We start from the raw sequence: 56590 nt of genomic DNA on the forward strand, positions 1-56590 counted from the left end.
TGGGGCGCGAAGGACGCGGACTCTGCGGTTCCGGCCGGGGGGCGGGTCTTTCGGCCGGCTTCTCGCCGGGCCTGCGGGCCGGGTCCTGGGGCGGGTCCTCCGCGACCGCACGGCCGCCCGGAAGCGCCGTGAGACGGGCGCGGGAGGCGGGGATCGTGGCCGTGCGGGGGGTGAGACGGGCACGGGCACCGTGTTCGGCGAGGGCGCGGCAGCGGTCGAGGAGGGCGGCGGCAGTGGGGGCGCCACGCAGGGCGCCCAGGGCGGCGAGGTCGTCCGGGACAGGGCGGTAGCCAACGCCCAGAGCCTCCTCCAGGAGGGCGCAGTAGCCGGCTGCGGCGCCCGGGAGCGTGGCGCGGTAGCGGGCGAGGTCGGCCAGCAGGAAGGCCCTGAGGCGGGCGCCCTCGCGTACCGCCTCGTCGACGGACTCGGCGAGGCGTAGACACTCCTGGACGTCCTCGGCGGAGGCGGTACGGGGCTGGAGGGCGAGGGCGAGGGCGCGGCGGAGCACACGCAGCTCCTCCGCGCCGAACGCCAGGCCGCCGCGGGATCCGTGTGGCGTGGGCATGCGGGGACGCTACCGCTAATCGGACAAAACCGGCCTCGTTGGGATGTCGTGTCGCCGGGGGTTCCCTCAGGTGGGGGCGATGTACACCTGTTCGAGGTTGTGGCGGGGATCAACGACGCGTGCGGGCATGGCGCGGGGCCTCGCGGCCACCCGCCAGAACCGCACCGGGCGGCAGCCCCGCACCCCGTCGGGGCTGCCCCCTCACATGCGTGACACGTTGCGTTCGTACACCAGGCGCAGGCCGATCAAGGTCAGCCACGGCTCGTGCTCGTCGATCAGCGAGGACTCACCGAGGACCATCGGGGCCAGGCCGCCCGTCGCGATGACCGTGACGTCGTCCGGGTCGTCCGCCAGCTCGCGGGTCATGCGGCTGACCACGCCGTCGACCTGGCCCGCGAAGCCGTACACGATGCCCGCCTGCATCGCCTCGACGGTGTTCTTGCCGATCACCGCCCGCGGACGGGCCAGCTCGATCTTGCGGAGCTGAGCGCCGCGGACGCCGAGGGCGTCGACGGAGATCTCGATACCGGGGGCGATGACGCCGCCCGTGTACTCGCCGCGCGCCGAGATCGCGTCGAACGTCGTCGCCGTGCCGAAGTCCACGACGATCGCCGGGCCGCCGTAGAGCTCGACCGCCGCCACCGCGTTGATGATGCGGTCGGCGCCGACCTCCTTCGGGTTGTCCATCAGGATCGGGACACCGGTCTTGATGCCGGGTTCGACCAGGACCGCGGGGACGTCGCCGTAGTAGCGGCGGGTAACCTCGCGCAGCTCGTGCAGGACGGAGGGGACCGTAGAGCAGACCGCGATGCCGTCGATGCCGTCGCCCAGCTCCTCCCCGAGGAGCGGGTGCATGCCCATCAGGCCCTGAAGGAGCACCGCCAGTTCGTCAGCCGTACGGCGCGCGTCCGTGGAGATGCGCCAGTGCTCGACGATGTCCTCGCCGTCGAACAGGCCGAGGACGGTGTGCGTGTTGCCTACGTCGATGGTCAGCAGCATGGGACCCGCCTACTCCGCCGCTCGCAGGTCCAGGCCGATGTCCAGGATCGGGGAGGAGTGCGTCAGCGCTCCGACCGCCAGGAAGTCGACGCCCGTGTCCGCGTACGCCTTGGCGTTCTCCAGGGTCAGCCGGCCCGACGCCTCCAGCTGGGCGCGGCCGGCGACGAGGGCAACCGCCTCCTCGCACTCGCCCGGCGTGAAGTTGTCCAGGAGGATCAGGTCGGCGCCCGCGTCCACGGCCTCGCGCAACTGGTGGAGGGTGTCGACCTCGACCTCGACCGGCAGGCCCGGGAACATCGTGCGGACCGCCTCGAAGGCCTCCGCCACGCCGCCCGCCGCCACGACGTGGTTGTCCTTCACCAGCGCCGCGTCCGACAGGGACATGCGGTGGTTGACGCCCCCGCCGCAGCGGACCGCGAACTTCTCCAGGGAGCGCAGGCCCGGCGTCGTCTTGCGGGTGTCCCGTACGCGTGCGTTGGTGCCCTGCAGGGAGTCCGCCCACGCGCGCGTGGCCGTCGCGATGCCCGACAGGCGGCACAGCAGGTTCAGCGCGCTGCGCTCGGCGGTGAGCAGGTCGCGGGTGCGGGTGGTCACGGTCAGGAGCTTCTGTCCGGCCTCGACTCGGTCGCCGTCGTCCACATGGCGCTCGACCTCGAACTCGTCCGTGCAGACCACCGAGATGACCGCCTCGGCGACCCTGAGGCCCGCCACCACGCCCGCCTCGCGCGCGGTGAAGTCGGCCGTCGCGACGGCGTCCTCGGGGATCGTCGCGACCGTCGTCACGTCCACGCCGTGGTCCAGGTCCTCCTCGATGGCCACGTTGGCGATGTCCTCGACCTCCACAGGGTCGAGTCCGGCGTCCGCCAGCAGCTGGGCGAGGGCGGGGTCGAGCCCGCACTCCATGTACGCGTCCTGGTCGCCGTCGGCACCGCAGGCGCAGCCGTCGCCGCAGCCGCCGCTCGGGACGAGGGGAAGGTCGGGGGTGCTCACTTCTGTCACTGCTCCTGGGGACGCGGGCTGGGAGTACCCCCTGCTCGGGCGGAGCCCGGAGCGTGGGGCACGGTCGGGGGGAAGTCTGCGGTGTCGGTGGTGCGCACGGCCAGCGATCGGTCCGGATTCAGCCGTACGACGATGTGGCGGCGCCAGGTGGTGTCGTCGCGCCGGGGGTGGTCCTCGCGCCAGTGGCAGCCGCGGGTCTCCTCGCGCAGCAGGGCTGCGGCGACCAGGACCCGGGCCATGCAGAGGAGGTTGGTGGTCTCCCAGGTGTCGACGCCGGGCTCGGACGTCTTGCCGTTCCTGTCGAGGCAGTCCCGCGCATCGGCGTGCAGCCACTGAAGGCGGTCCGCGGCCTTCTGCAACGACTCAGCGGACCTGAGCACGCCGGCACCGTCCGTCATGATCCGCTGGATGGTGAACCGGTCCTCGGGGGCGAGCAGCGGGTGCGCGGGCTCCTCGGAGGACGCAACGGTTTCGGGCACGCGCGCGGGGAAGCCGTGTTCCGTGCGGCCCGCCGCGATGTCGGTGGCGATGCGCTCGGCGTAGACCAGGCCCTCCAGGAGGGAGTTGGAGGCGAGCCGGTTGGCGCCGTGGACACCGGTGCAGGCGACCTCCCCGCACGCGTACAGGCCGCGCACGGTCGTCCGGCCGTGGGAGTCGGTGCGGACGCCGCCGGAGGCGTAGTGGGCGGCCGGGGCGACCGGGATGGGCTCGGTGACCGGGTCGATGCCGTGGGCGCGGCAGGCGGCGAGGATCGTCGGGAAGCGGTGCTCCCACATCTCGGCGCCGAAGTGGCGGGCGTCGAGGTACATGTGCTCGGCGTCCTGCTCCTGCATGCGGCGCATGATGCCCTTGGCGACGATGTCCCGGGGCGCCAGTTCGGCCAGCTCGTGCTGCCCGACCATGAAGCGCACCCCGTCCGCGTCCACCAGGTGGGCGCCCTCGCCGCGCACCGCCTCGGAGACCAGCGGCTGCTGGCCCTCCGCGTCCGGGCCGAGGAACAGCACGGTCGGGTGGAACTGCACGAACTCGAGATCGCTGACCTCCGCGCCGGCGCGCAGGGCGAGCGCCACGCCGTCACCCGTGGACACCGACGGGTTGGTCGTCGCCGAGAAGACCTGGCCCATGCCGCCGGTCGCGAGGACCACGGCGGGCGCGTGCACGGCGCCCACACCGTCGTGCTGGCCCTCGCCCATGACGTGCAGGGTCACGCCCGCGGCGCGACCGTCGGCGTCGTTGAGCAGATCCAGGACCAGCGCGTTCTCGATCGTCCGCAGCCCACGCGCGCGGACCGCCTCGACGAGCGCGCGGGAGATCTCCGCGCCGGTCGCGTCGCCGCCGGCGTGCGCGATACGGCGGCGGTGGTGGCCGCCCTCGCGGGTGAGCTGGATGCCGCCCTCGTCGTCGGTGTCGAACTGCGCGCCGGTCGAGATGAGCCGGCGTACGGCGTCCGGGCCCTCGGTGACCAGGATGCGTACGGCCTCCTCGTCGCACAGGCCCGCGCCCGCCACCAGCGTGTCGTCCAGGTGCTGCTCGGGGGTGTCGCCCTCGCCCAGGGCCGCCGCGATGCCGCCCTGCGCCCAGCGGGTGGAGCCCTCGTCGAGGCGGGCCTTGGTGACGACGACCGTCTTCAGGCCGGCCGCCTCGCAGCGCAGGGCCACGGTGAGGCCGGCGACGCCGGAGCCGACGACCACGACGTCCGCGGAGATGGACCACCCCGGGGCGGGCGCGTGCAGTCGTATGCCTGTGTGCCTGCGCTGGATCACGTCGCGGCTCCGTCCGGGTCGACGGGTTCGGGAGCTCCGAAGGAGAGCGGGATGTTGTCGATGAGCCGGGTCGTTCCGACCCGGGCGGCGACGGCGAGGACCGCCTCGCCGGTGAAGTCGTCGGGGACGTCGGTGAAGTCCGACGGGTCGACCAGGGTCAGGTAGTCGAGGACCAGGGGCGGATCCTGGCGGACGGCCTCGTCGATGACGAGCCGGGCAGCGGCGCGGACGGCGTTGGGACCGCCGGGGGCGGCCTTCGCCACCGCGTGCGCGTCGGCGGCGGCGCGCGACTCGCCTATCGCGCTGAGGGCCTCGGCACGCGCGCGCGTGGCGGGTATCTCGCGGGCCCGCGCGCGCAGGGCCTCCTGGGCCGCGTGCCGGTCACGGCCCGCGAACAGGGCACGGGACAGGGCGAGTGCGGTGCGCCGTTCATCGGGCGAGAGGTAGCGGTTGCGGCTGGAGAGGGCCAGGCCGTCGCCCTCGCGCACGGTGGGCACGCCGATGATCTCCACGCCGAAGTTCAGGTCGCGCACCATCCGGCGGATCAGGGCGAGCTGCTGGGCGTCCTTCTGCCCGAACAGGGCCGCATCGGGGCGGGTGAGGTGCAGCAGCTTGGCGACGACGGTGAGCACGCCGTCGAAGTGGCCGGGGCGGAAGGCTCCTTCGAAGCGCTCACCCATGGGCCCCGCGGTGATCCGTACCTGGGGCTCGCCGCCGGGGTAGACCTCGTCCACGGCGGGAGCGAACACGGCGTCCGCACCTGCCTGCTCGGCGACCTTCAGGTCGGCGTCCAGGGTGCGCGGATAGCGGTCGAGATCCTCGCCCTCGCCGAACTGGAGGGGGTTCACGAAGACGGTGACGACGACCTCGCCATCGGCCCCGGCGATCCGGCGGGCGGCGCGGATCAGGGTGGCGTGGCCCTCGTGCAGGGCTCCCATGGTCATCACGACGGCACGGCGGCCGTGCTGCACGCGCGCGTGCAGCTCGTCGGCGGTGCGCAGCAGGACGGTGGTCATCGGGGCTCCCCTTCGGTCCCGTTGGCGAGTACCCCGAGCAGGTCTTCGGCCAGCTCCGGCTTGAGTAGTCCGTGGGCCAAAGCCCGGTCGGCGGTCGCGCGGGCCATCGCCAGGTATCCGGCGAGGGTCTGCGGGGCGTGCCTGCGCAGCTCGGTCACGTGCGCGGCGACCGTGCCCGCGTCTCCGCGCGCGACGGGACCGGTGAGGGCCGCGTCACCGGAGCGCAGGGCGTTGTCCAGGGCGGCGCCGAGCAGCGGGCCGAGCATGCGGTCGGGGGCCTCGACGCCCGCCGCGCGCAGCAGCTCCATGGACTGGGCGACCAGGGTGACCAGGTGATTGGCTCCGAGGGCGAGCGCCGCGTGGTAGAGCGGGCGCATCTCCTCGGCGATCCACTCGGGCTCGCCCCCCATCTCGATCACGAGGGCCTCGGCGGCCAGCCGCAGCTCCTCGGGCGCCGTGACCCCGAAGGAGCATCCGGCCAGGCGCTGGACGTCCACAGGGGTACCGGTGAAGGTCATCGCGGGGTGCAGGGCGAGCGGCAGGGCTCCCGCGCGCAGGGCGGGGTCGAGCACTTTCGCGCCGTACCGCCCGGAGGTATGCACGAGTAGCTGTCCCGGCCGCACGGCACCGGTCTCGGCGAGGCCCTCCACGAGGCTCGGCAGCGTGTCGTCCGGAACGGTCAGGAGGACCAGGTCCGCCCGTTCCAGCACCTCGGCGGGCGGGACGAGGGGAACGTCCGGGAGCATCAGCTCCGCCCGCCGTCTGGATGCGTCGGAGACCCCGGAGGCGGCGACCGGGCGGTGCCCGGCGAGTTGCAGGGATGCGGCGAGCGCCGGGCCGACCCGGCCTGCTCCGACCACCCCCACGCTGAGCCGCGCTGGGCGGTCTTTGGGGTCGGGTTGCTGGAATGTACTCACTCGACGGTGGCCTTCCCGTTCCAGTCCGCTCTGGGTACCGGACGATTTCTCGTCATGTTAACGCGATCCAGTCACGCGCCGGTCGGCCGTCCACAGCCTGTGGGCTTCCGCAGGTTGCGGGTAGGGAGAGTGAGGGTGCCCGAGGCGAGGGCCGCACGGCATGATCCGGGCATGGACACGAGGGCGGAGGGGGACATGGCACAGACGACTGGGCGGGACGAGGAACGCTCGGCACGGAAGCCCGGCGGACCGGACGCGGAGCAGCCGGTGTCGGCCACCGAGGGGCTGTTGCGTCTGCGGCGAGAACACCGGATCGCCGCCTACCGGCGCGCGGAGCGCGTCCTGGCGCGCCCGGGCTTCCTGGGGACGCTCCGGGAGCGGCTGGCGCTGCTCGAGGACGCGCAGGACGTGTACGACCTGGACGAGACCGGGGACGTCTACGGGAACGGGGTCGTGGAGGCCCTGGAGGAGAAGGTCGCCGGACTGCTCGGCAAGGAGGCCGCCGCCTTCTTCCCGACGGGCACCATGGCCCAGCAGGTGGCACTGCGCTGCTGGGCCGGCCGCACCGGGAACACCACGGTGGCCCTGCATGCGCTCGCCCACCCCGAAGTCCATGAACGCAAGGCGTTCAGCCAGGTCAGCGGATTGCGGCCGGTGCGCGTGACGAGCGAGCCGCGGTTGCCGACCGCCGACGAGGTGCGCGGATTCGAGGAGCCCTTCGGGGCGCTGATGCTCGAGTTGCCCCTCAGGGACGCCGGTTTCGTGCTGCCCTCCTTCGAGGAACTGACCGAGATCGTCCAGGCCGCGCGCGAGCGCGACGCGGTGGTGCACTTCGACGGCGCGCGCCTGTGGGAGACCACCGTCCACTTCGGCCGCCCCCTGGACGAGATCGCGGACCTCGCGGACAGCGTCTACGTGTCGTTCTACAAGTCCCTCGACGGGTACGGCGGCGCCGCGCTCGCGGGTCCCGCCACGCTCGTCCAGGAGGCGAAGGCCTGGCGGCACCGCTACGGCGGTCTGGCCTTCCAGCAGTTCCCGACCGCGCTGTCGGCCCTCGCCGGCCTGGAGCGGGAGCTGCCCCGGCTGCCGGAGTACGTACGCCACGCGCGCGTGGTCGCCGCCGCGCTGCGCGAGGGGTTCGCGGCGGCCGGGGTGCCGTGGGCGCATGTGCACCCCGAAGAGCCGCACACGCACGAGTTCCGGGTCTGGCTGCCGTACGACGCCGATGTCCTCGGGCAGGCCGCGGTCCAGCAGGCCGAGGAGACCGGAACCCTGCTGTTCGCCAACCCCTGGGACGTCGGTGGTCCCGGCCTGGCCTTCACGGAGATCTCCGTGAAGGCCCATGGGCTGGCATGGACTGCGGACGATGTGAAGGTGGCCGTGACGGAGTTCGTGGGGCGGCTTCCGGGGGCCTAGTAGTGCCCCAACAGGCAACGTTCGCCCCGTCGCGCCGCCCGGCACGCACTCTCGCCGCACCGACCGAAAACCCAAGTACATCCAGTACGAGGGCTTCCGGCCGGCACGCCGAGAGCACGCTCCCCCACTCTCGGCTTCGCTCGAGCGGGAGGTGCCCCCACGACGCCGCTCCTTGACGGGCAAACGTTGCCTGCCGGGGCACTAGCTGGTGCCGGGGCCCCAGCCAGGACCTGTTCCCTCAGCAGGTGGGGTGCGGGCGGCGGCCGGGCAGCAGGCGGGACAGTGCCGCGCGCAGCCGTCCGCGCGCCGGACGGCCCGCCAGGACGGCGCGAAACCGCCGGTAGTCGCGCAGTTCGCGGACGAGCTGCCAGTCATGGGTGCCGGGCGCGGGCGGGGCGGGTTCACCGAGCCGCCGGGCACGGTAGGTGTCGAGGAGGTACTGCTCGGTGACGGTCATGACGGATCGCCTCTTCAGGAACGGGAACGGGATCCGGAAGGCTCCGCGGCTGCCCCGGTGGTGCACCAGCCTGCACCCGCCCCGGCCGTGCGTCGCCCCGATTGACGGCCGTCGTCAATCGTCGGCGGCGTTGTCGGTGTCCGGGTGCACCATGTGGTGATGAGCGTGGACATCGACATCACCGGGCTGCGACGGGAGAGGATCACCGTCGTGCCCTCCCCGCTGGCCGAACTCGGGATGGCCCTGCACGCGCTGGCCGAGCCCGGCCACCATCCCGGGCTGCAGGGCTGGGCGACCACCGTGATCGCGGGCCTCGACTCACACCTTGCCGACCGGATGTGCGAGGCCGACTTCCTGTGGCGTACGACGTTCTCGGACCTCTTCCTGCCGTGCGCGGGCATACCGGGCCGGGACGCCCTTCCCGGTGCCACGCTCGGCGAGGAACTGGACCTGCAGGACAAGCTCAGCGACGAGCAGTTCGTGGACGCGGCACTGGAGTTCACGTGCGCGCCGCCGTACAGCGCACCCGGCCCCGCCGCGCTCACCGACGCCGGCACCCGCCGGCGCGCCCTGGAGCTGGCCGCGGCGCGCGGCCCGCAGCAATTGCGTTTCACCGAGCGGCTGCTGGCCGACCCGCCGCGCATCCGGGCCTGGCTGCGACAGTTCCTCCAGGACTGCGACGAGGCATTCTTCGCCGACACCTGGTCCCGGGTGCGCCACCAACTCGCGGCGGACGCCCGGCACAAGACAGACCTGCTGCGGCGCAGGGGTCTCGCCGAGGCGCTGGCGTCGGTGTCGTCCGCGGTGATGGTCGACGAGGCCGCGGGCCGGATCACCGTCGACAAGCTCGACAAGAACCACACCGCCACGATCGACGGCGGCCTGCTGCTCGTGCCCACGAGCCTGGGGTGGCCGCACCTGATGGTGCTCCACCGCTACGGCTGGCAGCCGGTACTGCACTACCCGGTCAGCTCCCCGGAGCTGGCCGCCCCGCCGTCGGTGGAGCAGCTGACCCTGCGGATGACCGCCCTGTCCCACCCGGTGCGGATGCGTATGTGCCGCAGCCTCGCCCGCAGCGCGTTCACCACAGGCGAGCTGGCCCAGGTGCACGGCATGACGGCGCCGGAGATATCCCGCCACCTGAGCGCCCTGAAGAAGGCGGGCCTGCTCACCACCCGCCGCCGCGGCCGGTATGTGCTGCACCAGCTGGACGTGACCGTGGTCGCCCGGCTGGGGAGCGACTTCCTGGAGGGGATCCTCAGATAGCCGCCGGCCGGGGATGTGCCGCAGGGGCATCCATGCCTCAGCCGGTCCCGCCCACCCGCACCAGACCGGTCTCGTAGGCGAGGACGACCACCTGCACCCTGTCCCTGAGCCCCAGCTTGGTGAGGATGCGGCCCACGTGCGTCTTGACGGTCGCCTCGGACAGCACCAGCCGCGCCGCGATCTCCCCGTTGGACAGGCCCTGGGCGACCAGGATCATGACCTCGCGCTCACGGTCGGTGAGCCGTTCCAGCTCCTTGTGCCGGGGCCCCGAGGTGCCGCTCGGGAGCATCGGCGCGAAGCGGTCGAGGAGGCGGCGGGTGGTGGAGGGCGCGACCACGGCGTCACCGCTGTGGACGGAGCGGATGGCGGTGAGCAGCTCGCCGGGCGGCACGTCCTTGAGCATGAAGCCGGAGGCGCCCGCCTTCAGCCCGGAGAAGGCGTACTCGTCGAGGTCGAAGGTGGTCAGGATCAGCACCTTCGGCGGGTTGGGCTCCACACAGATGCGGCGGGTGGTCTCCACGCCGTCGAGCTTCGGCATACGGACGTCCATGAGGACCACGTCGACCTGGGTGGAGCGCAGCGTCTGAAGGGCCTCGACGCCGTCGCCCGCCTCTGCGACGACCTCCATGTCCGGCTGGGCGGCCAGCACCATCCGGAACCCGGTGCGCAGCAGCACCTGGTCGTCGACGAGCATCACGCGGATCGGCATGGCGGGGGTCCTCCGGTCAGTCGGACTTCGGTCGGGTGGCTGGGTCGTGTCACGGGCAGCGGGATGTGTCAGGGGGTCGGTTTCAGCGGCAGCAGGGCGCTGATACGGAAGCCCCCGCCGGGGCGGGGGCCCGCGTCCAGGGTGCCTCCTACCATGCCGATGCGCTCGCGCATACCGATCAGGCCGTGGCCCTGGCCGTCGGCGCCGCCCTCCTCGTACAGCTCGTGCGGGGCGCCCTTGCCGTCGTCCTCGACGAGCAGTCCGAGGCCGTCGTCGAAGTACACCAGCCGTACGCTCGCGCCCGTGTTGGGACCCCCGTGCTTCCGGGTGTTGGTGAGCGCCTCCTGGACGATGCGGTACGCCGTCAGCTCGACGCCACTGGGCAGCGGGCGCGGGGTGCCCTCCACCTTGAAGTCGACGGGCAGGCCCGCGTTGCGGCACTGCTGGACGAGGTCGTCGATCTGCTCGACGTCGGGCTGCGGGACGTATTCGCCGGCCTCCTTGTGCTCGCCGGTGCGCAGCACGCCGAGCAGGCGGCGCATCTCGGCAAGGGCCTGACGGCCGGTCCCCGAGATCGTCTCCAGGGCTTTCTTCGCCTGGTCGGGGGCGGCGTCGAGGACGTAGGCGGCGCCGTCGGCCTGCACCACCATCACCGAGACGTTGTGCGCGACCACGTCGTGCAGCTCGCGGGCGATACGGGCGCGCTCGGCGGCGACCGCGACCTTGGACTGCGCCTCGCGCTCCTTCTCCAGGCGGGAGGCACGCTCCTCCAGCTGGGCGAGGTAGGCGCGGCGGGTGCGCAGGGAATCGCCGAGGACCCAGGCGAGGGCGAAGGGGACGGTCTGGAAGAGCGCTATCGCGGTATTTCCCAGAACACCCGCGTCCTGCGGCCAGCGCATCTGCGCGAGCGTGCCGGCGCACAGGCCGCCGACCAGGCCGACGCGGGAGGCCCAGCGGGGGCCGTCGGCGGCGACCGTATAGATGATCACCAGCATCGCGAAGTCCGCGATCATCGACTGCTCGTCCAGGACCAGCTGCGCCAGCCCCGTCGCGACGGCCACGAGGAGCATCTTCTCGGGCATACGTCTGCGCAGCGCGACGACCACGGACAGGACGGCGGAGACCGCGAGCCCCCCGCGCGGCGACCCATGATGGTCCGGCGCCCCATTGACGTTCGTCACACTTACGCAGGAAAGCCCGAACAGGATGACGGCCCAGAAGCCGTCCACCCACGTCGGGTGCCTGCGGAGGAAGTCGTAAAGGCGCTGCACGTAACCCAGGGTAGGAAGTGCTTTGTGTGCAGGGGTCAACCGGAGGGCCGATCCCGGACGGGCACGCCTACTCCGCAAGGTGGATGCTCAGTGATCCCGAAGCAAGGGGATGCTGTAAGAGGCCACGGGGTGTCGTCCGGAAGGCCACAGGGCTCGTTCGCACACAGTAGAAGCCTGGGTGCGGAGCGTGAGGGCGCTGGTTGTGCGCGCCCGGCGTGCGCGCCGGAGCGTCGACCGGTCGGCGTATACCGGCCGCAAGAGCCCGACTCGGGCCACAAGCGCCTCACGGCGCGCGTACGCCACCGCCACCGTCACCCCTCACCACCCCACCGCCCCGGTCCGCTTCCGCGCCCCTCGTAGCCTGACCCCGTGGCACACGAGGTGAACGGTGAGTGGCGCGGCTGGCGGGCGGCGGCCCAGGAGGCGCTGTACGGGGCGGGCGGGTTCTACCGGCGGCCTGAGGGGCCCGCGGGGCACTTCCGTACGTCCGTGCACGCCTCGCCGCTGTTCGCCGCCGCCGTGGCCCGGCTGCTGTGCCGGGTCGACGAGGCACTGGGACGGCCCGCCGAGCTCGCCTTCGTCGACATGGCGGCCGGCCGGGGCGAGCTGGCCGCCGGGGTCCTCGGCGCTCTGCCGCCGGACGTCGGCGCCCGCGTGCGCGTGTATGCCGTCGAGATCGCCGACCGTCCCGAAGGCCTCGATCCCCGGATCGAATGGCTCGACGCGCCGCCCGAACGGATGACCGGACTGCTGTTCGCGAACGAGTGGCTGGACAACGTGCCGGCCGAGGTCGCAGAAGCGGGCGCCGACGGCGTACCGCGTCTGGTCCTCGTACAGGAGGACGGGACCGAGCGCCTCGGCGATCCGGTCGCGGGCGCGGAGGCGGAGTGGCTGGCACGCTGGTGGCCACTGCCCGCCGAGGGGTTCCGTGCCGAGATCGGCCTGCCCAGGGACACCGCCTGGGCCGCCGCCGTCGCCACCGTCGACCGCGGGCTCGCCGTCGCCGTCGACTACGCGCACCGCGCGGATGCCCGGCCGCCCTTCGGAACGCTCACCGGATTCCGAGCGGGCCGGGAGACCGCACCCGTGCCGGACGGCTCGTGCGACATCACAGCGCACGTGGCGCTGGACGCGTGCGCCCTGCCGGGTGCGCGCCTGCTGACCCAGCGCGCCGCCCTGCGCGCCTTGGGCCTCACCGGGGCGCGCCCCCAGCTCACGCTCGCTTCCACCGACCCCGCAGCGTACGTACGCGCCCTCGCGCACGCCGGAGCCGCCGCGGAACTCATCGCGCCGGGTGGCCTCGGCGACTTCGGCTGGCTGCTCCAGCCCGTCGGGATCGCCGGCGCCTCGCTCGGGGGGCTACTTGTCGATGTCCCCGACCACGAAGAACAGTGACCCCAGGATCGCCACCATGTCCGCCACCAGCGTTCCCGGCAGCAGTTCGGTCAGGGCCTGGATGTTGTTGTACGAGGCCGAGCGCAGCTTCAGCCGGTACGGGGTCTTCTCGCCCTTGCTGACCAGGTAGTAGCCATTGATGCCGAGCGGGTTCTCGGTCCAGGCGTACGTGTGACCCTCGGGCGCCTTGAGCACCTTCGGCAGCCGCTGGTTGACCGGCCCGGGCGGCAGCTCGGCCAGCCGGTCCAGACACGCGTCGGCCAGGTCGAGCGCGTTGTGCGTCTGCTCCAGCAGGCACTCGAAGCGGGCCAGGCAGTCGCCCGCCTGCCGGGTGACGACCTTCAGCGTGTCCTGGAGTTCCCCGTACGCCAGATACGGCTCGTCCCGGCGCAGATCGAAGTCCACGCCACTCGCGCGCGCGATCGGCCCGCTCACGCCGTAGGCGTGCACGGCTTCGGGCGTGAGGACGCCCACGCCGCGCGTGCGCCCCCGGAAGATCTCGTTGCCGAGCACCAGGTCGTCGAACCGGTCCATGCGGGAGCGCACATCGGCGACGGCGGCACGCGCGCGCGTTGTCCAGCCGGCGGGCAGGTCCTCCTTGAGACCGCCGACGCGGTTGAACATGTAGTGCATACGCCCGCCCGAGATCTCCTCCATGACGTTCTGGAGTTCCTCGCGCTCCCGGAAGGCGTAGAACACCGGCGTGATGCCGCCCAGCTCCAGGGGATACGAGCCGAGGAACATCAGATGGTTCAGCACCCGGTTCAGCTCGGCGAGGAGCGTGCGCATCCACACCGCGCGCTGAGGGACCTCCATGCCGAGCATCCGCTCGACGGCGAGGACCACGCCCAGCTCGTTCGAGAAGGCGGAGAGCCAGTCGTGGCGGTTGGCGAGCATGATGATCTGGCGGTAGTCCCGCGCCTCGAAGAGTTTCTCCGCGCCGCGGTGCATATAGCCGATGACGGGCTCCGCGTGCATGATCCGTTCCCCGTCCAGCACGAGCCGCAGCCGCAGCACGCCGTGCGTGGAGGGGTGCTGGGGGCCGATGTTGAGCACCATGTCGGTGCTCTCCGCGGCACCGCCGATCCCGACCATGGTCTCCGTCTTGGGAGTCATGGCCCCAGTCTCTCGTACGTAGGCTTGCGGCATGGAAACGGGGACCGCGCCGGAGGATGAGCCCGTCTGGGCGGGGCTGCCGCCGGGGCTGCTGCGGATGCGACGGCTGTTGCTGGTGGTGTGGCTGGGATTTCTGACCCTCGCGACGGGGCTGCTCCTCGGCCTGCTCGCCGGGCCCGGCTGGGCGCTCTTCGCGCTGCTGCCGCTGACCCTGCTGCTGTGGGGCTGGGTGCTGCTGGGCCGCAACTGGCGCTCCTGGCGGTACGCCGAGCGGGCCGACGACCTGCTGATCAGCCGGGGCGTGCTGTGGCGCGAGGAGACCGTGGTCCCGTACGGCCGCATGCAGCTCGTCGAGGTCACCTCCGGTCCCGTCGAACGGCACTTCGGGCTGGCGAACGTCCAGCTGCACACCGCGGCCGCGGCGACGGACGCCACCATCCCGGGCCTCGACCCGGCCGAGGCGGAGCGGCTGCGCGACCGGCTGAGCGAACTGGGCGAGGCCCGATCGGCGGGGCTGTGAGCACGTCCGAGGGGCAGCCCGAGGTCCACAGCGGGCAAAAGGCCGGCGGGCAGGAGGTCAGGGAACGGCGTCTGCACCCCGTGACCCCGCTGCGTCGTGCCTGGGCCCCGGTCACCGTGATCGCCGGATGGGGGGTGCACGACCCCCACCAGGCCCAGGAACAGCTGACGAAGCTGACCGCGACCACACTTCTGACGGGCTTCGCGATACTCGTCCCGGCCGCCTCCCTGTACGGCTTCCTGAGCTGGTGGTTCACGCATTTCGCGGTGACCGACAGCGAACTGCGCATCCGTACGGGCCTGTTGTTCCGCCGCACCGCGCACATCCGTCTGGACCGGCTGCAGGCCGTCGATGTCACCCAGCCGCTGCTGGCCCGGGTCGCGGGCGTCGCCAAGCTGAAGCTCGACGTCATCGGCGCGGACAAGAAGGACGAACTCGCCTTCATCAGTGAGAGCGAGGCGCGGGCGCTGCGGGCCGAACTCCTCGCCCGCGCCGCCGGTTTCGCCCCGGAGACGGCCCACGAGGTCGGCGAGGCGCCCGTCCGTCGGCTGTTGCACGTGCCGCCGGGCGTACTGGCCCTCTCCTTGGTACTCACGGGCGCGACCTGGGGCTCCCTGCTCGCCGCGCTCGTCGTGCCGCCGGTGCTGTGGTTCGCCACCCACAGCCTGTGGACAGTGTTCGCGGTCGGGGTGCCACTGCTCGGCGGGGCGGCCACCAGGAGCGTGGGGCGCTTCATGGGTGCGTACGACTGGACGGTCGGCGACTCACCGGACGGGCTCCGCATCGACCATGGGCTGCTCGACCGCGCCCATGAGACCGTGCCGCCCGGGCGGGTGCAGACCGTGCACATCGTGGAGCCCCTCCTGTGGCGGCGGCTCGGCTGGGTGCACGTCGAACTGGACGTTGCGGGCTCCTCCCAGTCGGTTCTGATACCGGTTGCTCCGCGTGCGGTCGCCGAGACGGTGATCGCCCGGGTGCTGCCGGGGGTGACCGTGCCCGCGTCCCTGCCCCGGCCGCCACGCCGCGCGGGCCGGTGCGTGCCCCTCTGGTGGCGCGGCTACGGGCTCGCCGTCACCGACACGGTCCTCGCCGCCCGGCACGGCCTGCTGCGCCGCAGCCTCGCGCTCGTACCGCACGCGAAGGTCCAGAGCGTACGGCTGACACAGGGGCCGTGGAAGCGACTGATGCGGGTCGCCGACGTGCACGTGGACACCGGCGCCGACAAGACGGTGACGGCGCGCCTGCGGGACGCGGAGGAAGCGGCAGCGCTGCTGTACGCACAGGCCGACCGGTCGCGTACGGGGCGGCGGGACGCCCGGCCGGACCGGTGGATGGCGTAACGGCCCGCATGCGGCGGGGCCGAGGCCGGCCTGAACGACGTGAGGGGCGGCGGCACTCGGCGTGCCGCCGCCCCTCGCCTCCACCGGCCGGACTCAGGACGCCGCGGTACGCAGCCCCTGAACGTCGATCTGCTCCGTCTCGTCATGGGCCGTCAGGTCGATGACCTCGCCCACGGCGTGCGCCTGCGGGTCCACGGGCTGAAGGCCGGACTCGGACTCCGCCTTGTGCACGGCGAGTGCCTCCTGGCCGACGACGTCCGCAAGATCCTCGTTCTGGACGGCGCCCAGGGCCTCGCCCGACGTCCGCGTGCCGAAGAAGTCGAAGCCACCCTGAACGGCCGGGCGCCACCGCGGAACCGGCTGTACGACGGCCGCGGCGGTCGGCACGGTGAAGTGACCAGAGCCGTGGACGGGCCTGGTGACGGACTGCTGCGTCGCGGCCGGGGCGGACGCGTGCTCCCGGACGGCGACCGCCGTGTGCTTCTCCTCGCCCTCCCCCTCCTCGCCGGAACCGCTCTCCCGCACGGGCGCGGCCTGCGCCTCATGGCCGGGAGCCGTCGCCTCCGGGGAAGCGGGCGTCTCCAGCGCGTCGTCCTCCCCTGTGTCGCCGTCCTGCGCGGAAGCGTTCGCCTCCGTGGCGTCGTCCTCCGCCTGGGCACCCTGCTCTCGCACCGCGCCGGAGTCCCGCCCGGCAAGCCGTGCCAGCGCCGAGTCGGCCCGTGCGAAGAGCGAGGAGCCCTCCGCGGAGAACACCCGCGGAGCCGACGGCTCGGACCCGGCGTCCTTCTCCGGCCCGTCCGCGGCCGAGGAAGCCACGTCCCCGAGGTCCCGTACGTCCGCACCGCGAACCGGCGGCAGCGCCCTCACCGGAGCAGCCGTCTCTATCGCCAGCAGGCGGCGGCCTTCCAGGGCGCTGGCCCGCTCCGTCTCCGCCGTGGCGTACCGCCGCAGGAGCGCCGCGTGTTCATTGCGCAGTTTCGCCAGCTCCGTGCGCTTGGCCCGCAGCTTGTGCTCCAGCTTGGTGCGCAGCTCGCGCGACTCCTCCAAGTCGGACTCCAGCTCGGCGACCCGCTCTTCGTGGCGCCACTCGTCGCTCGCCCGCGCGCGCATGAGATCGGCGACGCGTTTACCCGCGGCCACGTCCCAGCGGCGCATGACGAAGGCGCCGACGGCCGTCGTCACCGCGGCGCCCGCGGCCAGCCCACGAAGCAGCAGTGGCTCCGCGAACAGCCAGGGCCCTACGGCGCAGACGATCGAGACGCCGGCGATCACCGAAGGGGGCAACATCCTGTGCAAGGGCGGGGAATGACGGTGACGTCCACGTGGCATGGCCAGAAACTTACCGCGCGTAGACGAAAGATGGTGCCCCGCCTGGTAAAAACGCGGCGATTCGCGAAGCCTTCGCACGCGCCGCCGGGCAGCGGAAACGGAACCTCCGCGTCCCGAATCCGGCGTAATTCCCTCGGACACGGATGGTTCACGGACTCCCGGGCACCACATCGGCGGCTCCGACCGGGGCCTTCCGACCGCTTACAAGATCATTTCGCGCCAGTCGGGGAACCCGGCCCGCAGCCTTGTCTCCCCTCGCCCTGAACGACTCCCGGGGACATCCGTCCAGACGAATTCGCGTCGGTCGGCGGCAGTGGCAAAGGACCGCCGGGCGACAGCGCCGAAGAGACCCCCGTCGGCACCACCGAAGGAGGTGGCTCCACCGGGGAGCCGCCTCCTTCGGATTGCGCGGAATTCCTCGCACGGCCCCGCGCATTCGTCCGCTCAGCGGTCGCTGAGCCGCCCGCTCAGCCACTGCAGCGCTCCCGGAATCTCCCGCCGCCACGTGTTGAAGTTGTGGCCGCCGCTGTCGAGGATGATCGACGAGATCCGGGTCAGTCCCTTGCTCTGCACCTGCTCTATGAATTTGAGCGTGGCCTTGTAGTTGGCCTCGCCCACCTTGCTGCTGCTGACGAGCAGTGAGGTGTCGGGCGCCGGCATGTGCGTGAGGTACCACCGCAGGTCCGCACGGTTCTGCAATGCCTTGTCCCCGTGGAAGAGGTCGCCCGTGGTCGGGTCGAGCGGCGCCTTGTAATACGGGGACAGACCCACCGCGGCGGCGTACGAGCGCGGGTGATGGATCGCCAGCTTCAGCGCGCAGTACCCGCCCGTGGAGTCGCCGATGATGCCCCAGCTGCCGGGCTTCTTGCCCACCCGGTAGTGGGCCATGACCGCATCGGGCAGGTCCTTGGCGAAGAACGTCTCGGTCTGCGGTCCGCCCGGAACGTCCACGCACTCCGTGTCGCGCGGCGGTGCCACCGTCGGCCGCAGCATCACCAGGATCATCGGCTGCATCTTCCCGGTCTTGGCCAACTCGTGCGCCGTCTGCGGATAGTGCAGCCCCTTGATGAGCGCCTGGGCCGTACCCGGGTAGCCGGTGAGGACGACGGCCGCGGGGAACGTCCGCGTGCGGTACTGAGGCTGGAAGTACTCCGGCGGCAGGTACACGAACGCGGGCGTGGCGATACGGGTCGCAGGGCCCACGATGTCGACTTTCTGGATCTGGCCCCCGATCTGCGGCCGCGCGCCACCCGTCACGCCCACCTCCTGGGTGTCTATCACCTGGAGCGGGCCCGCCCGTGACCCTGCGGCGTTGTGGTCGACCACCACGCCCTGACCGCTCTCCTGGCCGAACAGGTCCGCCCAACTGGCATAGAACCCGAACGCCTGGTTGGCGGCGAGCCCGATGGACGCGAAGATCGCCAGCTGAGTGGCGAACAGCAGACCGACGCGTCCGCTGACGGCCCGCCAGTTCCGCCGCGCGAGCCGCGGCCAATACCACACCGTGCCGGCGAAGAGCAGCACGGCGAACACGACCGCCAGTGCCAGCACCTTGTTGCTCGTGAGACCCATGAGCTCTTCCCTGCCTGCGCTTTCCGTCTGGTGGAGCCGCCTCCACGCCTTCGTGAGGACTTGCCCCGGACTTTCCTTCAGCTTTGAAACGGCTTTGTGATGGGGAGTGAACCTCTCTCCCCGAGACACCGTCCTAGAGGGCGCAATGTCGCCGGATGCCCCAATCGGCACCGGACTCAAGGTCTCTCGCAGAACTACGGAATGCGATGTCTGTCAGGATAGATGGGGAAATGTCGAGTGAGGTTCCGGAGCAGCCGCGTGTGATGCGGCGCATACTGCGCGGCCCGCGCCCGGATGCCGTCCCCGCTCTGATCGCCAGAGCGTGCATGCTCGTGGGAATCCTGGACGTCGCGGCAGGCGTGTTCCCACGCTTCCGGAACAGCCGCATGCACCGCATGGCAGAGGTCCTGCCCGGTGCGCTCGGCCCGTTCGCGGCAGCCCTGTCGCTGAGCGCCGGCATCCTGTTGCTGCTCCTCGCACACGGGCTGCGCCGACGCAAGCGCCGGGCCTGGCGCGCGGCCGTGGTGCTCCTGCCGGCGGGCGCGGTGGCGCAGTTCCTCTACCGCCACTCGGTCACCGGCGTACTCATCTCGGTCCTGCTGCTGCTGCCGCTGCTGCTCCACCGGAACGAGTTCGCCGCCTTGCCCGATCCGCGCAGCCGCTGGCGCGCACTCGCCAACTTCGTCCTCATGGGCGCCGGCTCCCTGGGCCTCGGCCTGATCATCGTCAGCGTCCACCCGCACCGCATGGTCGGCGACCCGAGCCTGTCCGACCGCATTGAGCACGTCCTGTACGGCCTCTTCGGCTTCGAAGGACCGGTCGACTACCACGGCAACACCTCCTGGACGGTCGGCTTCTCGCTGGGCGCACTCGGCCTGCTGACCGCGGTCACGACGATCTACCTCGCCTTCCGCCCCGAGCACCCTGCCGCCCGGCTCACCGAGGAGGACGAGGCCCACCTGCGCGCCCTGCTGGAGAAGCACGGCGGCCGGGACTCCCTCGGCCACTTCGCGCTCCGCCGGGACAAGGCGGTCGTCTTCTCGCCGAGCGGCAAGGCGGCGGTGACGTACCGCGTCGTGTCCGGCGTCATGCTGGCCAGCGGCGACCCGATCGGCGACGTGGAGGCCTGGCCCGGCGCCATCGAGCGCTTCATGGACGAGGCGAAGGCCCATTCCTGGACCCCCGCGGTCCTGGGCTGCTCGGAGACGGGCGGCGAGGTGTGGACCCGCGAGACCGGCCTGGACGCCCTCGAACTGGGGGACGAGGCGGTGGTGGACGTCGCGGGTTTCTCGCTCGCCGGGCGCGCAATGCGCAACGTGCGCCAGATGGTGAAGCGGATCGAGCGCGCCGGGTACGAAACCCGGGTACGGCGCATCCGTGACCTCGGCGAGGGCGAGCTGGAACGCATACGGCACGCCGCCGAGGACTGGCGCGATACGGACACCGAGCGCGGCTTCTCCATGGCGCTCGGCCGCCTCGGCGACCCGGCCGACGGTGACTGCCTGATCGCCACGGCCCACAGGGTCGACGGGCAGGGTGAGCCGGAGGCGAGCCAGTACGGCGACCTGAAAGCCGTCCTGCACTTCGTTCCGTGGGGCAAGAACGGGGCCTCCCTGGACCTGATGCGCCGCGACCGCTCGGCGGACCCCGGCATGAACGAACTGCTGATCGTGGCCGCACTCCAGGCCGCCCCGAAGTTCGGCATCGAACACATCTCGCTGAACTTCGCGAACTTCCGCTCAGCACTGGCGCGCGGCGAGAAGATCGGCGCGGGCCCGGTGCTGCGGGCGTGGCGGGGCCTGCTGCTCTTCCTCTCCCGCTGGTTCCAGATCGAGTCTCTGTACAAGTTCAACGCGAAGTTCCAGCCCCGCTGGGAGCCACGCTTCGTGGTGTACGCGTCCTCCCGCGACCTTCCGCGCATCGGGCTGGCGGCCATGCAGGCGGAGGGCTTCGTGAACCTGGCGCTGCCGCGCTTCCTTCGCCGCAGGTTCCGTTCCGCCCGGCCGTGCGCACACAGGCGGGCGGAGCGGAGAGCGGAGGCCACGAGTAGGGCCTGACGGATGCGGGGGGGGCCGTGCGAGCACGGGCTGCCCGGAGCGGGGGACTCCCCGCGAGCAGGGATTGACCCGAAGCCGAAGGGGCAGCGCCCGGCCTCAGGGGCGGCCCCCTCGGGAACGGCCCGGCGGGGTGAGGGTCCGAGGCCGCGGACCCGCCCGCGCGCCGGGTGCCCGGCCACCGGGGCCTACGCTGAACACATGAGCACGATGACCGGGCGGGACCACGTGGCAGGCCTTCCGACATGGGACCGCTGCGCGGTCATGGGGGTCGTCAACGTCACCCCCGACTCCTTCTCCGACGGCGGCCGCTGGTTCGACACCGCCGTCGCCGTCAAGCACGGCCTCGACCTGGTCGCCGAGGGCGCCGACCTCATCGACGTCGGCGGCGAGTCCACCCGCCCCGGCGCCACCCGCGTCGACGAGGCCGAGGAGCTCCGGCGTGTCATCCCCGTCGTCCGCGGTCTCGCCTCCGAGGGCGTCACGATCTCCGTCGACACCATGCGCGCCTCCGTCGCCGAACATGCCCTCGCCGCCGGCGCCGCCCTCGTCAACGACGTCAGCGGCGGCCTCGCCGACCCCGCGATGATCCCGGTCGTCGCGGCGGCCGACGCCCCGTTCGTGGTCATGCACTGGCGCGGCATCCTGCAGGGCGACGGCGTCAAGGGCGTCTACCAGGACGTCGTCACCGAAGTCGTCGACGAACTGCACGCACGCGTGGAGGCCGTCCTGGAGGGCGGCATCGCCCCCGACCGGATCATCGTCGACCCCGGCCTCGGCTTCTCCAAGGAGGCCGAGCACGACCTTGCGCTCCTCGCCCACCTCGACCGCCTGCACACCCTGGGCCACCCGCTGCTGGTCGCGGCCTCCCGCAAGCGGTTCCTGGGGCGCGTACTGGCCGGTCCTCAGGGCGCACCGCCGCCCGCGCGCGAACGCGACGCCGCCACGGCCGCCGTCTCCGCGCTCGCCGCAGACGCGGGCGCATGGGCCGTGCGCGTGCACGAGGTACGGGCGACGGCGGACGCGGTACGGGTCGCACGCGCCATCGAGGAGGCACGCTCATCGGGCCGCGCACCGGGCGCAGGCACCTCGGAAGACGCCCCGGTCACCGGCACAGGCCCCCGCACCGGCACCCCTGAAGGAGCCCGGTGAGCACCGCCCATACCGACGTCGAACAGGTCGAACAGGCCAACACCGCCTTCTACGAGGCCATGGAGCAGGGCGACTTCGAAGCGCTGTCCGCGCTCTGGCTGACGCCCTCCGACCTGGGCGTCGATGAGGAGTACCACGACCCGGCCGACGTCGGCGTGGTCTCCTGCGTCCACCCCGGCTGGCCGGTCCTGACGGGCCGCGGCGAGGTTCTCCGCTCGTATGCGCTGATCATGGCGAACACCGACTACATCCAGTTCTTCCTCACCGATGTGCATGTCTCCGTGACCGGTGACACCGCCCTGGTGACCTGCACCGAGAACATCCTCAGCGGCGGCCCGGCCCCCGACGACGGCGCCGAGCTGGGCCCGCTCGTCGGCCAGCTGGTGGTCGCCACGAACGTGTTCCGCCGCACCTCGGACGGCTGGAAGCTCTGGTCGCACCACGCCTCCCCCGTCCTCGCCGAGTCCGGCGAGGAAGAGGAGGAGGACTCCCCCTCATGAGCCGGTGTGCGGCCCCCTCCCCCGTGAACAGGCCGCGCAGAGTGGCCGGAATCACCTACCCGTGGGTAGGTGCGGCCGCCGCCCCGTGAGCCGTCGTGTTCCGCGGGAAAACGCCGGATGAACCCTCGCGACCGTCTTGTCGGCTTATGCCTCCGGGGGCTACCTCTGTCAGTGCTCACAGGTAAATTCGTTCGAGCCTGGTGTTCCGACCGCACTCGGTGAGTACCCGCCGCTACCGACGATTGCAGGAGTGATTCGCGTGGATCGTGTCGCGCTGCGCGGCCTGAAGGCCCGAGGCCACCACGGAGTGTTCCCCGAGGAACGCGAGGAGGGCCAGACTTTCGTCGTGGACCTCGTCCTGGGCCTGGACACCCGGCCGGCCGCGGCCGACGACGACCTGACGAAGACCGTGCACTACGGAATCGTGGCCGAGGAGGTCGTGGCGCTCGTCGAAGGAGAGCCCGTCGACCTCATCGAGACGCTCGCCGAGCGCATCGCCCTCTCCTGCCTTGCACACGCCCCGGTCATGGAGGTCGAGGTGTGCGTCCACAAACCGGACGCGCCGATCACGGTCCCCTTCGACGACGTGACCGTCACCATCACCCGGAGCCGAGTATGACCGCTTTCTTCCCCAAGGGTCAGAGCGACCCGACCGTACAGCCGGTGCCCGCCTCCGTGGTGGAGCGCGTCGACGCCGCCGACTCGACACTGCAGAACCCCAAGCGCGCGGTGATCTCACTGGGGTCGAACCTGGGCAACCGCCTGGAGACGCTCCAGGGCGCGATCGACGCCCTGGAGGACACCCCGGGCGTCCGCGTCAAGGCCGTCTCTCCGGTGTACGAGACGGAGCCGTGGGGCGTAGCGCCGGGCAGCCAGCCGTCGTACTTCAACGCCGTGGTCGTCGTGAAGACGACCCTGCCCCCCTCGTCGCTCCTGGAGCGGGCGCACGCCGTGGAGGAGGCCTTCCACCGGGTGCGGGACGAACGGTGGGGCGCGCGCACGCTCGACATGGATATCGTCACCTACGCGGACGTCGTCTCCGACGACCCGGTACTGACGCTTCCCCACCCGCGCGCCCACGAGCGGGCCTTCGTTCTCGCTCCGTGGTACGACCTGGCCCCGGAGGCGCAGTTCCCCGGCCGCGGCCCGGTGGCCGACCTGCTCGCCCTCGTCACCCGCAACGGCGTCACCCTCCGCGCCGACCTGGAACTCCGGCTGCCCGAGTAGTCGTTAAGGTCTACCGGGCCAGGATCCTCCCGGATCCACGACGAGTACGGCCCGCGGCCGGGCTGACGAAGGGACATCGTGAAAGAGCTGCGCATCCGGATGCTGGCAGCGGTGTTCGTGGTGGCCGGAGTGCTGTCCTGGGCGGGCGCCCGCCTGTGGAACGCGGTGGGCACACTGCCCAGGGTCCCCCTGGCCGCGCCCATCGTCCTCGCGCTGATCGCCGTGGTCCTGCTGGCCACGGCGCTCTCCCTCCGCTCCCGGCTCAAGGCCCAGCGGGAGCGCCGCGCCGACGCGAAGGGGGTCGACCCGCTGATGGCGGCCCGCGCCGTCGTCTTCGGCCAGGCCAGTGCCCTGGTCGCGGCCCTGGTCGCCGGTATGTACGGCGGCGCGGGTGTCTTCCTCCTGGAGTTCCTGGACCAGCCCGCCCGCCGCGACCAGGCCATCTACGCGGGCATCTCGGTTGTGGCAGGCATCGCGGTGATAGCGGCGGCCCTGTTCCTGGAACGAGTCTGCAAACTCCCGGAGGACGACGAACACAACGGCGGCACGGCGCCGGTGGCCTGACGGTTACCCGGAACCGCGGACGAGGAGCCGTGCCTCACCGCGATCCCCCGTGCCCGGCGCCGAACCCTCCGGCCGACGGCCGTTCCGCGCGCCACCGGCCATCAGGTCAGCGCGCCAATATCAGGCTCATCGCCTCGGCTCGGGTCGTGGCGTCCCGAAGCTGACCCCGCACAGCCGACGTCGTCGTCTTGGCGCCAGGCTTCCGGATGCCGCGCACAGACATGCACATGTGCTCCGCCTCGATGACCACGATGGCGCCGCGCGCCTCAAGAATGCGCATCAACGAGTCGGCGATCTGCGTGGTGAGTCGTTCCTGCACCTGGGGGCGACGAGCGAACACGTCGACGAGCCTCGCCAGCTTCGACAGACCGGTGATCTTCCCACTCTCGGCCGGGATGTATCCGACGTGGGCCACACCGTGGAACGGCAGGAGGTGGTGCTCACACAGACTCACGATTTCGATGTCCTTGACCAGAACCATCTCGTCGTGCCCGAGATCGAACGTCGTCGTCAGGACGTCCTCGGGCTGCTGCCTGAGCCCCGCCAGGAGTTCCTGGTACGCCCGCGCCACCCGCCCAGGTGTCTCGCGCAACCCCTCTCGGTCCGGGTCCTCCCCGACCGCGATGAGCAGTTCTCGTACGGCGTTCTCCGCGCGCTTCTCGTCGAACTCGCCGATCGTGAGCTCGCCGTCCAGTGTCACCGGGTCGGTCATCTGGTGCCTCGTTCCTGCGCCTTACGAATCACACGTCTCATGTGCGGCCCTACAGAAATGCCGCGCCCCCCAGGCTAGAACCCTGGGGGGCGCGGCAGAAATTCCGGGCCCTGTCAGGCCGTCGGGAAAGCTGTGAGTCAGCTCTCCCGGCGGTCCTCCGGAGCCGTGTCCGAGACGGGGACGGCCTCCGTCGCATTGGCAATGGCCGGGGTCGCGCCGTTCGCCCCGTTCGTCAGTGCCAGCTCCTTGGGGGACAGCACCGGCGGGCGGGTGGACGGCGTACGGCGGGAGGAGCCGGTCCAGGCGGGCCGCGGCGGGCGCTTGACGATGGGGGAGAAGATCTCGGCGATCTCCTCCTTGCCCAGCGTCTCCTTCTCCAGCAGCGCGAGCACCAGGTTGTCGAGGACGTCGCGGTTCTCGACCAGGATCTCCCAGGCCTCGTTGTGCGCGTTCTCGATGAGCTTCTTGACCTCTTCGTCGACGAGCGCGGCGACCTCTTCCGAGTAGTCGCGCTGGTGAGCCATCTCACGTCCGAGGAACGGCTCGGTGTTGTCGCCGCCGAACTTGATCGCGCCGAGGCGCTCGGTCATGCCGTACTGCGTGACCATCGCGCGGGCCGTGGTCGTGGCCTTCTCGATGTCGTTCGCAGCGCCCGTCGTCGGGTCGTGGAAGACCAGTTCCTCGGCCGCGCGGCCGCCCAGCATGTACGCCAGCTGGTCCAGCATCTCGTTGCGCGTCGTGGAGTACTTGTCCTCGTCCGGGAGCACCATCGTGTACCCGAGGGCGCGGCCGCGGGACAGGATCGTGATCTTGTGGACCGGGTCGGAGTTCGGCGAGGCCGCCGCGACCAGGGCGTGACCGCCCTCGTGGTACGCGGTGATCTTCTTCTCCTTGTCCGACATGATCCGGGTCCGCTTCTGCGGGCCCGCGACCACGCGGTCGATCGCCTCGTCCAGCATCAGATTGTCGATCAGCTTGCGGTCGCTGCGCGCGGTGAGCAGCGCCGCCTCGTTGAGGACGTTCGAGAGATCGGCACCCGTGAAGCCGGGCGTGCGGCGGGCGACCGCCGACAGGTCGACGTCCGGGGCGACCGGCTTGCCCTTCTGGTGGACCTTGAGGATCTCCAGACGGCCCTGCATGTCCGGGCGGTCGACCGCGATCTGGCGGTCGAAGCGGCCGGGACGCAGGAGGGCCGGGTCGAGGATGTCGGGGCGGTTCGTGGCGGCGATGAGGATCACGCCGCCCTTGACGTCGAAGCCGTCCATCTCGACGAGCAGCTGGTTCAGGGTCTGCTCGCGCTCGTCGTGACCACCGCCGAGGCCGGCGCCGCGGTGACGGCCGACCGCGTCGATCTCATCGACGAAGACGATCGCCGGGGCATTGGCCTTGGCCTGCTCGAACAGGTCACGGACCCGGGAGGCACCGACACCGACGAACATCTCGACGAAGTCGGAACCCGAGATCGAGTAGAAGGGGACGCCCGCCTCGCCGGCCACCGCCCGCGCGAGCAGCGTCTTACCCGTACCGGGAGGCCCGTACAGGAGAACACCCTTGGGGATCTTGGCACCGACGGCCTGGAACTTGGCCGGCTCCTGGAGGAACTCCTTGATCTCCTGGAGTTCCTCGACCGCCTCGTCCGAGCCGGCGACGTCCGAGAACGTCGTCTTCGGGGTGTCCTTGGTGATGAGCTTCGCCTTGGACTTCCCGAAGTTCATGACCCGGGAGCCGCCACCCTGCATCTGGTTCATCAGGAACAGGAAGACGACCACGATGAGGACGAAGGGCAGCAGGGAGAGCAGGATCCCGACGAAGGGGTTCTGCTTGGACGGCGAGACCGTGTAGCCCTTCGGGATCTGCTTGTGCTGGTACTTGTCCTGCAGGGTGTTGGCCAGGGTCACGCCCTGGGTGCCGATGTAGCTCGCCTGGATCTTGGAGCTACCCTCGACCTTCTGGCCGTTCTTGAGCTGGACCTTGATGATCTGCTCGTCGCCGGTGGTCAGCTTGGCCTGCTCGACCCGGTTGTCATTGATCGCCGCCACGACCTGGCCGGTGTCCACCGTCTTGTAGCCGCCGGAAGAGCCGACGACTTGCATCAACACGACCACGGCAAGGACGGCCAGCACGATCCACATGACCGGCCCACGGAAGTATCGCTTCACGTCCATCCATACGGAGCGGTGCCGCCCCGTCCCTCCTGCCATAGTGAGATTGATAAAGACAGTTCTTCTGACGGTACCCCAGGATTGTCACCCGTAGCCGCTGGGGACTGCCGGCAATACCGCCCTCGCACCCTCCAACGGCGCGAAGCCCGCTGAGGTTCCCGAACGTCTTGCGAGGGCCGGGTCTCCCGAGTTCGGCCGCCGGTCCCGGCAGCCGAACCCGGGAGGGGGTCAGCCGCCGTAGACGTGGGGCGCGAGCGTACCGACGAACGGAAGGTTGCGGTACTTCTCGGCGTAGTCGAGGCCGTAGCCCACGACGAACTCGTTCGGGATGTCGAACCCGACCCACTCGACGTCGATGGCGACCTTCGCGGCCTCGGGCTTGCGCAGCAGCGTGCACACCTTGAGGGAGGCGGGCTCGCGGGAACCGAGGTTGGAGAGCAGCCAGGACAGCGTCAGGCCGGAGTCGATGATGTCCTCGACGATGAGGACATGCTTGCCCTTGATGTCGGTGTCGAGGTCCTTGAGGATCCGTACGACACCGGAGGACTGGGTGCCCGCGCCGTAGGAGGACACGGCCATCCAGTCCATGGTGACGGGGGTGGACAGCGCCCGGGCGAGGTCGGCCATGACCATCACCGCGCCCTTGAGGACGCCGACGATCAGCAGGTCCTTGCCCGCGTACTCCGCGTCGATCTTCGCGGCCAGCTCGGCCAGCTTCGCGTCGATCTCTTCCTTGGTGATGAGTACCGACTCGAGGTCGGCACCCATGTCTTTCGCGTCCACCCGCATCACTTTCGGTCGTCCCGCACTTGTCGCTCGCTCGCCTCCGGGATACCGGTGCCGCTCGCCCGGACGTCCGCGCGGCGGCAGCCGGATGTCTGCCCCACCCCGCTCGCCGTCCCTTCGGACGGCGGGCAAGGCCCTTCGGCTTGCTGTGGCTGACCGGCCCCTCCCGGAGGGGAGAGCCGGACGCCTCCCGCGGGAGGCGTGTTCTCAACCTTGCCGAATCACCAGTCTGCCACCCCGACGCTGGGCGACGACTTTGCCCGGGAGATTGATGGCTCCCTGGCCGCGCCAGCCGGTGATCAGACGGTCGACTTCCTCGATGTGGCGCGCGAAGAGGGAGCCGGCCGGAGCGCCGGCCTCGATGGCGGCGCGGCGCAGGATCCGACGACGCACGGCGGGCGGCAGCGCGTAGAGCTTGGCGCATTCCAGGAGACCCGAGGCGTCGCGCACGGAGGGCTCGGCCTGGCCGGCCCAGACGTCGAGGGCGTCGGCGTCGTCGCGGGAGAGCTGCGCGGTACGGGCGAGGGCTTCGACGACGCCCCTGCCGAGCGCTTTCTCGAGGGCGGGCAGGCCCTCGTGACGGAGCCTGGAGCGCGTGTAGGACGGGTCGGTGTTGTGGGGGTCGTCCCAGACGGGCAGGGACTGGGCCATGCATGCCTTACGGGCGGTCTGCCGGTCGATGTGGAGGAAGGGACGGCGGTAGCGGCCGCTGGCCCCCGAGACCGCGGCCATTCCGGACAGGGAGCGGGTACCGGAGCCGCGGGCGAGGCCGAGCAGGACGGTCTCGGCCTGATCGTCGCGGGTGTGTCCGAGAAGGATCGCGGCGGCTCCGTGGCGTTCGGCGGCAGCGTCCAGGGCGGCGTAGCGCGCGGAGCGGGCGGCAGCTTCCGGGCCGCCCTCGCGCCCGACGGTCACGGCGACGGACTCGGCCGGGTCCAGGGCGAGGGAGCGAAGGCGGAGCACCACGTCTTCGGCGCGCAGGTCGGAGCCGGGCTGCAGTCTGTGGTCAACCGTGATGCCACCGGCGCGGATGCCGAGTTTGGGAGCTTCGAAGGCGAGGGCGGAGGCGAGCGCCATGGAGTCGGCGCCACCGGAGCACGCCACGAGCACGAGCGGCGCGGAGGGGGGTTCTTGGGGCGCTCGGTCGGCTGTCTGTTCGATGAGGATGTCGTGGAGGACGCGGCGGACCGCCAGGCGTATCGCCGCGACCGCAGGATGGGGACCCATGTCCGGTTCCCTTCATGAAGTTTTTCGGGGGGTGAGCCCGATACGGTCACTCAGAGTGTGTCGATGGTGACAGAAGCGGGCCGTTTCCCGAGCATTGCACGCTTATCCCTCGCTCACGGTCCCTCGGACGAGTGATTGGCGGGGCGTTCGTCTGCCGACGGCCGGATTCGTTTCACGGCGCTCACGCGGGCTCACGACTCGGCCTTGCGATGCACCCGTGCGACCCAGTCCGCCGGTTTGGCGATCTCCGCCTTGGTCGGGAGGGTGTTCGGGGAGGTCCACACGTGGTTGAAGCCGTCCATGCCGACCTCCTCGACGACCGCCCGTACGAACCGCTCGCCGTCGCGGTACTGCCTGAGCTTGGCATCCAGGCCCAGCAGTTTGCGCAGGGCGAGGTCGAGGCGGGAGGCGCCCTTGGCCCGGCGCTGCTGGAACTTCTCGCGGATCTCCGAGACGGACGGGACGACGTCCGGGCCGACACCGTCCATCACGAAATCGGCGTGCCCTTCCAGAAGGGACATCACGGCGGTCAGCCGGCCGAGGATCTCTCGCTGGGCGGGTGTCTGCACGAGTTCCACCAGGGAGTGGCCGTCGTCGCCCTCCTCGCCCTCCGGGCGGCCGCCGACGAGCGACTGCACGGCTTCCCTGATGCGCTCCAGGACGGCCATGGGGTCGACGTCGGTCTCTCCCAGGAAGGACTGGATTTCGCCCTCCAGGTGGTCGCGCAGCCAGGGCACCGCGGTGAACTGCGTGCGGTGCGTCTCCTCGTGCAGGCAGACCCAGAGGCGGAAGTCGTGGGGGTGAACGTCGAGTTCGCGCTCCACGTGCACGATGTTCGGGGCCACCAGCAGGAGGCGGCCGCCCCCGTTCGCGCCGGCCGGGAGGTCGCGGGTGGCCGGGGCGAAGGTCTCGTACTGGCCGAGGACCCGGGAGGCCAGGAACGACAGGAGCATGCCCAGTTCGACGCCGGTGACCTTGCCGCCCACGGCGCCGAGGACAGTTGCGCCGGGAGTGTTCCCGCGTCGTTGCTGCATCTTGTCGAGGAGGGGTTTGAGGATCTCCCGGAACCCTGCGACGTTCGCCCGCACCCAGCCTGGGCGGTCGACGACGAGGACCGGAGTGTCGTGGGCGCCGTGTTCGCCCATACGGGTAAAGCCCCGGACATGCTCCTGCGAGACCTTCGCGTGCCGGCGCAGCTCCGCGACGACGGACCGGGCCTCGTCGCGGCTCACCTCGGGGCCCGGCCGCAGAAGCCGGGTCGCGGTCGCCACCGCGAGTTTCCAGTCGACCATCTCGGCACCACCGATGCTCGTCATGCGTCAACGGTACGTGTTCATGCGCGGCTGCGGTGAGGGGTGCGACACCGACACCGCAGCGGGCGGCTTCCGGGTACCGGGCCCGCGGTGCCGGGGCTGTTACCGGCAGCCGCAGCGCGCCAGCGCCGCCGCCATGCCGTCCAGGGCGGCCCTGGCGGTCGGCTGGTCCATCGAGCCGTCCGTCAGGAAGGCGAAGGCCAGCAGGCGGCCCTCGGTGTCGACCACGGTCCCCGCGAGGGTGTTGACGCCCGTCAGGGAACCCGTCTTGGCCCGTACGACGCCGATGCCGGAGCGCTGCGCGGTGTCCTCATAGCGATCGCTGAGGGTGCCGGTGAAACCGGCAATCGGCAGGCCCGTCAGGACGGTGCGGAGCTCGGGGTGGGAGGGGGAGCCCGCGGTGGCGAGCAGGGCCGTCAGCAGGTCGGCCGTGAGCCTGTCGTCACGGTTCAGGCCGCTGCCGTCGTGGAACCGCGCGCCGGTGAGCGGAAGTCCGAGCTTTCGGAGCTGGGCGGCGATAGCGGCCGCTCCCCCGTCGAAGCTCGGCCGGCCGCCGGAGACGACCGCGGTCTGGCGGGCGAGGACCTCGGCCATGTCGTTGTCGCTGGTGGTAAGCATCCGTTCGACCACGGCGGACAGGGGCGGCGACTGGACGGAGGCCACGGTCTGCGCGTGGGGCGTGGCCTTTGCCGAGCCGGGGGCCGAGGTCTTGATCCCGTGGCCCTGGAGCAGGTCGGCGAACCTGCGGGCCGCGTCCGCCGCCGGGTCCGCGACGCGCCCGGCCGGACCGCTCGTGGAGTCGTCCGTGCGGCCCTCGTCGGCCATCAGCGGGGTGACCAGGGCGAGGTTGGGGTTGACCCCGATGGGGTGCAGCGCCTCGCCCGTGAACAGCGAGGTGTCGTAGGAGAGCGTCACGGAGCCCAGATGGCGCTTCTTCAGGGCCGTGGCGGTCTCGTCGGCGAGGGTGCGCAGGCTCGCCCACCCTCCCCCGGCCTTCCTGCGGGCGGTCAGGGTCGGATCGCCGCCACCGACGAGCACGAGCCTGTCGGTACCCGGCTCCAGCACCGTGCGCGTGGTGAAGCGGTGATCGGGACCGGCCGCGGAGAGCACGGCGACAGCTGTGGCGATCTTCGTGGTGGAGGCGGGGGTCAGCGCGTCGTCCGCCCCCTTGCCGTACAGACGTCTGCGGGTGGCCACGTCGACGACCACGGCGGTGTGCCGGGGGCCGAGGGAGGCGTCGCGCAGGAGCGGGTCGAGAACGCCGGCCAGGGCCCGCCCGGCCGGGGCGGACGCGGTGCCCGTATCGGCTCCGAGTGCGTCGGCCAGCACGGACGCGGCGCTCGGCGCGGGCGCGGGTGCCTCGGCCGTCGTACGGGATTCGCCTCCGTGATCTGCGCCACCCTCACGGCCCCATGCTGCGGCCCGGTCGCGCTCGGCCGTACGCTGGCCCGCGGAGTCCCAAGGACCGGCGGCGGTCGCGGCAGCGGCCGCGAGTGCCAGGCCCACGGTGGCGGCGACGGCCGTCAGCTGCGGGGTCGTGAGCCCCCTCGAACGCGGGCGCCCGGCGCGTGCGACCCGCACGACGTGCGGTTTCACCACTGCGGTGAGCCGTGCCATGCGGGGCCTCACCGCCTGCGCCGCCCGTGCCAGGCGCGGGACCACGGCCTGCCTGACGCGCGCGAGAAGCGGCCTCGCGGCCCGCCAAGCCCTCAGCTCCGGCACGACCACCAGCCCCTTTCGCACTCACACACCTGCGTGAGGGACACTTAATCACCAGAACTATGTGTTGATCATGGAGGAGCCACCGGTGGAATTCGACGTCACGATCGAGATCCCGAAGGGTTCGCGGAACAAGTACGAGGTGGACCACGAGACCGGTCGTATCCGCCTTGACCGTCGACTTTTCACCTCGACCAGCTACCCGGCCGACTACGGCTTCGTCGAGAACACCCTCGGCGAGGACGGTGACCCGCTGGACGCGCTCGTCATCCTGGAGGAGCCGACCTTCCCCGGCTGCCTCATCAAGTGCCGTGCCATCGGTATGTTCCGGATGACGGACGAGGCCGGTGGCGACGACAAGCTGCTGTGCGTGCCGGCGTCGGACCCGCGCGTGGAGCACCTGCGCGACATCCACCACGTCTCCGAGTTCGACCGCCTGGAGATCCAGCACTTCTTCGAGGTCTACAAGGACCTGGAGCCCGGCAAGTCCGTCGAGGGCGCCGACTGGGTGGGCCGCTCGGACGCGGAGGCTGAGATCGAGCGTTCGTACAAGCGTTTCGAGGAGCACGGCGGTCACTGACCCGCCCCGTCCTCCCGCGGGCCGCGTGACCTCCTCCGGGGTAACGCGGCCCGTTTTCGTACCAGTGCGCATACTGGGGCGTGCAGGAGGTGCGTACGGGAGAACATGCACAGGAGAAGCGAGGCAGAACTGGTGGCGGAGCCGGACACGGAAGACCGCAAGCCGCGGTCGGACGAGGCGAGGAGCGCGTACCCGGCCCGGGGTGAGAGCGAATCCACCACGACCTCCGAGTTCGCCATCCCCGCGGGGCTCGACGTGGCACCGGCGACGGGTGCCGAGCCCGAGACGACATCGGAGTTCGCCGTCCCCAAGGGGCTGGCCCCGCAGTCGCCCGCCGCGGAGCCGGAGGGGTCGGCGTTCAGCCTGCCGAGCACCTACAGCGCGGAGAACGCCCCGCAGGCCTTCACGCCGCCCTCCGGGTCTCCCGCGTTCCAGCTCGGCCTGGAGGCGCCCTGGCAGGACCGGATGCGCACCATGCTGCGCATGCCGGTGGCCGAGCGGCCCGCCCTGGAGCTCGCGCAGAAGACCGACGAGTCGGGTCCCGCCGTACCGCGCGTGCTCGACCTGACCCTCCGTATCGGCGAACTGCTGTTGGCGGGCGGCGAGGGTGCCGAGGACGTGGAAGCCGCGATGTTCGCGGTCTGCCGCTCCTACGGCCTCGACCGCTGCGAACCGACCGCCACCTTCACGCTGCTGTCGATCTCGTACCAGCCGTCCCTGGTCGACGACCCCGTGACGGCCTCGCGGACGGTACGCCGCCGCGGCACGGACTACACGCGCCTGTCGGCCGTGTTCCGGCTGGTCGACGACCTGAGCGACCCGGAGACCCATGTCTCCCTGGAGGAGGCCTACCGGCGGCTCGCCGCGATACGCCGAAACCGGCACCCCTACTCCGGCTGGGTCCTGACCGCGGCGAGCGGGCTGCTCGCCGGCGCGGCCTCCGTGCTCGTCGGCGGTGACGTCATCGTCTTCTTCGCCGCCGCGCTCGGCGCGATGCTCGGCGACCGGCTGGCGTGGCTGTGCGCCGGGCGCGGACTTCCGGAGTTCTACCAGTTCATGGCGGCCGCGATGCCGCCGGCCGCGATCGGCGTCGCGCTCACGGTCGCTCACGTGGACGTGAGGGCGTCCGCGGTGATCACCGGTGGGCTCTTCGCGCTGCTGCCCGGACGAGCACTGGTGGCGGGCGTGCAGGACGGGCTGACCGGCTTCTACATCACCGCGGCGGCACGCCTGCTGGAGGTCATGTACTTCTTCGTCGGCATCGTCATCGGCGTCCTGGTGGTCCTGTACTTCGGCGTGAAGCTGGGCGCCCAGCTCAACCCCGACACGGCCCTGAACCCCACCCAGCGGCCCCTCGTGCAGATCGCCGCGTCGATGCTCCTGTCAGCGACCTTCGCGGTGCTGCTCCAGCAGGAACGCTCCACCGTGCTGTGGGTGACCCTGAACGGAGGCGTCGCCTGGAGCGTGTTCGGCGCCATGCACTACCCCGGCGCCATCTCGCCGGTCGCCTCCACGGCGGTCGCGGCGGGCCTGGTGGGCCTGTTCGGGCAGCTGCTGTCGCGTTACCGCTTCGCGTCCGCGCTGCCGTACACGACGGCCGCGATCGGGCCGCTGCTGCCCGGTTCGGCGACGTACTTCGGCCTGCTGTCGATGGCGCAGAACAACATCGACAAGGGGCTGGTGTCCCTGGCCAAGGCCGCGTCGCTCGCGATGGCCATCGCGATCGGCGTGAACCTGGGCTCGGAGATCTCGCGGCTGTTCCTGAAGGTGCCGGGCGGCTCCGCCGAGGGGCGGCGGGCCGCCAAGCGGACCAGGGGGTTCTGAGCGCCTACGGGGCGCGGTAGCCCTGGTCGGAGCCGTAGGGGTACTGCGGCTGGCCGTAGCCCTGGTAGTCCTCGTCCGAGCCGTACGGCTGCTGGGACTGCTCGGGCTGGTGAGGCTGCTGGTAGCCCTGGGGGTACTGCTGGTGGCCGTAGGCCTGGTGGGGGTCGTAGGGCTGCTGCGCCTGCGGGTGGACTCCCTGGCCCTGGTCGCCGTAGGCCTGGTTCTGGTCCCCGTAGGCCTGGTTCTGGCCGCCGTACGCCTGCCCCTGGCCGCCGTACCCGTGGTTCTGCTGCGGGTGGGCCCGCCCCACCGGGCGCAGCTGGGTCGTCGCGTCGTCCATGACCTGCGGCTGCTGCCACGGGGACGGCTGCTGCCAGGCCTCCGGCGTCGGTGCGGCCACCGGGTGCTCCGCGGCCTGAGGGGGGTTCTTCTCGGCCTTCGAGCGCGCCCGCAGGAACTCGATGGCGATCGGGACCACCGAGATGAGGACGATCAGGATGAGGATCGCCTCGATGTTGTTCTTGACGAAGTCGATGTTGCCCAGCCAGGAGCCGAGCAGCGTGACTCCGGCGCCCCACAAGGTGCCGCCGACGACGTTGAAGACCAGGAACGAGCGGTACCGCATGCCGCTGACGCCCGCGATGATCGGCGTGAACGTCCGCACGACGGGAACGAAGCGGGCCAGGATCAGGGACTTGGGGCCGTACTTCTCGAAGAACTCGTGCGCCTTGGTGACGTTCTCCTGCTTGAACAGGCGGGAGTCGGGGCGGTTGAAGAGCGAGGGACCGACCTTCTTGCCGAACATGAAACCGGCCTGGTCGCCGAGGATCGCGGCGACGCAGATCAACGCGACGGCCCCCCACAGCGGGAACTTCAACTGGTTCGACGTGATCAGCAGTCCACAGGTGAACAGCAGGGAGTCGCCCGGCAGGAAGAAGCCGATGAGCAGACCGGACTCGGCGAACACGATGAGGAGCAGGCCCCAGATACCGAAGTTGTCGAGGAGATAGTTCGGATCCAGCCAGCTCGGGCCGAGGGCAAGCGTCGTCACGGTTCCGGGCTCCTGAGGGGGTATGGACGGACGGCGGCGGTTCGCCCTCCGTGGTTCTGCCGCACAAAGCTATCAACGGATGGTGTACACGCCCGGGTTCCATGGGCCCCCACGGGGTACCCCGGGGTCCTGGCTGTGTCAGTCTGTGCCCATGAGCATCGAGGAATACGGCGGCGGCCAGGGACCCCAGTCGGACGTGCTGGTCGTGACGACGAACGACATGCCCGGCTACCGCGTGGAAAAGGTCATCGGCGAGGTCTTCGGGCTGACGGTGCGCTCGCGGCACCTGGGCAGCCAGATCGGCGCGGGGCTGAAGTCGATGATCGGCGGTGAACTCAAGGGGCTCACCAAGACACTGGTGCAGACCCGCAACCAGGCCATGGAGCGGCTCATCGAGCAGGCACGCGCGCGTGGCGCCAACGCGGTGCTGGCGTTCCGCTTCGATGTCACCGAGGCGGCGGACGTGGGCACGGAGGTCTGCGCGTACGGGACGGCCGTGGTCGTCGTCCAGCAGTAGCCCGACCGGTAAGGGGCGCCGGCTCGTGACCGGCGCCCCTTACCGTCATCCCTCGTGGCGGGCGGCGTTGGTGAGGATCGCTTCCTTGAGGTGCTCGGCGAAGCCCGGCCGCAGCGCGTCGTAGTGAGCCTTGAAGCGCTCGTCCGCGACGTACATCTCCGCCATGCACCGGTGCATGGCGTACGGGCACTCGAAGAACCACTTGCCCATGTGCCGCCGGTGCTCCTCGGCCAGGTCCATGGCCAGGCCCCCGGTCGGCGACTCACCGGCGGCAACCGCTGCGGCGTAGCGGTCGTTCCAGGCGTCGGTCTCGGCCTGCATCCGCTGCCAGTCCTCCTTGGTGTAGCGGGCGGCGCGGCGCTGCGACTCGGCGTAGGCCTCCGTGCCGCCCCAACGCCGCTCGGTCTCCTCGGCGTACTTCTCGGGGTCGTCGTCCCCGAATACCTCGAACCTCTCCTCGGGCGTGAGATTGATGCCCATCCTGCGTGCCTCCATGGCCTGCTCCACGGCCGCGGCCATCTTCTGCAACTTCTCGATCCGGGCAGTCAGCAGCTCGTGCTGGCGGCGCAGGTGCGCACGGGGGTCCGTGCCCGGGTCGTCGAGCAGTGCCGCGACCTCTTCGAGCGGGAAGCCGAGCTCCCGGTAGAACAGGATCTGCTGCAGCCGGTCGAGGTCGGCGTCGTTGTAACGCCGGTGGCCCGCGTGGCTGCGCCCGCCCGGAACGAGCAGGCCGATCTCGTCGTAGTGGTGCAGCGTGCGCACGGTCACGCCGGCGAAACCGGCCACCTGGCCCACCGAGTAACTCACTTCCGCTCCCTTCCGAGTACGCACTCCAGGCTGAGGCCTCACGCCACGTGAGGTGCAAGCGGAAATCCCGTGGAACGCCAAGACCCGCTGGTACCCGCCTACACCTTCCCGGCCAACCGCCAGGATCTGTCCGTGCTGCGGATCGTGTGCCGCAACGGCTTCTCGACGGACCTCGCCGATCTGCTCGTCGAGAACCTGACCCTCCTACTGCCCGAACTGCGGCGGCAGCCGCACACGTTGACACGGGACAAGGCGGCGGCCACGAGCTTCCACCACTGACGCCACCGCGCCGTGCCGCCGGCACAGCCCCGGGGCACGGCCGCCCGAACCTCCGCTCGCACGGATGGTCAGGACCCGGCTGTCGGACAGTCCGGGTCCAGGCGGTCGGCTCCTCCGCGGACTCAGTCCGCCCGCTCCATGGCCACCAGCTCGAACGCCGTCTTCCCGTCCAGCGACTCGCGAATGATGTCGGCGTGGCCGGCGTGCCGGGCGGTCTCCCGGATCAGATGCAGACACACCCAGCGCACAGAGACGCGCTCGGCGGGCGGGAACCAGGGGTCGTTCGGCAGCGGGAAGGTGTCGTCGAGGCTCGGCACCGACCGGACGTACGCCTCCGTCTCCGCAGCGACCTTCTCCCAGTACGCCAGTTGCGAGGCGACGGACTCGTCGCCGCCGAGCTGGAAGCACTCATGCCAGTTCGACTCGTCGCGCTTGACCGCCGGCGGCTCCTGCTTCGCCCGGGCGATCCAGCCCTGCTCGGTCTCGGCAACGTGCTTGACCAGCCCACCGAGGGACAACTCGCTCGCGCTCGGGCGGGTCCGGGCCTGCTCCTCGGTCAGCCCGAGCAACGCCCTCCGGATTCCGCCGCGTTGCTCCTCCAGAAACGCCAGCAGTGCGCCACGCTCGTCGCCCTGTGTCTCGGCTCGCACGTGAGTGACCATGACCGGCCGCCTTTCGTCGGGTTCATCGGTTCTCGCACCTGACACCGACGACACTAGAGGGCATTGAGGTCAGATTCTGTCCGCAATAGCTGCCTCCTGCTCCGCGTCTACGACTGCCCGCCGAAAAGGCAGCGGCCATCCACCGCTGACCGCCTCACACAAGACGTTGCTGACCTGCGGGCGCGATAAGGGGGCGGGTCGGGCCGGCGTCTGAGCCGGCCCGACCTTCACACCTCACACCTCAGAACGGGAAGCGGCTCCGCCCGTGCTGCACCGAGATCCACTTCTGTGTGGTGAACGCCTCGGTCGTCGTCTCGCCGTTCAGGCGGCCGATGCCCGAGTGCTTCTCGCCGCCGAAGGGGACCAGCGGCTCGTCGTGGACCGTGCCGTCGTTCACGTGGAACATTCCCGTGTCGATCTGCTGGGCGAAGGCCACGCCGCGCTCGATGTCGCCGGTGTGAACGGCGCCGCTGAGACCGTACGGGGTGTCGTTGACGATCCGGACGGCCTCCTCCTCGCCGTCGAACGGGATGAGGAAGGCGACAGGGCCGAAGACCTCCTGCTGGAGCAGGGCGGAGCCGGCGGGCACGTCCGTCAGGATGGACGGGGCGACCAGGTTGTCGGTGGTGGTGCCGTGCACCAGCGCCGTCGCGCCCTCGGCGATCGCCTGCTCGACCGCGCCGGACACCGCGGTCGCCTGGGCGGAGTTGATCACCGGGCCGATGATCGTCTGCGGGTCGCGCGGGTCGCCGACCTTCAGCGACTCCACCTTGGCGACGAACTTCTCGGTGAACTCGTCGGCGATCGAACGGTCCACGAGGACACGGTTGGCGGCCATGCAGACCTGACCCTGGTGCACGTACCGGCTGAAGACGGCGGCGTCGACCGCGTAGTCGATGTCCGCGTCGTCCAGCACCACCAGCGCGCTGTTGCCGCCGAGTTCGAGGACGGACCGCTTGAAGAGCGAGGCGCAGACGGTGGCGACATGGCGGCCGACCTTGTCGGAGCCGGTGAAGGAGATGACCTTCGGAATCGGGTGCTCCAGGAACGCGTCACCGATCTCCGCTATGTCCGTGATCAGGACGTTCAGCAGGCCGCCCGGCAGCCCCGCCTCCTCGAAGATCTTCGCGACCAGGGTGCCGCCGGCGATCGGCGTGTTCTGGTGCGGCTTGAGCACCACCGCGTTGCCGAGCGCCAGCGCCGGGGCGACAGACTTGATCGACAGCAGGAAGGGGAAGTTGAACGGGCTGATCACGCCGACGACGCCGACGGGCACGCGGTAGAGACGGTTCTCCTTGCCGTCGACCGGCGACGGGAGGATCTTGCCCTCGGGGCGCAGCGCCAGCTGGATCGACTCGCGCAGGAACTCCTTGGCGAGGTGCAGCTCGAAGGCGGCCTTCAGGTGGGTGCCGCCCAGTTCGGCGATGATCACCTCGGTGATCTCGGCCTCGCGGTCCTCGACGATCCTGAGCGCCCTCTCGAACACGGCGCGACGGGTGTACGCGTTGGTGGCGGCCCACTCCTTCTGGGCGGCCGCGGCGGCCCGGTAGGCCTCGTCGACCTCGTCGACCGTGGCTGTCGTGATCGACGCCAGCTTCTCACCGTCGTACGGGTTGAAGTCGATGATGTCCCAGGAGCCTTTGCCCGTGCGCCACTCGCCGCCGATGTACTGCTGAGCAAGATCGGTGAAGTAGGACGACATGTGATCCCTCAATCCCTTGCAGCCGAAGCAGACACCCGTTCACGTACGCGTGATCACGTCGTGACCTGATCGAACGTCATCGTACTTGCGTACAAGGCGAGTTGGAGAAGGCCTCGGGCTCCTTCGCGAAGACGCCGAAGAGCCTCAGGAAAGCTGGAGCAGCCCCCGCAGCAGATCGCGGCTCTCGGCCGACCCGGGGCTGTCCTGCTGCAGCTGCTTCAGCGCCGCCTCGTACTGGCTGACGTCCTCGCGTTTGTCCAGGTAGAGCGCGCTCGTGAGCTGTTCCAGGTAGACCACGTCGGACAGGTCGGACTCGGAGAAGCTCAGGATGGTGAAGGAGCCGCTCTCGCCGGAGTGCCCGCCGAAACTGAACGGCATGATCTGAAGTCGTACGTTCGGGCGCTCCGAGACGTCGATCAGGTGCTGGAGCTGGCCGCGCATCACCGCCCGGTCGCCATAGGGGCGGCGCAGGGCGGCCTCGTCGAGGACCACATGGAACTCCGTGGCGTTCTCCGAGACCAGGCACTTCTGTCGCTCCAGCCGCAGCGCCACCCGGCGGTCGATGTCGGCGGCGGCACCCTTCATGCCCCGGGACACGACCGCGTGCGCGTAGGCCTCGGTCTGCAGCAGGCCGTGCACGAACTGGACCTCGTAGGACCGGATGAGGTGCGCCGCGCCCTCCAGGCCGACGTACGTCGGGAACCAGCTCGGCAGGACGTCCGAGTAGCTGTGCCACCACCCGGCGACGTTGGCCTCCTTCACGAGGGAGAGCAGGGAGGTGCGTTCGGCCTCGTCGGTGATTCCGTACAACGTCAGCAGGTCCTCGACATCGCGCGTCTTGAAGCTAACCCGTCCCAACTCCATGCGGCTGATCTTCGACTCCGAAGCCCGGATCGAGTAGCCGGCCGCCTCTCTGGTGATGCCACGCGTCTCCCGTAGGCGCCTGAGATGGGATCCCAGCAGAATGCGCCGCACCACCGACCCACTCGAGTCCCCAGCGCCCACTTCTGTCAGCCTCCCCAACGTCTTCGGACCCGCGCAGTCTGCCACTAAAACACTTCGAGCAGTACTCGTCCGGTTACAGATAGGAAAAGCGGCCAAGTTGAGCCAGAAGGACGGGTCGGGCAGGGCACGCAAGAGAGAAGAAAGTGACAGAAGAAACGAACAGAAAGCGGCACGGGAGGGACCAATTCCGGCGCGTGCACGTGCATCTGCCCTTGCATCTGCTTGGCGCATCCGAAACCATGGTCTTGCGCCACCGCTGCATCGCCACGACCGCGAACACCCGGGAGTGCCTCGCATGGGGACGAATGGATCGACCATGCTCGAGCCCTTACGGCAGGGACTTCCGCCGCTCGACCTCGCGACCGTGTCCAGCGCCGCCTCCTGCGCTCTACCCTCCCGCCTCGAAGCGGTGCGCGAGGCACGGCAGTTCACCCGCATGACGCTCGGTCAGTGGGATGTGGGCGACCGCAACGACGACGTCTGCCTCGTGGTCTCCGAACTCGTGACCAACGCGCTGCGCCACGCGATGCCCTGCCCCACCGCGCTCGCGGACGAGCAGGATCCGCCGGTCCGGCTGCACCTGATGCGCTGGACCGCGCGCCTGGTGTGCGCTGTGCGCGACCCCAGTCTCGAGGGCCCGGTCGCGGGCGACTCGGAGGACTTCTCGGCGGAGTCGGGGCGCGGGCTGTTTCTGGTGGACTCGTTCGCCGACAGCTGGGGCTGGCACCCACTGGCGGGCACACTGACCGGCAAGGCGGTCTGGGCGCTGTTCCAGCTGCCGTGCGCGCCGGTATACGCAGAGTGACATCCGCGGTTTTTTTCTCAGGCCGCTGTTCTCCGCATGTCACCCGATCAGGTGGTCGAACTCGCCATCCTTGATGCCCAGCAACATCGCTTCTATCTCCGCACGGGTGTAGACCAGAGCGGGTCCGTCGGGGAAGCGGGAATTGCGTACCGCCACGTCGCCCCCGGGCAGCCGGGCGAACTCCACGCACGCCCCCTGGGAGTTGCTGTGCCGGCTCTTCTGCCAGGCCACCCCGTGCAGTTCGGTCGCAGCCATGCCGTTGTACACGTCGTACACGTCGTGGTCCACAGGTCGCTCCCCCGATGGTGCAGTGGCTGGTGTGGCCATTGATGCAACGGTCAACTGCCCCGGATCATAACGTCGTTCACGTGCAGATGCGCGCGCAGATGCACGTGCACGCGGGGTGTTCCCGCGATTACAGCTTTTGCAGTCCGTTGACTACCACGGGGCAGTCGTCCGACTACGGTCCGTCACTCGACTCTGCTCCGGGGCTTGCCTCGCCTGCGACCTCCAGCCCCCGCCCGTGATCTTCCGCGCCCTCACCTGTGCCGGGCCGTCCGGGTCGAATCCTTCGTGCACCAAGAAGAGACGCGTACGGCGTCCTTCCTGTTCCACTCTCCACGCGTCGGCTCTGCGCCCGAGGTTGCCGGAGTCGGCGTCGGCCCATCTCACCCGCGGTATCCGCCGGGGCTCATCCGCGAGAACCCTCACGTCAGGCCGACCGCACGCAAAAGTCCGGACATCTGCCGCCGAGCACGCGTACGCCGGACACCGCCCGGCGTCGCACGTCCTCCTGGTAGCTTGCTGCGATCGTCCCGACGACGCCATCGGCACCCTGGGGAGACTTCAGTGACTTCGGCGACCCATGTCATGCGCCGGCAGGCTCGCATCGCGCTCGCGGTCGCGGTCGCGGGTGTTTCGACCGCGCTCCTGCTGGCCGGTTGCAGCAGCGACTCCGGGGACGGCGCGACCTCGACGCCGAGCACGTCCACGGCCACAGCCACGGCCACGGCGGACACCGGTGGCGACTCCGGCACCCCCGACGCCAAATCCGGGAAGCTGGAGGGGAGTTGGCTGGCCACGACCGGCGGCAAGGCCGTGGCACTGGTGATCACCGGCAAGCAGGCCGCGCTCTTCGCGACGGGCGGCGCGGTGTGCAGCGGGACCGCCGGCGAGGAGTCAGGCATGCAGATGATCCGCCTCAAGTGCACGGACGGCAGCAAGGACCGCGGCATCGGCATGGTCGACTCCGTGGACTCCACGAGCATGAAGGTGACGTGGGAGGGCGGCGTCGGCGCGGAGACGTACACGAAGTCCGAGGGCGGCCAACTGCCCAGCGGTCTGCCGACGGCTGGCCTCGGTTCCTGATCGCGCTCAGCGGGCCGTGGAATCCCCGGGGTTCCACGGCCCGTCGGCGTCTGCGGGTCGTACGGTGGGCGCGGACTTCCGCGTGTTCCCGCCCATGGCCTTGGGAGGTACGGCCGGGGCAAGGGCCTCGGTGAGGTCGTCCAGGGACCGCAGGATCAGTCCCGCGCCCCGGTGGACGAGCGCGTCGCAGGCATCCTCACCCCCTGCGCCCTTCTCCGCGTCCCACGCCCGAAGCACCTCCCGCACGGCGTCCCACGACGGCGGGCGGCCCTCCCGTACGGCCTTGGCGCCCTGTTCCGTCGCTGAGCACAGGGCGTCCGCGAAGCGGGCGGCGGCCGGGACAGAGGCCGCGCCGCGCTCCGGGAGGTGGGCCTCCAGCAGCATGGCGACGCGGCCCGTCTCGGCGAGTGCGTCCTCGGCCTTGTCGGCAGCGGTCCGGGACAGGCCCCGGTGGCGCACCGGCTCTCCGCGGGCCCGGTCCACGGCCGTGTGCCAGGCGGCGCGGGCGGTGCGCGAGCCGAGGAGAGCCTCGCGGACGTCGGGGGCGCTCTTGCCGACGGGTTCGGCGTAGTGGCGGATAACGGCGGCGGCGTACCGGCCCTGTGCGGTCAGCCAGTCGGCCAGGCGGCCCGGGAGCCGCGGGGTTTCCCAGGCCGGGTAGACCGCGTACGCCAGCATGGCGAGCAGGCCGCCGACCAGGGTGAGCAGGACGCGTTCGTGCACGGTCTGGGCCACCTGCTCGCCGGCCATGCCGAGCAGGAAGACGACGTACGCGGCGATACAGGCCTGGGTCGCGATCTGCCCGGTGAGCCGGACCAGGTACATCAGCGCGGCAGCGAGCACGGCGAGGGCACCCATGTGGACTGGCTCCGCGGGCCCAAGCCGGACGACGACGGTGGCGAGGACCACGCCGACGAGAGTGCCGCAGAACCGGCCCACGGCGCGGCTGTAGGTCTGGGAGAAGTCGGGGCGCATCACCATGACGGCGGTCAGCGGTGCCCAGTAGCCATGGCCGAGGGGCAGCAGGTCGCCGAGGACGTACCCCGCGGCGGCGACCGTCGAGACGCGGGCCGCGTGGCGGGCGATCGGGGAGCCTGGGTGCAGTTCCCCGCGCAGGGTGCGCAGGATGGCGGGGACCATGCGGAGGGGACCGGGGCGCACGCGGTATGGGGGCGGGGCGCCCCCGCCGACGGCCATCTCGTCCTGCCGGGTGCCCCCGGCCTGCTCCAGCACGTCCTGGAGCAGGGTCCGCAGCCGCTCCGCCGCCCGGTACACCGGACCCGTGAGGATCGCTTCCGTGTCCGGGGTCCTGAGGGCGGCCACCGCGTGCGGCGGCAGTTCGAGCGGCGTGCCGTGGCGGATGGCGTGCGCCCCGGCGTCGAGGATATCGGCGGCGGCGCCGAGCAGTTCGCGCACGCGCTCCCGCGCACGGCCCTCGTGCGGGGCGCCGACGGCCGGGTCGGCGAGCGAGGCGAGGACCGGGCGGACGCGCTCCGCGAAACCACGGGCGCCATGGAGCTGCGCGGGGCGGCGGCGGGCCTGGCGCGGGGTGACGGCGGCCGCGTCACGGGCCTCCATCAGCGGCAGCGGGTCGAAGAGCGCGACCGGGTCCTGGCGCAGCCTGCGCGCGTAGTCGGCCTCGGCGGCCAGCGCGTCGGCGAGCGCGTCGCGGTGGGCGCCCCAGCGTCGCCCCGGGAACAGCACCACCAGTGCCGCCTGCACCAGGCCGCCGACGATCATCGTCCCGGCATGCCCCGCGGCCTGCGCAACGGACGTCGGCAGGGTGACCGTCACCATCATGATCGCGACGTTCGAGGAGGCGATCAGACCTGCCGTCGGGCCCGCGGCCCAGAACAGCCCGGCCACGAAGGTCCAGACGACGAGCAGCGCCAGGAACAGCGGCAGCCGGGAGACGGTGAGGTAGCCGAGGAAGGTGGAGACGGCGAGACTCAAGCCGGAGACGAGGGCCAGTTCGGGGCGCGGGCGCCAGCTGCGCTGGAAGGTCGCGATCGCCGCCTGGAACGCGCCGAAAGCCGAGCTGGCCGCCACCGCGGGCCCGAACAGCCACAGGCTCGCCGCGATCACCAGCGCGAGCCCTGCCGCACCCCGCACCGCGACCAGCGGATCGAGTCGCTTCCGCTCGATCCTCAGCCCCGAGAGCGCGGCCTCCTTCAGCGCCGGCACCCAGCTCATTCCGTTAGCGTACGGGGATATACAGGACAAATCTCAACACTACTGGCCGACGGCGCACGCGGTACTCAGGGGGCGCGCCATGCATGGCTGTCCGCCTGCGTGATGATCCAGGAAGACAGTCACGACTCCAGAGGACCCTCATGCGTACGCTCCGTGTCCCCCTTGCCGTCACCGCCCTGGCCGCGGCCCTGACCCTGACCGCCTGCGCCGGCAAGAGCGGCGACGACGCCAAGAAGGACCCCGAATGCCCGATCGCCGTCGAGGTGGGCCCCGGCAACGCGGCCACCACCGCAGGCGACACGGGCAACATCCCGGTCACCCTCACGAACGACAACACCAAGGAGTGCACCTTCGAGGGCTTCCCCGGCATCGAGCTGAACGACGGCAAGGCCTCGTGGGCCGTCGCGGACGAGAAGGGCACGACGCCGCAGAAGGTGACGCTGCAGAAGGGCGAGACGGCGACCTTCACCATCACGTATGTCCGGGGGAAGGCCGGCGGCTCGCTCAGTGCCCCGGTGAAGACCCTGAAGATCACCGTCCCGGGCGCCGGCGACGCCCGGAGCTACCCCTGGTCGTACGGCGATGTGACGCTCAAGGACACACGCACCCCCGACGCGTCGGTGAGCCCGATCCAGGTCGCCGGCGACTGACCCGCGCGGTCAGGGGAGCCGCTGCCGTCCGGCGACCTGGGCCCGGTCGGCGGCCGCGGCCCCCTGCTCCCATCCGGCCGCGTCGCTGACCCCGCGCAGCCGGGTGGTGACCGTGGCCGGGAACAGCAGCTCCGTCCGCTCCGCGACGGCCACGTCCCGGGCCGCGAGCACCGGCAGCAGTTCCCCCTCGTTCCCGGCCGTCTGCCCCTCGGCGGCGGCCTGGAGCCGGTCCCCGATGCGATGGGCGTACGCGGCCAGGAACGACTGCCGGAAGGTCTTCGTACGTTTCCGGCCGCCCTTCCGCTGCGCCGCCTCCGCCGTCGTCATCGCGGCGGTGGCCTGCACGAGCAGCGAGGTGTAGAGCAGTTCGACGGCCTCCAGATCGGGTTCGAAGCCGACCACCGTGGAGAAGCCGAGCGCCTCGTGCCACACGGCCCGGCAGCGGTTCGCGGCCGCCACCGCGTCCAGGAGTACGGCCTTGACCGTCTCGTACGGCGGGTCGACGCCGATACGGCAGGCGCCGGGCGTGTCCTCGGCGTCCGTCCGGGCCGCGAGCAGCGCCTCGTCGATGCTGTGCCGGGCCATCAGTTCCTGCGCCTTGGCGCTGAGCGCCTCGGCCTCCTCGGGATACCCGGTCGCCTCCGCCTTGGCGAGCAGGGCACGGATGCGGGTGAGCATGCGGGACTGCGGCTGCCGGGGGGTGGCGGACCGCCCGGGCGCGTCGAGGGGTTCGAGGGCGGGAAGGCGCAGGAGCAGGCGGTACAGCTCCAGGACGGCGGTGGCGTGGGCGAAGCGGTCGCCGGCGTGCGGGGGTCCGGCGTCGAGGCCCTGGAGCTGGGCGGCCCAGCGCGGACCGGGGGACGGCCGCTGCCCCGTCTCCTGGCGGATCAGCGCCGACGCGAGGCGGACATGCAGGTCGTCCAGCTCGCGGCGCACGATGCGTACGACGTCGGCGGGCTGCCAGCCGCGCTGCCAGGCCGTGGCGACGAACTGCTCGCCACGCCGGCCGAGTTCGGCGTCGGCCGAGGGATCGGCGGCGAGCAGCGATGCGCCGGTGTCGAGGGCCGTGTCCGTGTTGTCGTAGAGGGCGGCCCGGAAGGCGCGGTCCACCGTGGTCGTCGTACTCACACGTCCGATCGTGACACGGGAACACGCATGCCCCGACTGTCAACTTTGGGTTGACGATGACGGGGTGGCAACCTACGGTTGACACATGACGGAGAAGCCGCACACCACAGTGAATCTGCGACTCGACGACCTCATCGAGGCCATCAAGAAGGTGCACACCGACGCACTCGACCAGCTCCAGGACGCGGTGCTGGCCGCGGAGCACCTCGGCGACGTGGCCGACCATCTGATCGGACACTTCGTGGACCAGGCCCGGCGCTCGGGCGCGTCCTGGACCGACATCGGCAAGAGCATGGGGGTGACCCGGCAGGCGGCCCAGAAACGCTTCGTGCCCAAGGAGTCCGCGGACCTCGATCCCAGCCAGGGGTTCAGCCGCTACACCCCTCGCGCGCGGAACGTGGTCATGGCCGCGCACAACGGCGCGATGGCCGCGGGCAACACCGAGACCCTCCCCGCACACCTCGTCCTCGGGCTGCTTGCCGAGCCGGAGGGGTTCGCGGCCAAGGCGATCACCGTGCAGGGCGTCTCGCTCGACGCCGTGCTGGAGGCGGCGTCCGCGGCGCTCCCGCCCCGCAGCGAGGACGTCCCGGAGCTCGTCCCGTACGCCCCCGCCACGAGGAAGGTCCTCGAGCTCACCTTCAGGGAGGCCCTCCGCCTGGGCCACAACTACATCGGCACCGAGCACATCCTGCTCGCGCTCCTCGAGCTGGAGAACGGCGAGGGCCTGCTGACTGACCTCGGTATCGCCAAGACGACGACCGAGGAGTACGTCACGAAGATGCTGGCCCAGTTCCTCGAGGCCCGCGAACAGGAGGGCTGAGCCGGGTCGGGCAGCACGTCCCGGCCCGTTGTCAGACCCTCCTGCCACACTCGCGGCATGACCGGACGCTGGGCTCTCGCTCCGGCCGAGGACGGTGGCGCGGAGGTCGCCGCCCTCGGCCCGGACGGGCTGCTCGCGGGGCCCGTGGTCAGGGAGAGGGATCTCGTCGGGGCGGTGCGGTCACGGCCCGAGGTCGCCCGGTGGGTGTGGCGGTCCACCGCCGATGTCCACCACCGTCTGCTCGCCGCGGGGGTGCGCGTCGACCGGTGCTACGACGTCGAGGCCGCCGAGACCCTCCTCCTCGGCCACGAGGGACGCCTCGGTGAGCCCCGGTCGGCCGCCGCCGCGCTGGCCCGGCTCCGCGGCGGCCCCGTTCCACCGGATCCCCCGACGCGCTCCGCCGAACCCGGCGCGCAGTCCTCCCTCTTCGAGCCCTCCCCCGTCCACGTACCCCTCGAGGACCTCGTCGCGGTGTACGCGGATCAGCAGCGCCGGCATGACACCACTGCGCAGCCGGGCCATATGCGGCTGCTCACAGCCGCCGAGTCGGCCGGCATGCTCGTGGCCTCGGAGATGAACCGGTCCGGGCTGCCGTGGAGCGCGGACGTCCACCGCGAGGTGCTGCACGACCTGCTCGGCGAGCGGTACGCGGGCGGGGGTGAGCCCCGGCACCTGGCCGAGCTGGCCGACGAGGTGTCGGCCGCCTTCGGCCGCCGCGTCCGCCCCGACCTGCCCGCCGACGTCGTCAAGGCGTTCGCGCAGGCCGGGATCCGGGTGCGCTCCACCCGCCGCTGGGAGATCGAGTCCATCGACCACCCCGCCGTGAAGCCCCTGCTGGAGTACAAGAAGCTGTATCGCATCTGGGTCGCCCACGGCTGGTCCTGGCTTCAGGACTGGGTGCGCGACGGCCGCTTCCGCCCCGAGTACCTGCCGGGCGGTACGGTCACCGGCCGCTGGGTCACCAACGGCGGCGGCGCCCTGCAGATCCCCAAGGTCATCCGGCGGGCCGTGGTCGCCACCCCCGGCTGGCGGCTGGTCGTGGCCGACGCGGCCCAGATGGAACCGCGTGTCCTCGCCGCGATCTCGCGCGACCCGGCGTTCATGGATGTCGCGGGCCGTACGGCCGACCTCTACCAGTCGGTGTCGGACCGCGCGTTCTCCGGCGACCGCGCCCAGGCCAAGCTCGCCGTGCTCGGCGCGATCTACGGTCAGACCTCCGGCGACGGCCTGAAGAACCTCGCCGCGTTGCGCCGCCGCTTTCCCAGGGCGATCGCGTACGTCGACGAGGCGGCCCGCGCGGGCGAGGAGGGCCGACTCGTACGGACCTGGCTCGGGCGTACGTCCCCGCCGGCGGCCGGGGCGTCCGAGGACGCGGCGGAGGAGGCGGGCATCCCGCAGGAGGAGAGCCCGCCGGAGTCGTCCGGGGAACCACAGCAGTGGATACCGGGGTACGCCTCCACCAACTCCCGCGCCCGCGGCCGCTTCACGCGCAACTTCGTCGTGCAGGGAAGCGCCGCCGACTGGGCCCTGCTGCTGCTTGCCGCCCTCCGCCGGGCCTGCGCGGGCCTCGCCGCCGAGCTGGTCTTCTTCCAGCACGACGAGGTGATCGTGCACTGCCCGGCCGAGGAGGCGGACACGGTGGTCACGGCGATCCAGGAGGCCTCGGACCTGGCGATGCGGCTGACGTTCGGTGAGACACCGGTGCGGATTCCGTTCACGACGGCAGTGGTGGAGTGTTACGCGGACGCGAAGTGAGGGCGGGTACGGGACGGTCTGTTCCCTCGGCCGGCAGTCCGGTGGCGGGGAAGGGGCCGGAAACTGCCGACGGGAGAGCTCAAGCCCGGCAGCGGTACGCTGGCCACGACCGCGCGCAGTGCACAAGAGAAAGGGGACGGAGGATCGGAGCCCGAAAGGCACCGTGATTCCCATCGCCGATGCCCTCCATCCCGCCGGCTGGTTCACACAGGGAAATCTCCAGCCCGAGCAACCCCCATGTGAAGGAACTCGCCGCCCTCCGCCGTCGACGGCACAGGCAGAATTCCGGAGTGACACTCGTGGAGGGGTACGAGGAACTGGACCTCGCCCTGCGGGCCGGCGTTCGTCCCCGCGAGTTGTATTTCTGCCCCGCGCTGACCGGCGGGTCGGACCCGAGGAACGTCCTGGCCCGTGCCGCCGAACAGGGAGCCGCCCTCTACAGCCTCAGCCGGCAGGCCTTCGACAAGGCCGCCTACCGCGAGGGCCCGGACGGCTGGCTCGCCGTGGTACCGGACATCGAGACCGACCTCTCCCGTCTCAAGGTCGACGACCGGGCCCTCTTCCTCGTCTGCGAGAGCGTGGAGAAGCCCGGCAACCTGGGCTCGATGCTCCGCACCGCGGACGCGGCCGGCGTGACCGCCGTCATCTCGGCCAATCCCGTGACCGACTGGGGAAACCCCAACGTGATCCGGGCCAGCAAGGGCACGGTGTTCGCCGTCCCGATCGCCTCGGCCGGCTCCGAAGAGGTCATGAACTGGCTGGCCGAACACTCGGTCAACGTCGTGGCCACCACCCCGGACACGGACGTCCTGATGGCGGACCTCGACATGACCGGGCCCACGGCCATCCTCGTCGGCAGCGAGAAGTACGGGCTGTCGGACCGGTGGCTCGAGGGCAGCCACACCAAGGCGAAGATCCCGATGTTCGGCCAGGTGGACTCACTGAACGTCGCGGTCTCGGCCGCCCTCTTCACCTACGAGGCCGTGCGGCAGCGCATGGCGTCGCAACAGCGCTGACGAACCGCACACCGACGCCGGGGCGCAACCCGCTCCCAGCACTCGCCGCACCCTCACTGCTCAACAGAAAGCCCCACGTCAGGACCATCTGACGTGGGGTTTTCAGTGGAGCCACCTTGGGGATTCGAACCCGAGGCCTACGCATCACGCGCGCCTGAAAGATCGTGCCAGGCGATGTTTTGCGATCACGTTCGATCCGGTCATGCCTGGTCAGGGACCTGTCGGCCCTCAGCGGCATGACACCCGATCCATCGAGTGCTGTGCCGTCCGCTCACGCATCGCTCACGCAACCAGAATCGGCCCAGCCTCGAAGGCGATATCGGACGACGCGGCCGACGGGATCCGCGTCGGCACGTAGGGCAAGGCCTCCGCCGTCTGCGTGGACGGACCAGCTCGCTGACGATGGTGACCCAGCCATATCACCGGGAGCCGCGCACTTGCGCGGTTCGAAGGCGCGTGGGGAATGACCGATGAAGCCCAACACCTCGATCTCCAGGCCCAACTGCTCGACGCGGCGGACCACGAGCTGCCGAGCCTCTCACGGGACGCCCATCGCCGGCTCGGCTATCGGCACGAGGTTCTCCTGGAGTCGTACGTCGAACTCGGACGCAAGGAGGGGGACGCGGGTCGTCGCGGGCGGCGAGCGGCCGTCCGTGTCCCCTTCGACGACGGGGAGGAGGGCATCGCCCTCGCCAACGACAGCGACGGCCTCATCGACTACGCCTGGTCGGTCGACGTCGTCCGCGCCTTCCGCGTCGCCCGGTGGCTGCGGGCCGGCGGCGGTCGTCTGGTTGGGGTGACGGGCGTCGGGGGCGGTGTGACGACGGCGGCGCGACGAAGGCGGTGTACATCACACGGAATTTTCAAGATCAGGACAAAACGGGCGGCGCTGCGGTTCCCGCATACCAGACAACCCCTGAAAGTTCTTTAGATGTATGCTCGCGGTCGCGGAATATCAACGGAATCCCTGGCAAAACCCAGGTGTCATCCATGAATTGGAAGGTCTGGGTAAGCGCAGGAAATTCCTCCATATGTGGAAATCGCAGCATTTAGCCTCTTGCGCATGACTCAGGTGGCAGCGCGGCCCCAGGCCGGCGAAACTACCGCCCCCGACGGGGGCGGTAACGGTGTGCGGGGCAAGGGCCTCGGCGGCAACTCCGTCGGCCTGCTGGGCAGTGCCGTCATCGGCGTCTCCACGGTCGCCCCGGTCTACTGCCTGACCTCCACGCTGGGCTCCACTGCGGGCGAGGTGGGCCTCCAGATGCCCGCCGTGTTCCTCGCCGGGTTCCTGCCGATGCTGCTGGTCGCCTTCGCGTACCGCGAGCTGAACAAGGCGGTGCCGGACTGCGGCACCTCCTTCACCTGGACCGTGAAGGCGTTCGGCCCGCGCCTCGGCTGGATGTGCGGCTGGGGCCTGGTGATCGCCACGATCATCGTGCTGTCGAACCTGGCGGGCGTCGCCACGTCGTTCTTCTGGCTGCTCGCGGGACAGGTCACCGGCAGCGACAGTGTGGCCGCCCTCGACCACAACAAGGCCGTGCACATCCTCACCTGCCTCACCTTCATCGCCGCCGCCACGGCGATCAGCTACCGCGGCATGACCGCCACGAAGGGCGTGCAGTACGCGCTGGTGGGACTCCAACTGGTGGTGCTCGCGGTCTTCGTCGCGATGGCGGCCCAGAAGGCGCACTCGGGCGACTTCGCCACGTCCGTCCACTTCTCCTGGCAGTGGCTGAACCCCTTCGCGGTGAAGTCCTTCGCCTCCTTCACGGCGGGTCTCTCCCTCTCGATCTTCATGTACTGGGGCTGGGACACCTGTCTCACCACCAATGAGGAGACGATCGGCAGCGAGAAGACCCCCGGACGCGCCGCACTCATCGCCATGGTCGTCCTCGTCGGCTCCTACCTCGCCACCGCCGTCGCTGCGCAGATGGCCGTCGGCTCCGGCGCGAAGGGCCTCGGCCTGGCCAACCCGGAGACCTCCGACAACGTCTTCGCGGCCCTCGCCGGCCCCGTCATGGGCAACGTCCTCGGCATCGCGCTCTTCGTCGCGGTCCTCGCCTCGGCGGCGGCCAGCCTCCAGACCACGTTCATCCCGGTCGCCCGCACGGTCCTCGCCATGTCGACATACGAGGCCCTGCCCGTCTCGTACGCCCGCGTCCACCCGCGCTTCAAGACGCCCGGCCGCGCCACGGTCACCGCGGGCGTGGCGACCGGTGTCTTCTACGCGGTCATGTCGCTGGTGAGCGAGCACGTCCTCGTCGACACGATCTACGCGCTCGGCCTCATGATCTGCTTCTACTACGCGCTGACGGCCTTCGCCTGTGCCTGGTACTTCCGCGGGGACCTGCTGCGCTCGCCGCGCAACTTCGTCTTCAAGGGTCTCTTCCCGGTCCTGGGCGGTGCGCTGCTCACGGCGGTCTTCTGCAAGACCCTCATCGACATGTGGAACCCGGCCTACGGCAGCGGCTCCGCCGTCTTCGGCGTCGGCTCGGTCTTCGTCATCGGCGTCGGCATCCTGCTCCTGGGCGTCGTCATCATGCTGATGATGCAGCGCCGCAGCCCGGCCTTCTTCCGCGGCGAGATCCTGACCAAGGAGACCCCGGCGCTGGTCGTGGAGGACTAGCTAGTGTCAACCGGTCCGCTCACGCAGTGCTCACGCAACGGGGTGCCGGGTGTGTCCAGTGAGTGGTGTAAATCGTGGGTTGATTGTTACTGCCGGGCTGCGGTGAAGCGGCCGTCGAAGGCGCTGTCGAAGGCCTGGAGGGCCAGCTTTTCGGTGAGAACCTGGAGCCAGTATTTGGCGCCTTCGCCACCGTCCCCGACCCACAGGCCCAGGATGTCGCGGGTGCCCTCCGCGGTTCTCCAGGCTGATTCTGGTGTGCCACGAGTGAGGCTCGTGCGGGGGGCTGCACTGTGAGGGGGGCTGCACTGTGAGGGGGGCTGCACTGTGGGGGCCCGTGTTTGAAGGAGCGCTTGTGTGCACCAGGCGGGCCGGGCGTGCTTGCTGTTCGGTGCCGCACACAGCGAGGCTGGAGGCTGGTCATGACAACGACGTTGCGTGAGGTGCCTGCCCGGGCGGCTCCATCGTTTTCCTTCGAGTTTTTCCCGGCGAAGACGGATGCGGGTATGCGCAGTCTGTGGCAGGCGATTCGTCAGGTGGAGCGGCTCGCACCGGATTTTGTTTCTGTCACTTATGGTGCGGGGGGTTCTTCACGGGAGCGTACGGTCGAGGTGACCAAGCGGATCGTGGCGGAGACGACGTTGCGGCCTGTTGCTCATCTGACCGCGGTCGGTCATTCGGTGGCCGAGCTGCGTCACATTATCGGCCGGTATGCCGACGCTGGTGTACGCGATGTTCTTGTCCTGCGCGGGGACCCACCCGGTGACCCGAACGGGCCCTGGGTTGCGCATCCCGATGGTTTCCAATACGCCCATGAGCTGGTCTCTCTTGTGCGGGAACTGGGGGATTTCAGTATCGGTGTCGCGGCGTTGTGCGAGTGTCATCCGCGCTCGCCCGACTGGGACAGCGACGTCAGGCACTTCGTCGCCAAGTGCCGAAGGGGTGCTGACTACGCCTTCACCCAGATGTTCTTCCATGTGGAGGACTACCTGCGGCTGCGTGACCGGGTGGCCGCTGCGGGGTGTGACATTCCGATCATCCCGGAGATCATGCCGGCTACCGACGCACGCCAGATCGGCCGCTTCGCCGAGGTCAGCGGTGCCGCCTTTCCCGAGGAACTGGCACACCGTCTCGAGGCCGCGCGCGGGGACCCGCCGCAGGGGTACCGCATCGGTGTCGAGTACGCCACCGTCATGGCCGAACGGCTGCTCGCCGAAGGTGCGCCGGGCCTGCACTACATCACGCTCAACCGGTCGATGGCGGCCCCCGAGATCCACCGTGCCGTGAGCGCCGGAAGCCACGCCCGGCATGTGCTCACTCACGCTCGTTGACACTCCACCGACCTGTTGAGAACGGGAGGATCAGGTGCGCGTCGGCGTGAGGATGGGCGAGGCGGCCGGTCCGCTGATCCAGCGCCGTGTTCTTTCCTGTGCAGGAAAAGAATTCTGCCGCTCATTTCATTTCGTGTAGACACACGGCACGCATATTCACAGGGGTCATTGTGTCCGAATCCGTGAACAACCAGGCATTCACCGGCGACGCCGAAGTGCGGCGTCGTAACCGCGCCGTCGTCGACCGGTACATGCACACCTTGGGGCAGGACCGGCTGCGCCGGCACGAGATGTTCACCGAGGACGGTGTCGGTGGTCTGTGGACCACCGACACCGGCGAACCCGTTGCCACGCACGGCCGGGACCGCCTTGGTGAGCACGCCGTCTGGTCCCTGAAGTGTTTCCCGGACTGGGAGTGGTACAACATCCGGATCTTCGAGACGGACGATCCGAACCACTTCTGGGTCGAGTGTGACGGCCGCGGGAAGATCCGCTTCGGGGACTACCCCGAGGGCTACTACGAGAACCACTTCCTGCATTCGTTCGAGTTCGAGAACGGAAAGATCAAGCGGCAGCGCGAGTTCATGAATCCGTTCCAGCAGTTGCGAGCCCTGGGTATTCCTGTCCCTGAGATCAAGCGCACGGGAATCCCGACCTGACGGCGCCTCAGGCACGACCGACCTCACTGCCGGATCGGAGTAGGGGATGAAGGACGCCGTGAAGGACGTCATCCGGGACATCAGTGTCCGCGGGGCGCTCCAGCAGCCCGAGTGGAACGACCGGTTCCAGCTTGGCAGGGTGCGTGAGGCGCTGGCCACGCGCCCCGCGCTCGCAGAGCCCGACGATGTGGCCGCCTTGCGGACGCTGCTCGGTGCCGTGGCCGCGGGCAAGGCCATGGTGGTGCAGTCGGGTGACTGCGCCGAGGATCCGGAGGAGTGCGGGCCCGAGCAGGTCGCCCGCAAGGTGGCGGTGCTCGACCTGCTTGCTGGCACCCTTGGCCTGATCACTGGCAAGCCCGTGCTGCGCGTGGGGCGTATCGCGGGACAGTTCGCCAAGCCCCGCTCCCGCCTCACTGAGGTCGTCGATGGCGTTGAACTGCCTGTGTTCCGGGGGCATATGGTCAACGCCTCGGAGGTGGATACCGAGAGCCGCCGGTGCGACCCCTTGCGCATCCTCACCTGCTACATGGCCGCCAGTGACGTGGTCGCCCACCTGGGCTGGCGTGAGCGTGCCGCGGGCCGGCACGCCGTGGGCCCGCAGGTGTGGACGAGTCACGAGATGCTGCTCCTGGACTATGAGCTGCCCATGCTCCGTACCGACGAGCAGGGGCGGCTCTTCCTCGGCTCGACGCACTGGCCGTGGATCGGCGAGCGTACCCGCCAGGTCGACGGAGCTCATGTCGCCATGCTCGTGCAGGTGGCCAACCCGGTGGCGTGCAAGGTCGGGCCCACGATGGAGCCCGACGAGCTGGTGGCCCTGTGTGAGCGGCTCGACGCGTGGCGCAACCCGGGCAAGCTCACCTTGATCGCGCGGATGGGCGCCGACAACGTTGCCGACCGGCTGCCGCGTCTTGTCGAGGCGGCGCGCAAGGCGGGCCACCGCGCCATCTGGCTCTGCGACCCCGTGCATGGCAACACCGTCACCGCGCCCAGTGGCCACAAGACGCGGCTTGTGGAGACCGTCGCGCTCGAGGTCTCCCGCTTCGTCACGGCCGTGCGCGAGGCGGGCGGTGTCCCGGGCGGTCTGCATCTGGAGACGACGCCCAACGACGTCACCGAGTGCGCCACCACCGAGGCCGACCTCGCTTCTGTGGGCGAGCGCTACACCTCGTTCTGCGACCCCCGGCTCACCCCGGCACAGGCCGTGTCCGTGGTCTCGGCCTGGACCGCCTGAGCCCGCACACCCGCACACCCGCACACCCGCACACACCGAAGCAGGAAACCGAGCCGGAACAGGAACAGGAACTCAAGCCATGACCGGCATTCCTCCCATCCCCGCGTACCCGTTGCCCGCCCAGGGCGACCTGCCGCCGGCTGTCGTGTCCTGGAAGCTGGAGGCCGACCAGTCTGTTCTCCTCGTCCATGACATGCAGCGGTACTTCCTCAAGCCGTTTCCCGGCCCCCTGCGCCACGAATTGATCCGCAACGCGGCACAGCTGCGTGAGCGGTGTGCCAGGCTCGGCGTCCCTGTCGCCTACACGGCTCAGCCCGGCGGTATGAGCGACGAACAGCGCGGTCTGCTCAAGGACTTCTGGGGGCCGGGCATGCGGGCCGCGCCCGAGGACCGCCAGGTGGTGGGCCCCCTCGCGCCGGCCTCCCACGACTGGCAGCTCACCAAGTGGCGCTACAGCGCCTTCTTCAAGACCGACCTGCTCCAGCGGATGCGCGCTGCGGGCCGCGACCAGCTGA

General features: G+C 70.6%; 52 protein-coding genes and 2 pseudogenes (1 of these 54 cut by a window edge). 27 read left to right on the forward strand and 27 right to left on the reverse strand.

Annotated features, from left to right (window positions below):
* From BIV24_RS18740 to BIV24_RS18765, 6 genes are all read right to left on the reverse strand, one after another.
* Nucleotides 1-565: hypothetical protein (locus tag BIV24_RS18740; protein ID WP_107459562.1), on the reverse strand; the 565-nt coding region annotated here is incomplete at its 3' end.
* 201 nt (nt 566-766) lie between these two features.
* Complete coding sequence (locus tag BIV24_RS18745; protein WP_071367502.1) at nt 767-1564, reverse strand: type III pantothenate kinase; 798 nt, start codon at nt 1562-1564, stop codon at nt 767-769.
* A 9-nt stretch (nt 1565-1573) separates the two neighbouring features.
* Complete coding sequence (gene nadC / locus BIV24_RS18750) at nt 1574-2554, reverse strand: carboxylating nicotinate-nucleotide diphosphorylase (protein WP_071367503.1); 981 nt, start codon at nt 2552-2554, stop codon at nt 1574-1576.
* Nucleotides 2555-2559: 5 nt separating this feature from the next.
* A complete protein-coding gene (locus tag BIV24_RS18755) occupies nt 2560-4326 on the reverse strand; it encodes an L-aspartate oxidase (RefSeq protein WP_245766863.1) in 1767 nt (588 codons plus the stop codon).
* Entirely contained in the window at nt 4323-5342 is a 1020-nt protein-coding gene (panC, locus tag BIV24_RS18760) for a pantoate--beta-alanine ligase (protein ID WP_071367504.1), read from the reverse strand. The genes BIV24_RS18755 and panC overlap by 4 nt, the downstream gene beginning before the upstream one ends.
* Nucleotides 5339-6259: a Rossmann-like and DUF2520 domain-containing protein gene (locus BIV24_RS18765; protein ID WP_071367505.1), complete on the reverse strand. Its 921-nt coding sequence runs from the start codon at nt 6257-6259 to the stop codon at nt 5339-5341. Before BIV24_RS18765 ends, panC begins: the two co-directional genes overlap by 4 nt.
* A 195-nt stretch (nt 6260-6454) precedes the next feature.
* On the opposite strand from BIV24_RS18765, the gene BIV24_RS18770 reads away from it, so the two are divergent.
* The gene (locus BIV24_RS18770; protein ID WP_071367637.1) at nt 6455-7675 is read left to right on the forward strand and encodes a threonine aldolase family protein; all 1221 of its coding nucleotides are present in this window, start codon (nt 6455-6457) and stop codon (nt 7673-7675) included.
* 238 nt (nt 7676-7913) lie between these two features.
* Here BIV24_RS18770 and BIV24_RS18775 read toward each other — a convergent pair whose 3' ends face one another.
* Entirely contained in the window at nt 7914-8132 is a 219-nt protein-coding gene (locus BIV24_RS18775) for a hypothetical protein (RefSeq protein ID WP_071367638.1), read from the reverse strand.
* A gap of 159 nt (nt 8133-8291) precedes the next feature.
* On the opposite strand from BIV24_RS18775, the gene BIV24_RS18780 reads away from it, so the two are divergent.
* Nucleotides 8292-9398 carry a DUF5937 family protein gene (locus tag BIV24_RS18780; protein ID WP_071367506.1) on the forward strand — a complete coding sequence of 369 codons (1107 nt, stop codon included), beginning with the start codon at nt 8292-8294 and terminating at the stop codon, nt 9396-9398.
* A gap of 37 nt (nt 9399-9435) precedes the next feature.
* Here the strand turns inward: BIV24_RS18780 and BIV24_RS18785 are convergent, their stop codons facing one another.
* Both BIV24_RS18785 and BIV24_RS18790 read right to left on the reverse strand, forming a co-directional pair.
* Entirely contained in the window at nt 9436-10107 is a 672-nt protein-coding gene (locus BIV24_RS18785) for a response regulator (protein ID WP_071367507.1), read from the reverse strand.
* Between the two features lie 68 nt (nt 10108-10175).
* The gene (locus BIV24_RS18790; protein WP_071367508.1) at nt 10176-11378 is read right to left on the reverse strand and encodes a sensor histidine kinase; all 1203 of its coding nucleotides are present in this window, start codon (nt 11376-11378) and stop codon (nt 10176-10178) included.
* 369 nt (nt 11379-11747) lie between these two features.
* Between BIV24_RS18790 and BIV24_RS18795 the strand changes: the two genes are divergently transcribed.
* A complete protein-coding gene (locus tag BIV24_RS18795) occupies nt 11748-12773 on the forward strand; it encodes an SAM-dependent methyltransferase (protein ID WP_071367509.1) in 1026 nt (341 codons plus the stop codon).
* On the opposite strand, the gene BIV24_RS18800 is transcribed toward BIV24_RS18795, so the two are convergent.
* The gene (locus BIV24_RS18800) at nt 12738-13889 is read right to left on the reverse strand and encodes an NADH-quinone oxidoreductase subunit D (protein ID WP_071367510.1); all 1152 of its coding nucleotides are present in this window, start codon (nt 13887-13889) and stop codon (nt 12738-12740) included. The two genes, BIV24_RS18795 and BIV24_RS18800, sit on opposite strands and share 36 nt — an antisense overlap.
* Nucleotides 13890-13920: 31 nt before the next feature.
* Here BIV24_RS18800 and BIV24_RS18805 point away from each other — a divergent pair, with 31 nt between their 5' ends.
* Nucleotides 13921-14409, forward strand: a complete 489-nt coding sequence (locus tag BIV24_RS18805) for a PH domain-containing protein (protein ID WP_071367511.1) — start codon at nt 13921-13923, stop codon at nt 14407-14409.
* Nucleotides 14406-15749: a PH domain-containing protein gene (locus BIV24_RS18810; protein ID WP_071367512.1), complete on the forward strand. Its 1344-nt coding sequence runs from the start codon at nt 14406-14408 to the stop codon at nt 15747-15749. Before BIV24_RS18805 ends, BIV24_RS18810 begins: the two co-directional genes overlap by 4 nt.
* A gap of 93 nt (nt 15750-15842) precedes the next feature.
* Here BIV24_RS18810 and BIV24_RS18815 read toward each other — a convergent pair whose 3' ends face one another.
* Complete coding sequence (locus BIV24_RS18815; protein ID WP_071367513.1) at nt 15843-17036, reverse strand: hypothetical protein; 1194 nt, start codon at nt 17034-17036, stop codon at nt 15843-15845.
* A 486-nt stretch (nt 17037-17522) separates the two neighbouring features.
* A complete protein-coding gene (locus BIV24_RS18820; RefSeq protein ID WP_071367514.1) occupies nt 17523-18650 on the reverse strand; it encodes an alpha/beta hydrolase in 1128 nt (375 codons plus the stop codon).
* Nucleotides 18651-18880: 230 nt separating this feature from the next.
* On the opposite strand from BIV24_RS18820, the gene BIV24_RS18825 reads away from it, so the two are divergent.
* The 6 genes from BIV24_RS18825 to BIV24_RS18850 all read left to right on the forward strand — a co-directional run bounded on the left by BIV24_RS18825 (nt 18881) and on the right by BIV24_RS18850 (nt 24147).
* Nucleotides 18881-20707: a phosphatidylglycerol lysyltransferase domain-containing protein gene (locus BIV24_RS18825; protein WP_071367515.1), complete on the forward strand. Its 1827-nt coding sequence runs from the start codon at nt 18881-18883 to the stop codon at nt 20705-20707.
* Between the two features lie 198 nt (nt 20708-20905).
* Entirely contained in the window at nt 20906-21856 is a 951-nt protein-coding gene (gene folP / locus BIV24_RS18830) for a dihydropteroate synthase (protein WP_071367516.1), read from the forward strand.
* Entirely contained in the window at nt 21853-22356 is a 504-nt protein-coding gene (locus tag BIV24_RS18835) for a nuclear transport factor 2 family protein (RefSeq protein ID WP_071367517.1), read from the forward strand. The genes folP and BIV24_RS18835 overlap by 4 nt, the downstream gene beginning before the upstream one ends.
* Before the next feature lie 259 nt (nt 22357-22615).
* Entirely contained in the window at nt 22616-22975 is a 360-nt protein-coding gene (gene folB / locus BIV24_RS18840) for a dihydroneopterin aldolase (protein WP_071367518.1), read from the forward strand.
* Nucleotides 22972-23583 carry a 2-amino-4-hydroxy-6-hydroxymethyldihydropteridine diphosphokinase gene (gene folK / locus BIV24_RS18845; RefSeq protein WP_071367519.1) on the forward strand — a complete coding sequence of 204 codons (612 nt, stop codon included), beginning with the start codon at nt 22972-22974 and terminating at the stop codon, nt 23581-23583. The genes folB and folK overlap by 4 nt, the downstream gene beginning before the upstream one ends.
* Before the next feature lie 78 nt (nt 23584-23661).
* Nucleotides 23662-24147 carry a DUF3180 domain-containing protein gene (locus BIV24_RS18850; RefSeq protein WP_071367520.1) on the forward strand — a complete coding sequence of 162 codons (486 nt, stop codon included), beginning with the start codon at nt 23662-23664 and terminating at the stop codon, nt 24145-24147.
* 106 nt (nt 24148-24253) lie between these two features.
* Here the strand turns inward: BIV24_RS18850 and folE are convergent, their stop codons facing one another.
* The 6 genes from folE to dacB form a co-directional block, all read right to left on the reverse strand.
* Nucleotides 24254-24859: a GTP cyclohydrolase I FolE gene (folE, locus tag BIV24_RS18855; protein ID WP_071367521.1), complete on the reverse strand. Its 606-nt coding sequence runs from the start codon at nt 24857-24859 to the stop codon at nt 24254-24256.
* A gap of 137 nt (nt 24860-24996) precedes the next feature.
* On the reverse strand, nt 24997-27024 hold the full coding sequence (gene ftsH, locus BIV24_RS18860; RefSeq protein WP_071367522.1) for an ATP-dependent zinc metalloprotease FtsH: 2028 nt from the start codon (nt 27022-27024) through the stop codon (nt 24997-24999).
* Between the two features lie 225 nt (nt 27025-27249).
* Nucleotides 27250-27810 (reverse strand): hypoxanthine phosphoribosyltransferase, encoded by a 561-nt coding sequence (gene hpt / locus BIV24_RS18865; RefSeq protein ID WP_071367523.1) that lies wholly within the window; start codon nt 27808-27810, stop codon nt 27250-27252.
* A 204-nt stretch (nt 27811-28014) separates the two neighbouring features.
* Entirely contained in the window at nt 28015-29034 is a 1020-nt protein-coding gene (gene tilS / locus BIV24_RS18870) for a tRNA lysidine(34) synthetase TilS (RefSeq protein ID WP_071367524.1), read from the reverse strand.
* 191 nt (nt 29035-29225) lie between these two features.
* Nucleotides 29226-30350, reverse strand: a complete 1125-nt coding sequence (locus BIV24_RS18875; protein WP_071367525.1) for a zinc-dependent metalloprotease — start codon at nt 30348-30350, stop codon at nt 29226-29228.
* 99 nt (nt 30351-30449) lie between these two features.
* A complete protein-coding gene (gene dacB / locus BIV24_RS18880) occupies nt 30450-32075 on the reverse strand; it encodes a D-alanyl-D-alanine carboxypeptidase/D-alanyl-D-alanine endopeptidase (RefSeq protein ID WP_071367639.1) in 1626 nt (541 codons plus the stop codon).
* A gap of 79 nt (nt 32076-32154) precedes the next feature.
* Between dacB and BIV24_RS18885 the strand changes: the two genes are divergently transcribed.
* Both BIV24_RS18885 and BIV24_RS18890 read left to right on the forward strand, forming a co-directional pair.
* Complete coding sequence (locus tag BIV24_RS18885) at nt 32155-32646, forward strand: inorganic diphosphatase (RefSeq protein WP_071367526.1); 492 nt, start codon at nt 32155-32157, stop codon at nt 32644-32646.
* Between the two features lie 105 nt (nt 32647-32751).
* A complete protein-coding gene (locus BIV24_RS18890; RefSeq protein WP_071367527.1) occupies nt 32752-34470 on the forward strand; it encodes a threonine/serine exporter family protein in 1719 nt (572 codons plus the stop codon).
* A gap of 4 nt (nt 34471-34474) precedes the next feature.
* On the opposite strand, the gene BIV24_RS18895 is transcribed toward BIV24_RS18890, so the two are convergent.
* Entirely contained in the window at nt 34475-35521 is a 1047-nt protein-coding gene (locus tag BIV24_RS18895) for a DedA family protein (protein WP_071367528.1), read from the reverse strand.
* A gap of 151 nt (nt 35522-35672) precedes the next feature.
* Here BIV24_RS18895 and BIV24_RS18900 point away from each other — a divergent pair, with 151 nt between their 5' ends.
* Entirely contained in the window at nt 35673-36038 is a 366-nt protein-coding gene (locus BIV24_RS18900; RefSeq protein WP_071367529.1) for a YbjQ family protein, read from the forward strand.
* A gap of 45 nt (nt 36039-36083) precedes the next feature.
* On the opposite strand, the gene BIV24_RS18905 is transcribed toward BIV24_RS18900, so the two are convergent.
* Nucleotides 36084-36845 carry a MerR family transcriptional regulator gene (locus BIV24_RS18905; protein ID WP_071367530.1) on the reverse strand — a complete coding sequence of 254 codons (762 nt, stop codon included), beginning with the start codon at nt 36843-36845 and terminating at the stop codon, nt 36084-36086.
* Nucleotides 36846-36932: 87 nt separating this feature from the next.
* On the opposite strand from BIV24_RS18905, the pseudogene BIV24_RS18910 reads away from it, so the two are divergent.
* Nucleotides 36933-37124, forward strand: a pseudogene (locus tag BIV24_RS18910) (glutamate decarboxylase); the annotation flags it as partial.
* Nucleotides 37125-37246: 122 nt separating this feature from the next.
* Here BIV24_RS18910 and BIV24_RS18915 read toward each other — a convergent pair.
* The 3 genes from BIV24_RS18915 to BIV24_RS18925 all read right to left on the reverse strand — a co-directional run bounded on the left by BIV24_RS18915 (nt 37247) and on the right by BIV24_RS18925 (nt 40466).
* Complete coding sequence (locus tag BIV24_RS18915) at nt 37247-37786, reverse strand: DinB family protein (RefSeq protein ID WP_071367532.1); 540 nt, start codon at nt 37784-37786, stop codon at nt 37247-37249.
* Nucleotides 37787-38027: 241 nt separating this feature from the next.
* Entirely contained in the window at nt 38028-39488 is a 1461-nt protein-coding gene (locus BIV24_RS18920; RefSeq protein WP_071367533.1) for an aldehyde dehydrogenase family protein, read from the reverse strand.
* 144 nt (nt 39489-39632) lie between these two features.
* Entirely contained in the window at nt 39633-40466 is an 834-nt protein-coding gene (locus tag BIV24_RS18925; RefSeq protein WP_071367534.1) for a helix-turn-helix domain-containing protein, read from the reverse strand.
* Between the two features lie 343 nt (nt 40467-40809).
* Between BIV24_RS18925 and BIV24_RS18930 the strand changes: the two genes are divergently transcribed.
* Complete coding sequence (locus tag BIV24_RS18930; protein WP_071367535.1) at nt 40810-41298, forward strand: ATP-binding protein; 489 nt, start codon at nt 40810-40812, stop codon at nt 41296-41298.
* Nucleotides 41299-41337: 39 nt separating this feature from the next.
* Here BIV24_RS18930 and BIV24_RS18935 read toward each other — a convergent pair whose 3' ends face one another.
* Complete coding sequence (locus BIV24_RS18935; RefSeq protein ID WP_071367536.1) at nt 41338-41586, reverse strand: DUF397 domain-containing protein; 249 nt, start codon at nt 41584-41586, stop codon at nt 41338-41340.
* A 561-nt stretch (nt 41587-42147) separates the two neighbouring features.
* On the opposite strand from BIV24_RS18935, the gene BIV24_RS18940 reads away from it, so the two are divergent.
* Nucleotides 42148-42666, forward strand: coding sequence for a hypothetical protein (locus BIV24_RS18940; protein ID WP_425442575.1), 519 nt, complete (start codon nt 42148-42150; stop codon nt 42664-42666).
* 6 nt (nt 42667-42672) lie between these two features.
* Here BIV24_RS18940 and BIV24_RS18945 read toward each other — a convergent pair whose 3' ends face one another.
* On the reverse strand, nt 42673-44859 hold the full coding sequence (locus BIV24_RS18945) for an FUSC family protein (RefSeq protein WP_071367538.1): 2187 nt from the start codon (nt 44857-44859) through the stop codon (nt 42673-42675).
* Between the two features lie 140 nt (nt 44860-44999).
* On the opposite strand from BIV24_RS18945, the gene BIV24_RS18950 reads away from it, so the two are divergent.
* Complete coding sequence (locus BIV24_RS18950) at nt 45000-45509, forward strand: DUF4232 domain-containing protein (RefSeq protein ID WP_071367539.1); 510 nt, start codon at nt 45000-45002, stop codon at nt 45507-45509.
* A gap of 9 nt (nt 45510-45518) precedes the next feature.
* Here BIV24_RS18950 and BIV24_RS18955 read toward each other — a convergent pair whose 3' ends face one another.
* The gene (locus BIV24_RS18955) at nt 45519-46637 is read right to left on the reverse strand and encodes a DUF2786 domain-containing protein (protein WP_071367540.1); all 1119 of its coding nucleotides are present in this window, start codon (nt 46635-46637) and stop codon (nt 45519-45521) included.
* Between the two features lie 85 nt (nt 46638-46722).
* Here BIV24_RS18955 and BIV24_RS18960 point away from each other — a divergent pair, with 85 nt between their 5' ends.
* From BIV24_RS18960 to BIV24_RS18980, 5 genes are all read left to right on the forward strand, one after another.
* Nucleotides 46723-47457 (forward strand): Clp protease N-terminal domain-containing protein, encoded by a 735-nt coding sequence (locus BIV24_RS18960; RefSeq protein ID WP_071367541.1) that lies wholly within the window; start codon nt 46723-46725, stop codon nt 47455-47457.
* 57 nt (nt 47458-47514) lie between these two features.
* Nucleotides 47515-49212 (forward strand): bifunctional 3'-5' exonuclease/DNA polymerase, encoded by a 1698-nt coding sequence (locus BIV24_RS18965; RefSeq protein WP_071367542.1) that lies wholly within the window; start codon nt 47515-47517, stop codon nt 49210-49212.
* 179 nt (nt 49213-49391) lie between these two features.
* On the forward strand, nt 49392-50228 hold the full coding sequence (locus BIV24_RS18970; protein WP_071367543.1) for a TrmH family RNA methyltransferase: 837 nt from the start codon (nt 49392-49394) through the stop codon (nt 50226-50228).
* A gap of 463 nt (nt 50229-50691) precedes the next feature.
* A complete protein-coding gene (locus tag BIV24_RS36495) occupies nt 50692-51159 on the forward strand; it encodes a hypothetical protein (RefSeq protein ID WP_071367544.1) in 468 nt (155 codons plus the stop codon).
* A 132-nt stretch (nt 51160-51291) separates the two neighbouring features.
* Nucleotides 51292-52854: an APC family permease gene (locus BIV24_RS18980; RefSeq protein ID WP_071367545.1), complete on the forward strand. Its 1563-nt coding sequence runs from the start codon at nt 51292-51294 to the stop codon at nt 52852-52854.
* A gap of 149 nt (nt 52855-53003) precedes the next feature.
* Here the strand turns inward: BIV24_RS18980 and BIV24_RS36500 are convergent.
* A pseudogene (locus BIV24_RS36500) lies at nt 53004-53090 on the reverse strand (transposase); the annotation flags it as partial.
* Nucleotides 53091-53273: 183 nt separating this feature from the next.
* Between BIV24_RS36500 and metF the strand changes: the two are divergent.
* The 4 genes from metF to BIV24_RS19000 form a co-directional block, all read left to right on the forward strand.
* Nucleotides 53274-54182: a methylenetetrahydrofolate reductase [NAD(P)H] gene (gene metF / locus BIV24_RS18985; RefSeq protein WP_071367546.1), complete on the forward strand. Its 909-nt coding sequence runs from the start codon at nt 53274-53276 to the stop codon at nt 54180-54182.
* Between the two features lie 170 nt (nt 54183-54352).
* Complete coding sequence (locus BIV24_RS18990; RefSeq protein WP_071367547.1) at nt 54353-54841, forward strand: PhzA/PhzB family protein; 489 nt, start codon at nt 54353-54355, stop codon at nt 54839-54841.
* Nucleotides 54842-54887: 46 nt separating this feature from the next.
* Nucleotides 54888-56075, forward strand: coding sequence for a 3-deoxy-7-phosphoheptulonate synthase (locus tag BIV24_RS18995; protein ID WP_079168377.1), 1188 nt, complete (start codon nt 54888-54890; stop codon nt 56073-56075).
* A 79-nt stretch (nt 56076-56154) separates the two neighbouring features.
* On the forward strand, nt 56155-56590 hold the 5' portion of the coding sequence (locus BIV24_RS19000) for an isochorismatase family protein (RefSeq protein WP_071367548.1). Its footprint extends 188 nt past the window's final position; only the first 436 of its 624 coding nucleotides appear in the window; the start codon lies at nt 56155-56157; the stop codon falls past the right edge of the window.

Source organism: Streptomyces colonosanans (assembly GCF_001866645.1).
Classification (GTDB): domain Bacteria; phylum Actinomycetota; class Actinomycetes; order Streptomycetales; family Streptomycetaceae; genus Streptomyces; species Streptomyces colonosanans.

Bases quoted from the DNA above. Each gene is read 5' to 3' on its own strand.
- BIV24_RS18930 (WP_071367535.1), top strand. From the start codon at position 40,810: ATGCTCGAGCCCTTACGGCAGGGACTTCCGCCGCTCGACCTCGCGACC.
- BIV24_RS18890 (WP_071367527.1), top strand. From the start codon at position 32,752: ATGCACAGGAGAAGCGAGGCAGAACTGGTGGCGGAGCCGGACACGGAA.
- BIV24_RS18970 (WP_071367543.1), top strand. From the start codon at position 49,392: ATGCCCTCCATCCCGCCGGCTGGTTCACACAGGGAAATCTCCAGCCCG.
- BIV24_RS18780 (WP_071367506.1), top strand. From the start codon at position 8,292: ATGAGCGTGGACATCGACATCACCGGGCTGCGACGGGAGAGGATCACC.
- BIV24_RS18770 (WP_071367637.1), top strand. From the start codon at position 6,455: ATGGCACAGACGACTGGGCGGGACGAGGAACGCTCGGCACGGAAGCCC.
- BIV24_RS18800 (WP_071367510.1), bottom strand. From the start codon at position 13,889: ATGACTCCCAAGACGGAGACCATGGTCGGGATCGGCGGTGCCGCGGAG.
- hpt (WP_071367523.1), bottom strand. From the start codon at position 27,810: ATGCGGGTGGACGCGAAAGACATGGGTGCCGACCTCGAGTCGGTACTC.
- BIV24_RS18875 (WP_071367525.1), bottom strand. From the start codon at position 30,350: ATGACGAGCATCGGTGGTGCCGAGATGGTCGACTGGAAACTCGCGGTG.
- BIV24_RS18775 (WP_071367638.1), bottom strand. From the start codon at position 8,132: ATGACCGTCACCGAGCAGTACCTCCTCGACACCTACCGTGCCCGGCGG.
- BIV24_RS18920 (WP_071367533.1), bottom strand. From the start codon at position 39,488: ATGTCGTCCTACTTCACCGATCTTGCTCAGCAGTACATCGGCGGCGAG.
- BIV24_RS18825 (WP_071367515.1), top strand. From the start codon at position 18,881: ATGTCGAGTGAGGTTCCGGAGCAGCCGCGTGTGATGCGGCGCATACTG.
- BIV24_RS18915 (WP_071367532.1), bottom strand. From the start codon at position 37,786: ATGGTCACTCACGTGCGAGCCGAGACACAGGGCGACGAGCGTGGCGCA.
- folE (WP_071367521.1), bottom strand. From the start codon at position 24,859: ATGACCGACCCGGTGACACTGGACGGCGAGCTCACGATCGGCGAGTTC.
- BIV24_RS18785 (WP_071367507.1), bottom strand. From the start codon at position 10,107: ATGCCGATCCGCGTGATGCTCGTCGACGACCAGGTGCTGCTGCGCACC.
- BIV24_RS18995 (WP_079168377.1), top strand. From the start codon at position 54,888: ATGAAGGACGCCGTGAAGGACGTCATCCGGGACATCAGTGTCCGCGGG.
- folP (WP_071367516.1), top strand. From the start codon at position 20,906: ATGAGCACGATGACCGGGCGGGACCACGTGGCAGGCCTTCCGACATGG.
- BIV24_RS18965 (WP_071367542.1), top strand. From the start codon at position 47,515: ATGACCGGACGCTGGGCTCTCGCTCCGGCCGAGGACGGTGGCGCGGAG.
- BIV24_RS18950 (WP_071367539.1), top strand. From the start codon at position 45,000: ATGCGTACGCTCCGTGTCCCCCTTGCCGTCACCGCCCTGGCCGCGGCC.
- folK (WP_071367519.1), top strand. From the start codon at position 22,972: ATGACCGCTTTCTTCCCCAAGGGTCAGAGCGACCCGACCGTACAGCCG.
- BIV24_RS36495 (WP_071367544.1), top strand. From the start codon at position 50,692: ATGACCGATGAAGCCCAACACCTCGATCTCCAGGCCCAACTGCTCGAC.
- metF (WP_071367546.1), top strand. From the start codon at position 53,274: ATGACAACGACGTTGCGTGAGGTGCCTGCCCGGGCGGCTCCATCGTTT.
- BIV24_RS18900 (WP_071367529.1), top strand. From the start codon at position 35,673: ATGAGCATCGAGGAATACGGCGGCGGCCAGGGACCCCAGTCGGACGTG.
- BIV24_RS18945 (WP_071367538.1), bottom strand. From the start codon at position 44,859: ATGAGCTGGGTGCCGGCGCTGAAGGAGGCCGCGCTCTCGGGGCTGAGG.
- BIV24_RS18960 (WP_071367541.1), top strand. From the start codon at position 46,723: ATGACGGAGAAGCCGCACACCACAGTGAATCTGCGACTCGACGACCTC.
- tilS (WP_071367524.1), bottom strand. From the start codon at position 29,034: ATGGGTCCCCATCCTGCGGTCGCGGCGATACGCCTGGCGGTCCGCCGC.
- BIV24_RS18980 (WP_071367545.1), top strand. From the start codon at position 51,292: ATGACTCAGGTGGCAGCGCGGCCCCAGGCCGGCGAAACTACCGCCCCC.
- BIV24_RS18805 (WP_071367511.1), top strand. From the start codon at position 13,921: ATGGAAACGGGGACCGCGCCGGAGGATGAGCCCGTCTGGGCGGGGCTG.
- panC (WP_071367504.1), bottom strand. From the start codon at position 5,342: ATGACCACCGTCCTGCTGCGCACCGCCGACGAGCTGCACGCGCGCGTG.
- BIV24_RS18815 (WP_071367513.1), bottom strand. From the start codon at position 17,036: ATGTTGCCCCCTTCGGTGATCGCCGGCGTCTCGATCGTCTGCGCCGTA.
- BIV24_RS18745 (WP_071367502.1), bottom strand. From the start codon at position 1,564: ATGCTGCTGACCATCGACGTAGGCAACACGCACACCGTCCTCGGCCTG.
- ftsH (WP_071367522.1), bottom strand. From the start codon at position 27,024: ATGGACGTGAAGCGATACTTCCGTGGGCCGGTCATGTGGATCGTGCTG.
- BIV24_RS18820 (WP_071367514.1), bottom strand. From the start codon at position 18,650: ATGGGTCTCACGAGCAACAAGGTGCTGGCACTGGCGGTCGTGTTCGCC.